The sequence below is a fragment of the Actinomadura chibensis NBRC 106107 genome (assembly GCF_001552135.1).
GTDB lineage: Bacteria > Actinomycetota > Actinomycetes > Streptosporangiales > Streptosporangiaceae > Spirillospora > Spirillospora chibensis.
In genome coordinates this window covers 335,454-391,146 of the sequence record NZ_BCQP01000017.1, presented here as the reverse complement: position 1 = coordinate 391,146, position 55,693 = coordinate 335,454, and the positions used below count along the sequence as shown (strand labels likewise).

Below are 55,693 nucleotides of genomic sequence, written 5' to 3'. Positions count from 1 at the left end.
CGGGGGTGCTGGCGTAAGGGTGGGGGCTCCGACCTGCGGGGCTCGTTGGATGGCGTGCTCCGTGGGCCCTCAGGTGCGCGCGTAGCGTTCCTATCCTTGGCGAGGCGGTTCTCGGGAGGCGTTTGGCTGTGGGTAGGGCTGGTTGGTACGGGGTTCGTTGCGTCTTTCGGTGGGTGCATGAGGGACGGCAGGTTTATGAGGAGACCGTTACCGTTTGGCGGGCGGAGTCTTTCGAGGAGGCTCTTCAGAAGGCGGAGGTTGGGGCGTTCGAATATGCGGCTGAGTGTGATGGGCAGTATTTGGAGTTCGCCCAGGCCTATTTCATCGGCGAGGACGAAGTGATCGGTGAGGGTGCTGAAGTATTCTCGTTGATGCGGGAGAGTGAACTTGGGGGGCGCGATTACGTCACCAGGTACTTTGACACGGGGGACGAGCGTCAGGGGGCTTGGTGAGGGTTTTGTATGTGTTTGCTTGTGGGGCGCTGGCGGCGGTGGAGCTTCCGGGCTTTGTGGGGCGGGCGCGGGAGGCCGGGTGGGACGTGCGGGTGATCGCCACTCCGATGGGGGTCAAGTTCCTGGACGTCGAACGGCTCGTCGCCCTTACCGGTGCGCCCGTGCGGACTGATTTCCGGTTGCCGCATGAGACGTCCAACGGGCTGCCTCCCGCCGATGCCGCCGTGGTCGTGCCCGCGACCTTTAACACGATCAACAAGTGGGCCATGGGGATTACCGACACGGTCGCCGTCGGCATGCTTTGCGAGCTTGTCGGGATGGGCGTTCCAGTGGTGGCGGTCCCGCAGGTCAAGGTCGAGCTGGTTCGTCATTCCGCGTTCGGGGCCAATTTGGACGTTCTCCGCTCCATGGGCGTCCGCGTTCTGTTCGAGGCGGGCGCGCCGATGCCGGGGTGGGACGAGGTCCTCGAAGCGCTGGACGGGTGAGGCGGCTGGTCGCGAGGTTGCCGTCCCGTCGCGGGTGGTGCCATCATCCGCCGGGTGAACCCCCTGAAACTGATCGAGACCACGCCCGGCCAGTTCTCGTTGCTGCTGGACGCGGGAAGCACCCAAGTGGACGCCCTCGTCGAGGAACTCGGCCATGAGCCGAACGGCTACTTCTGGGAAGGCGTGGCGCAATTCCTCGTCGGCACCGAGGCGAAAACGCTCGACGGGCGGTTCTCCTACGACCCCGAAGGCGGAATGTTCTGCGCCTACGGCACCGACCGTCCGGCGCTCCAGGAGTTGGGCGAACTGATGAGCGCCGTCGCCACGGACGCCGATCGGATGCGCGTTCTCGTCGCCGCCGCCGCGGCCGCGGGGTTCGAATTCGACGACTGACCATCGGCCGCGCACGAGGTCTGGACTGTTGGACTGGATTCCATTAAGGTCCGTCTGCGCCTGGCCCGCGGCCTGTCCCGGGACGGGCGGCCTCGGCGGGAGGATCCTCGATGGTGGATTCATTCGATGGCGCGTTGCGCGCGGCGATCCAGGCGCGAGGTCTGAGCCTTGAGCGGCTCCACGTGCGGCTCGCCGAGCGCGGGATCCACGTCAGCGTGGCGAGCCTCAGCAACTGGCAGCGCGGCAGCAGCCGTCCGGAGCGGTCGCGGTCGCTGTCGGCCGTCCGGGCGCTCGAAGGGATCCTGGAGGTGCCGCCGGACTCGCTGTCCGCGCTGCTCGGGCCGCGGCGGCCGCGCGGACGGTGGGTGCACCGGGTGCCCGGCGCGCTGTCGTACCGGGACGTCAGCCAGGTGCACGCCAGCGTCGACAGCCTCCTCGGGCAGATCCGCAACCCGGTGGACGGGCAGCTCCGCTGGCTGAGCTGCGACGAGAGCCTCCGGGTCGGGGCCGACCGCGACGAGCGGTCCGTCCGGACACGGGCGGTCTTCCAGGCGCGGGTGGACGGCGTCGACAGGCACGTCGCCGTCCACTACTGCGAAAAGGGGATTCTGCCCGACATACGGAGGGCGTCCCACTGCCGCCTGGGTCAGGTCTGCACTGACCCTGGGACGGGTGTCACCGCCATGGAGCTGCTGTTCGAGCGGCCCTTGCGGCGCGGTGACACGTGCATGATCGAGTACGAGTTCGGCTACAGCGGCGGCGGGCCCGAGGCGACCTTCTACCACCGCTGGTTCCGCCATCCGACGCACATGTACCTGCTGCACGTCCAGTTCGACCCGGAGGCGCTGCCCGTCCGCTGCCACCGGGTCTGGCAGCCGAACGCGGCGACGCCGGGCGCCGACGTGGGGGAGCTCCACCTGTCCGGCTGGTGCGCCGTGCACATGGCCGACATGGAGGTCCGGCCCGGCGTCCACGGCATCCGCTGGGAGTGGGACTGACCCGGCCGCCCTTTCTCATTTATTGGCCGCCTACACCTTGAAATTCAGCGGCGGCGCGGGGGGTTGTCTCGGATTCGCGCCGGGGGGACCATTCTTTTCGACGTTCCGCGGACGTCGAGGGCGCCCGATACCCCCATCCTTCGACCGTCCCCCAGGAGTGCATTCTCCATGCTTACCCGCACCGCCTGGCGCGCCGCCGTGGGCGCGCTCGCACTCGCCGCGGTGGCAGTGCCCGGCACCGCCGACGCGGCGGCCCTGAAACTCGGCATCACGATGCAGGCCCAGGAAAGGACCAACTGGTGCTGGGCCGCGTCGGGCAACACCGTGGCCGCCTACATGGGCAGGTCCTACAGCCAGAACCAGTTCTGCAACCTGGCGTTCAACCGCGCGATGAACTCGTCCTGCCCCAATGAGCAGGCCACGCTGGCCAACGACCAGAACGCGTTCCGCCAAATCGGAATCAGTCCCGGTAACTACGTCTACACCTATCTCACCTACGCCGCGATCGTCCGGGAGGTGGACGCGCGCCGCCCGATCATCGCCCGCATCCAATGGACGAGCGGCGGCGGGCACATGCAGGTCCTGTACGGCTACGACACCGGTTCGAGCATGGTCTATTGGGGCGATCCCTGGCCCTCGAACTACCGCTACAACTGGGCGTCGTACAACTACTACGTCAGCAACAACTCGTTCTTCTGGACCCATTCCCTCGACTACATCGGCGCCTGAGGAGACGTGAGATGAAACTGTTCGCAGGTCTCGCGCTCGGCGGCGCGGTCGCGACCGTGATCGCGGCGGCGCCGGCCGCCGCCGCGTCCCCCGCACCGGCCCGGCCCCCGGCCGCCGACGTGGCCGCCGCCCGGCGGGTCGCCGCGGCGGCGTCCCCGACCCTCGCCCGCTTCTTCGCCGCCCGCGGCGGCACGGCGAAGATCACCGCCGGTGCGGCGGCGCGGATGGCGCCGAGGCTGACCGGCCCGACCGTGCCCGTCTACGAGCTCGACCCCGGCTTCGTCACGGGACGTTCCGACACGGTCGCGCGGCTGTCCTTCCTCGCCACCGAGGCGGTCTCGGCCGACGGGCAGCGCGCCTCGGTCTGGGCCGTGCGCGCGGGCGGAGCCTGGCGGCTCGCCAACATCGCGTCCGGCGCCGACGAGGAGACGTTCGCCCGCAACGCCGGCACCGTCTTCCGCGAGCCGCAGATCAACGGCTGGTACCGGCTGGACGGCGGCCGTGTCCACCCGCTCAACGCGGAGGCGCGGCAGGTGACGGGCGCGCCGTCCGTCACGCTGGCGTCCTACCGGCAGGCGGTGCGCGGACGCTACGGGAACCGGATGCCCGGTTCTGCCTACGACCGGCAGGGCATGGCGGGAGGCTACGGCCCGTCCTCCGGAACCGCCGGAAGCACCGCCGGGAACGACGGGACGCCGGTCGTGTTCGGTGGGCTCGGGCTCGTCCTCGCCGCCGGGGGCGGGCTGTTCCTGCGCCGCCTCGCCCGGCGCTGACCTCGGGATCGGTCCAGGTGGCGGCGCGGGCGACCGCGCCGCCACCGGCCGTCGCCCTGTACGGGCCCGGACGCGTGTGTAACGATGTGCGGGAGTCCGGAGACGCCGGCAAGGGCGCTTCGAGACGGTCGAACGGGAGTCGCCATGGCGCGTATTTCGCATGCCCGGGAATTCCAGGACGCGTCCGTTTACGGGACGTCAGGCCGGGTCACGGTAAGGGACATCGCGGCGGCGAAGGAACGCGGTCACCGGTGGGCGATGCTCACCGCCTATGACGCGATGACCGCCGCCGCTTTCGACGAGGCCGGAATACCGGTCGTGCTCGTCGGGGACACGATGGGCAACAACCATCTCGGATACGACTCGACCGTCCCGGTGAGCCTGGACGAGGTCGCTCTCCTCGCGGCGGCCGTCGTCCGGGGCACCGAGCGCGCCCTCGTCATCGGCGACCTGCCGTTCGGCAGTTATCAGCAGGGGCCCGAGCAGGCTCTCAAAAGCGCCCTGCGGCTGGTCAAAGAGGCGGGGGTGGGCGCGGTCAAACTGGAGGGCGGGGAACGGAGCGCGCCCCAGATCGGCGCGATCGTGTCCGCGGGAATTCCGGTCATGGGGCACGTGGGACTGACGCCCCAGTCGGTGAACGCCTTCGGCGGTTATCGGGTACAGGGACGCGGTGACACGGCCGCGCGGCAGCTCGTTCGCGACGCGCGGGCCGTCCAGAAGGCGGGCGCGTTCGGAGTCGTCCTCGAAGCGGTGCCCGGAGAACTCGCCTCACGGGTCACCGACTCGTTGGACATTCCCACCATCGGCATCGGCGCAGGGCCGGAATGCGACGCGCAGGTCCTCGTCTGGACCGACGCGCTCGGCGTGACGCCGGGGCGGCTTCCCCGCTTCGTCAAACAGTACGCGGGAGTGCGGCAGACCATGGTCGAAGCCGCCCGCGCCTACGCCGAAGAGGTCGCCGACGGCGCCTTTCCCGCGCCCGAGCACGTCTACCGCTAGAGGCCGTTAAGAGAACGTGTGGCTGGTGTGCGTGAAGGTGCCTTTGCCGAAGGCCAGCACCTTCACGGGCCGCACCGCGTACACATACGCGTCGCCCCCGACGTCGTTGGAGAAACCGGCGTCGGTCACCTCGAACCGCCATTCGCCGGTCCATTTGGTCGCCCAGGCGGCGGCGAGCCGTTCGAGCGCGGGACGGTCGGTGACCCGCTCGGCCTCGCCCTCGACCATGACGTCGAGGCCCCCGTCCCAGCGGCCGTCCCCGGTGGTCAGGACGACGTGCGGGTTTCCGGCGAGGTTCAGCGTCTTCTGCTCGGACGGCCCGGTGCAGAAATGGAACGCGCCGTCCAGCCACACGGCCACCAGCGGCGTGACGTGCGGACGGCCGTCGCGCCGAACGGTGGAGATCCAGGACAACTGCGCGTTCTCCAGGACTTCGCGCGCGTCGGCCCAGGACGTGGCCTGCGCGCCGGGGTCGCTGAACCGTTCGTCCAGCCGGGAAACGGGCTCGCTCATCGTCGCTCCTCGATATGACCGCCCGAAAGTCGGACGCCCCGACCGTACTGTGCGGCACCGACATCCCCGCGGACCCGGACGATAGGCTCAGGGGATGGCGTTCGAGATTGTGTGCGAGGTCGAACCGCCCATGAAGCCGGATCTCACCAGAGTCCGGCATCAGATCGGCGTGTTGAGCCCTGTCGCGGATTCTTTCCTCATCCCTGACAACCACATTGGACGGGCGACCGTGTCCAGCGTGGCGGTCGCTCACGAAGTGCAGGCGATGGGAGCGCGCGGCATCGCGTGCCTGAACTCCCGCGACCGCAATCTGCTGGGATTCCGCCGCGACCTGCTGACCGCCGCCGCGTACGGCGTCGACCGTTTCCTGTTCGTTTACGGGGACAAACCGACGGCCGGCGGCCGGACGAGCGAACTGACCGTCCGGGCGATGATGGAGGAGACCCGCGCCGCCGCCGAGGACGCCGTTTTCGCGGGCTGCGCGCCGTTCCAGATCGGCGTGACGACGGGCCTGCGCAAAACGGCCGAGTGGAAGCGCTCCGCCGACTTCACGTTCGTCCAGGTGAGCTATTCGGTGGACGAACTGCTCCGCTGGCGCGACGGCGCCCGGCTGACCGGCCCCGTCTACGCCGGGGTGATGGTGCTGGCGAGCGCCGGGATGGCGCGCAACCTCGCGGCCGCCATTCCCGACATCGCCATTCCCGCCGAACTCGTCGACGCGGTCGAACGGGACAGGGCGGCGGGCGTCGCGGCGGCCTGCGAACAGGTCCTCGCGATCCGGGACAGCGGCGCGTTCGACGGCGTCCACCTGGTGCCGGTCAGCCGGTACCGGGAGGTGGCGGCCCGGCTCGAACGCGAGCTGTGAGGCGTGGAGCCGGGTGTGCGGGCCGAGGCGTCCATCGTCGTCGAGGACGAGGACACGGCCGTCAACGCGGGCAGCGGCGACGTTCCCGTGCTCGCGACGCCGCGCCTTCTCGCGCTCGCTGAGGAGGCGACGGTGAAGACCGTCCGGCCGTTCCTCGGCGAGGACAAGACGTCGGTCGGGACGCGCGTGGAACTGGAGCACCGTGCGGCCAGTCCGGTCGGCGCCCACGTGACCGTCGAGGCCGAGCTCCGTGAGGTGGACGGGCCCCGGCTCGTCTTCGGGTTCACCGCCACGGACGAGCGCGGAACGGTCGTGGGTACCGGGGTCGTAGAGCGGGTGGTGGTCGACCGGGAACGGTTCCTGGCGCGCGCCGCCCGCTGAAAGCGGTCAGTACGGCAAGAGGCGGCCCGAAGGGGACCGCAGGTCGGGCGGGCTCGGTTGACGTGGGGGCCGCGGGCGTTTGATGAGCTGCTGCCGTGCCATGGTGATCATCTCCCCCCGAGGGGCGGGATTCAATCGTCGAGCGCGCCTGGTGCGCGCTTCTGTTCGTAGGACGCGCTCGCCGTGCGTGAGGTTCGCAGAGCTTATGCGACTTCGGCTGCCGGTTCGACCGATTTTCGGGGACGGTCCGTGACCGGAAACATCCGGAATTCGCTGTCAGGAAACGATGTCGCGCGTCCGGAACCGGCGGAACGCCAGGGCGAAAAACACCACGGCATAGGAGATCGAGACGGCCGCGCCCTTCGCCATGCCCGTCCATTGGACCTCGGGCTGGAGGACGTCCATCCACGCGTACATCCAGTGGGTCGGGAGGAAGTCGCGCGCCGAGCCGAGCGCGGTGACCGCGTCCAGGATGTTGCTGACGATGACGAGCCCGACCGCGCCGCCGACCGCGCCGAGCGGCGAGTCGGTGGTGACCGACAGCAGGAACGCGAGCGCCGCGACGACGAGTTGGGAGATCAGCGCGTAGCCGACGACGATCGCCATCCGGCCGAGCGCGGTGTCCACCGGGACCGTCCCGCCGGTGGGCAGGCGGACGTCGGCCCAGCCGAACCCGGCCGTGCCCGCGACCAGCGACATCAGCGGCAGGCTCACCACGGCGAGCACCGCGTAGGACAGCGCGACGATCAGCTTCTGGCGGAGCAGCCGGGCGCGCGGCACCGGCGCGGCGAGCAGGTAGCGCAGCGACGACCAGCCCGCCTCGCTCGCCACGGTGTCGCCGCAGAACAGCGCGACGGCGACGACGAGCAGGAACCCGGTCGAGACGAACAGGGCGAACAGCGCGAAGTTCAGCGCCCCGGCCGTCGCGACGTCCACCAGCCCGGGGACGCCGTCGCGGCCGGGGTCGCCGCCGAGCTTGAACGCGGCGACCAGCACCCACGGCAGGACGAGCAGGATCCCGAACGCCACGAGCGTCCGGCGCCGCCGGAACTGCCGCACCGCCTCCACCCGCAGCGGCAAAGTCCGCCGCACGTCATACACGCTCATGAACCCTGCCTTTCTGAGGGACGACCCCCAGACCCCCGAGGTGGGAGGGCCGATGATCCTCGCTTCGCTCCGGTCATCGGCCCTCCCCAATGATCTCCAGAAACGCGTCCTCAAGCCGTCGTCCGGCGCCGGTGATCTCGGTGACGGGGCCCGCGGCGACGCGGCGGCCGCCGGTCATGACGACCGCGTGCGTGCACGTCTGCTCGACCTCGGCGAGGAGGTGGCTGGAGACGATGACCGTCCGCCCGGCGGCGGCGTAGCGGACGAGCACCTCCCGCATCTCGCGGATCTGTGGCGGGTCGAGTCCGTTGGTGGGCTCGTCCAGGACGAGGAGGTCTGGTAGTCCGAGCATGGCCTGCGCGATGGCGAGACGCTGCCGCATCCCCTGCGAGTACGTCCGGACGGGACGATCCAGGGCCGACCCCAGGTCGGCTATTTGCAACGCCTCGTCCAGGTGGGCTTCGTCCAGGGGACGGCCGGTGGCGCGCCAGTAGAGGTCCAGGTTGTCGCGTCCGGTGAGGTGGGGGAGGAACCCGGGTCCCTCGACGAACGAACCCAGGCGCGCCAGGACGGCCGCTCCCGGATACACGCGATGACCGAAGATGCGGATCTCACCCGAGTCGGGGTGGATGAGCCCCATGAGCATCCTCAGCGTCGTCGTCTTTCCAGCACCATTCGGGCCGAGAAGCCCGAGGACTTGCCCCTTCTCCACACGGAACGACAGGTCGGCCACGGCCAGATGCCCGTTCTTGTACGCCTTCGTCAGCCCGACAATCTCCAGCGGGACGTCGCTGTCCTTTTCGGGCCCGCGCCTGAGCCGTCCCGGCAGGACGATGGCGAGCGCCAACGCGACGGCGACCAGCGGCAGAACCCACACCCAATCCGGAATAGGGGTCGGCGCGGCCTTCAGCGACGGAACCGTGGGGACGCTCAGCGGCGACACCACCCGCACGGTGAACGACGCGGGCTTCGCCGGTGTCGCGAAGCCCATGTCGGTGGTGGCGACGACGAGCCGCAGCCGGTGCCCCTGGTCGACGTGGTAGTCCATCGCGGGGAGCTCGACCGTGACCTGCCCGCCGGACGCCCGGAACGGCGCGGCCAGCCGCCGCGCCAGCGTCGCGCCGCCGCCGGGCGCGACGTCGTAGAGCTTGGCGAACAGGGGGCCGTCGCCGTCCGTCCGGAGCGTGACGCTCGCCGCGCCCGTCAACTGGAGCGGGCGCGCCAGCGGCGCCGTGTCGAACACCGCGAACTGGCCGGGCTGCTCGGCCGCGAGCCGTCCCCCGCCGAGCCCGCCGCCGAACGAGCCCAGCGCGCCGAGCCCGGGCAGCGCCGAGATCGCGGTCGGCGACCCGCCCGGCGGGTTGTAGATCGTCTGCGGGCCGCCGCTCAGCGGGAGCGGCCGCCGGTCGTTGGACAGGCCGGGATACGTCCGGGACGTCGCCTCGTCCACCACGACCCGCTGCGTGGACGAGTCGAGCCCGCCCGCCCGCGTCACGGTGAAGCGCGGCGGCGACTCGCCGCCGCCCTTCAGGCGCGCGTCGAGGAAGCCGAGCACCAGGTCCTCGATCCGGCCGGTCTCGGGGTCGCCGCCGTCGTGCCCGCCCTGGTACCAGACCACCGACACGGGCGCGCCGTTCCGGGCGATCGCGCGGGCGGTGGCGTCGGCGTGGTCGAGCGGGAACAGCGAGTCGGCCTGCCCCTGGACGAGCAGCGTCGGCACCCTGATCCGGTCGGCGACGGTCGACGGGCTCGACCGGCGCAGCGTCGCGATGGCCGCCTCGGTCGGCCGCCCCTTCTCCGCGATCTCCTGGTACATCGCGCAGAGGGACGGCAGGAAGCGCCCGCAGGCCGTCCGCCCGGCGCCGCTGGTGAAGAACAGGCCCGCCCACAGCTTCTTGAACACGCCGTCGGACGGGTTCCCGGCGGCGGCGTCCTGGAACAGCGCGTCCGCGAGGTCGTTCCAGGTGATCATCGGGGCGATGGCGTCGACGCGGCGGTCGTAGGCGGCGGTGAGCAGCGCGATCGCGCCGCCGTAGGACGCGCCCGCGATGCCGAGCCGCGGGTCGCCGGGCGCGTCCAGCCGGACCTCGGGACGCCGCGCGAGCCAGTCGACGAGCTGCCGGGTGTCCTTCACCTCGTAGTCGGGGGAGTTCAGCGCGATCTCGCCGGTGGAGCGTCCGAAACCGCGCGCCGACCAGGCCAGCACGGCGTAGCCCGCGCGGGCGAGGCCGCGGGCCTGCCGGTCGACGTCCGCCTTGCTGCCGCCGAAGCCGTGCCCGAGCAGCACCGCCGGTGCCCGGCCGCCGCCGACCGGCTGGTAGAACGTCGTGTCGAGCGAGACGCGCTGGTCGTCGTGCGGGCCGTCGACGACCGCGATCCGCTGGTCGAGGGTGCGGACGGGCGGCGCGTCGCCCGCGGCGACGCCCCACGCGGCGGCTCCGGCGGCGAGCGCGACCGCCGTCCCGGCGGCGGCCCAGCGCGCGGACCGTCCCGTCCTGCCCCATCGCGCGCGGAGCGCGCCCCCCGGCCTCATGAAGATCAGCCTATGCGGGGCGCTCCGCGGGCCGTCCGGCCGCCGAGCCGGTCTTTACCGCGCCGGGGGGTACGGGGCCAGGGCGGCGGTGAACATCGCGGTCACCCGGTCGGTGAGCTCGGCCGGGTCGACGTCGCGCAGGTCGCCGGTGCCGAGCAGCCGCCGGATCGGCCCGCCGCCCATGATGATCGTGGACGCGAGCAGCGCGCGGGCGCGGGCGTCCGGGCCGTCCAGCTGGGCGACGATCGGCTGGACGACCACGTCCTCCAGGTAGTGGAGCAGGATCTTCTTCACCTCGGGGTGCCCGGCGGACCGGTCCAGCATCCGGGACACGGCGGTGACCTGGCGCTGGTCGATGTGCCGCACGAAGTGCTCGGCGAGCCGCCGCGGCAGCCCCGCCGGGTCGCCCGCGATCACCCCGCGCAGCGCCGACTCCCCGGCGAGGACCTCGCCGAACAGCGCCGGCTTCGAGCCGAAGTAGCGGTGGACCAGCGCCGTGTTCGCCTCCGCGCGGGCCGCGATCATCCGGACGGTGACGCCGTCGTACCCGTGTTCGCCGAACAGGTCGCGGGCGGCGGCGAGGATCCGGCGGCGGGTGGCCTCGCGGTCCCGTTTCGGCCGGGTCTCGGCCTCGTCGGCGGTCTGGTTCTCGACCCGCATCACGGTCTCCGGGTAGTCGGTCACGTCGGGTGACCATTATCCAACGAGTTGCAAGTAAACACGCGTCTACATAAGATACATGCAGAGCACAGGTAATCAACTGGGTTGACGCAGCATGGGGGCAGGGTGGCTCAAGCGAGCGTGGCCTCGGACGGTCCGGTGACGGCTGAACCGGCGAGACCGCAGTACACGCACCGTCAGATCCTGGAGATCCTCTCCGGGCTGATGATGGCGATGCTGACGGCGATGATCTCGACGTCGGTCATCGCGACGGCGCTGCCGACGATCGTCGGCGACCTCGGCGGCCAGGACAAGCTGTCCTGGGTGGCGAGCGCGTCCCTGCTGACCATGACGGCGTCCACCCCGCTCTGGGGGAAGCTCTCCGACATCGCGGGCCGCAAGCTGATGTTCCAGACCGCGCTGCTGACCTTCGTGGTCGCCTCGGTCGCCGCCGGGCTGTCGCAGAACATCGGCGAGCTCATCGCCGCCCGCGCGTTCCAGGGCCTCGGCGTCGGCGGGCTGTCCGCGCTGGCGCAGGTCATCCTCGGGGACGTGGTCGAGCCCCGGCAGCGCGGCCGCTACGCCGGGTACATGGGCGCCGTGTTCGGCGTCGCGACCGTCGCCGGGCCGCTGCTCGGCGGGTTCATCGTGGACGCCGACGGCCTCGGCTGGCGCTGGTGCTTCTACGTGTGCGTGCCGCTCGCCGTGGTCGCGTTCCTCGTCATCCAGCGGGTGCTGAAGCTGCCGAAGGTGCGCCGCGACACCCGCGTCGACGTGTTCGGCGCGTTCACGATCACCGGCAGCGCCGCCGCGCTGATGCTCGTCTTGTCGATGGGCGGCACCGAGTTCGCGTGGAACTCCAGGTGGACGTACATCCTGCTCGGCGTCGCGGCCGTGCTGCTCGTCCTCGCGGTCGTCGCCGAGCGCGTCGCCCGCGACCCGATCCTGCCGCCCCGCCTGTTCCGCAACCGGACGTTCGTGCTCACCTCGTTCGTCTCGATCTGCGTCGGCATGGCGATGTTCGGCGCGATGATCTACATGCCGCAGTACCTGCAGATCGCCAAGGGGATGAGCCCGACCGCGTCCGGGCTGATGACGCTGCCGCTGGTGATCGGCATGCTGGTCACCTCCACCGGGTCCGGGCAGATCGTCACCCGGACCGGCCGCTACAAGGTCTTCCCGGTGCTCGGGCTGGCGAGCGTCGCGGCCGGGCTGTTCCTGCTGTCCCGGCTGCACACCGACTCGCCGAAGCTCGTCATCGGCGCGGACCTCGCCGTCCTCGGCATCGGCATGGGCCTGACGCTGCAGATCCTGATCCTCGCCGCGCAGAACGCCGCCGCGCCCGCCGACCTCGCCTCGACGACGTCCGGCATCTCGTTCTTCCGCAACCTCGGCGGCGCGATGGGCGTCGCCGCGTTCGGCGCGATCCTGACGAACCGGATCGCGGGCGAGATCGCCTCCGGGTTCCGCAAGGCCGGGCTGCCGCAGGCGCCGGGCGGCGGCGGGGGCGAACTCGGCTCGCCGGACGACATCCAGAAGCTGCCCCAGCCGATCAAGGGCATCGTGCAGGACGCGTTCACCACGTCCCTGGAGACGGTGTTCCTGGTCGGCGTGCCGATCGCGATCGTCGGGTTCCTGGCCGTCCTGGCGCTGAAGGAACTGCCGCTGCGCGGCTCCGCCGGACGCGGCAAGCCCGACGCCCGGCAGAACGGTGCGCGTCCCGACGACGGCCTCACGGCCGACGCCGCGCAGCCCGCGGGCGACCTCGCCGCGGTCGGCGCGGCTCCGCTGGCCACGGCGGTGTCGCCGAACGGGACGTCCCCGGCGGAGGCGCGGCTCCTCGTCCAGGAGAACCCCGTCACGGTGGACGCGAGCGCCTCGAACGGGAACGGCGGCGTCCCGGTGCACGGCGTGGTGCGGACGGCCGACGGCGCGCCCGTCCCGTCCGCCGCGCTCACCCTCATCGGCGTGGACGGCCACCAGCTCGCCCGCGCCGTCACCCAGGACGACGGCCGCTACGCCCTGCCCACCCCCGGCCCCGGCGGCTACGTGCTGATCGCCGCCGCGGGCGAGCACGAGCCGCAGGCCGCGACGCTCGTCGTCGGCGACCGCCCGGTGGCCTTCGACGTCCTGCTCGCCGGCAGCGGCGGCCTCACCGGGACGGTCCGCAGCGGCGACGGCGAGCCCATCGCCAACGCGATGGTCGTCGTCACCGACGTGCGCGGCGAGGTCGTCGGGACCGAGCGCACCGACGCGGGCGGGCGGTACGCGTTCAAGGACGTCGTGTCCGGCGCGTACACGCTCGCGGTCAGCGCGGCCGCGCACCGTCCGGTCGCGCTGCCGGTCGAGGTCGCGGGCAACGGCCGGACCAGGCAGGACGTGGAGCTGCCGCCCGGCGCCCGGATCCGCGGCGTCGTCCGCGACAGGTCCGGGCGGCCGGTCGCGGACGCCCGGGTCACGCTCGTCGACGCGGCCGGGAACGTCCTCGCGCTGGTCATCACCGGACCGGACGGCGAGTACGCGTTCGCCGACCTGTCCGGCGGCCGGTACACGGTGATCGCGTCCGGCTACCCGCCGGTCGCCACCGGCCTCTCGCTCTCCGGCGCCGGGCTCGACGACCACGACCTGACGCTCGGCTACCCCGACGAGTGACGGACACCTTCCCCCCTCCCGGGCCGTCCGGCGACGGCGGCCCGGCCACACGAGATGCGGATCGGCGATGAGCGCTGAACGAGGTCTGCGCGGCACGGTGCGGACGAAGGACGGCTGGGCGGTGCGGCACGCCGTCGTCACGGTGACGGACCTGGCCGGGAACCAGGTCGCGCGGGAGCGGACCGGGGAGGACGGCGTGCTCGCCGCCGGTCCGCTCCCCGCGGGCACCTACACGGCGATCGTCACGGCGCGGGGCTTCCAGCCCGCCGCCGCGACGCTGATCGCGTCCAGCTCCGGGACAGCCGACATCGGCCGGGTCACGCTGGCCCGCGCGGGCGGCGCCGACCTGCCGCCGCCCGGCCCGTGGACGATCGACCCCGCGCACTCCAGCGTCGGCGCGGTCGCGCGGCACCTCGGGCTGTCGAGCGTGCGCGGCCGGTTCGGCGCCTTCGAGGGCCGTGTCGACATCGCCGACCCGGTCGAGGAGTCGCGGGTCACGGCGCGCATCGAGGCGTCGTCCATCGACACCGGGAACAAGATCCGCGACGACCACCTCCGTTCGGCGGACTTCCTGAACGCCGACGTCCACCCGTACATCGAGTACGCGGGCACCGGCCTGACCGCGGCGGGCCCCGACCGCTGGACGGTCCGCGGCGAGCTGACCCTCAACGGCGTCACGCGTCCGGTCGACCTCGACCTCACCTACCTCGGCACGGGCGCCGATCCGTGGGGCGGGACGCGCGCCGCGTTCCGCGCGACCGCCGAGCTGCGCCGCGCCGACTTCGACATCCGCTTCAACGAGGTGCTGGAGGCCGGGATCGCGATGGTGGGGGAGAGCCTGCGGGCCGAGCTGGAGATCCAGGCCGTCCAGGGGACCGAACTCCCGCAGATATGACCACCCTTGGACATGTAGTGATTTAGGCCGTAACCATGTGATCTTTATGGCCGCGTGCCATACTCCCGTCGCTGGTCAGGCGGGTGGGAGGGGCGGCGGGGATGACGCGTGCGCAAAAAGGCGGTCGGTCGGACACGGTCAAATGGGCCGTCGTGGGGCTGGTCGGTGCGGGGGTGTGCGGCGCCCTGCTGACGATGCTGGTCAGGGACTTCGCCGTCCTCGGCAGCGAGGCCGGCGGCTCCTGCGGCACGCGGCGCGGCCCGTGCCCGAACCACTGGGGCCTGATCTTCGCGCTGTCGTTCGTCCCGTTGCTCGTGCTGGTGCCGCTGACCTGCTACGGCCTGTTCAAGGGGATGCGGCGGGGCTGGCTGGCCGGGCTGGTCGCGGCGGCCGTGTGCGTCTACCCCGGCTCGCTGCTCTTCGACGTCCTGCACGGGCCGACGCTGCGCTTCGCGTGGTCCGCGCCGTCCGACCGGGGCTCCGACACCGACACCGAGGGCGTCTGGATCACCGGCGACGCCGTGGTGCGCGGCAAGTTCGACGGCCTGACCGCCTACGCGGCCGGGACCGGCGAGCGGTCCTGGAACTCGGTCCTGCCCGGCCGCGACACCCTCTGCGCGATGAGCCGCACCGCCGAAGGCGGCATCGGCCTGATCGCCCACGAGCCCGGCTCCGGCCAGTGCGCCTCCCTCGCCGCGATCGACACCGCCACCGGAAGGACGCTCTGGAACCGCACGCTTCCGACCGTCCGCCCGGCGCTCCCGGACAAGGCCGACTCGCTCGCCATCGCCGGAACCACCGGCGCCTACCGGACGAACGACACCGTCGAAGGCTTCGCCGTCCGGGACGGCAAGACGCTCTGGCGGCAGGAGAACAAGCTCAACGGCTGCTCGTTCGAGTGGGTGGCGGGGACGTCCGCCCAAGTCCTGCTCGGCGAGCGCTGCACCCGGACCACCGGCCCCGGCGTCACGACCAGCCAGTTCGTCCGGGCGGTCGACCCGGCGACCGGCCGCGAGCTGTGGAAGACCGACCTCCGCGTGATCGGCAACGCCAACGTCGACCTGGTCAGCGCCGCGCCGCTCGTCGTCGCCGTCCGCGAGTCCGACGCCCGGGGCAAGAAGACCCTGACGGTGCTGGACGCCCAGGGCCGCGTCAACGCGACCATCCCCACCGACGAACCCGGCCGGACCATCGACACCTTCGACCAGTCGTCCTCGGCCGCCGTCCCGACCCGGAAGATCGCGGTCTCGGCCGACACGCTCGTCGCCGTCGCCCGCGCCGACCGCGGCGAGAACTCCCTCGCCGCCTACCGCCTCACCGACGGCAAGCGCCTCTGGACGGCCGGAACCAGCCGCGACACGATCGACGCCCTCGCCTTCGACGGCAAGGACGTGCTCACACTCACGACCCGCTTCACGACACTGCAACTACGGTCATACGACTCGTCCACAGGCAAGGAACTGACCTCGGCGGTCGTCCCGTCCCGCTGGAACGACTCCCGCCCCCGCCTCCTCCCGTCCCCCTCCGGCCTAATAATCGCCAGCTCCTCAGGCCGCACCCCCTACAACCCCCTAAAAATGCTCCCCCGCCCCTAACCCCTGTTCGAGGAGAACCACTCGGAGTCGCCCGCACATCGCCTCCACCGCGTTCTCGTCCGGCACCGCCCCCTCGCGGAACATCGCCATCTGCAGTGCGGGCCCGAACGCGCCAAACCGAGCCATGTCCGCCTTCACCACGGGCTGGACCACGAAATGCAGGTGTCCCGGCACGGCATCCGCGTGGGACCAGAGGCACACATAGACCTGTTCAGGCTGGACGACCTCGGTCACCGCAGCGGCCACCCGCCGCAGCAACGGGCCCAACGCGCCACTCTCGACATCGTTCAACTCGGCGACATGGACGACATGCCGTACCGGCTTGACCACCAACGTCCCCAGCCCGAGCGGCCCCACCGAGTGCTCGACAACCCACCCCGACGCCTCCGCCAGCCGCCCCCCAGGCAAAGGACGAACCCCCACAAGAAGATCGCAAGCAAGACACCCAGCAACCGATCCCATGCCCCCCACCTTTCAACCCCGCTCACTACTCCAGACCCGCAATACCGCGCCAGCCCTGCCCCTCCCAACGCCTACGCGGCCCCAGCCACAGCGCCGTCGCCGGACGGGTCGGCCGTGGGCGCAATTCGACCCGGACATGCGAACGGCCCCGCCGGGAGGACGAGGCCGTTTGTTCGGGACGCTGGATCAGAAGTCCAGTTCGCCCGCCTTCACCGCCACGACAAGCCGGGCGAAGCCTTCAATCGAGACCGCGAGGTGTCCAGCTTCGGGGGCCTTGCTGTCCCTGATGCCGCACCCTTCGACAAGGGCCGCGACCTCCACACATTCCTCGCCGGACGTGTTGCTCCGGCTGGACTTGCGCCATTCGATCACTGTATGGCCTCCATGATCCGCTCGATGTGACCACATGAGGCGGACGCGGACAGCGCTTCGGAGCCTATGAGGTCGAAGCGTCGTTGGAGATCGTCCAGCCTTGTCGGGTCATGGGTCACTCTGCCACCTGTGTTGGCCTCCAGGTAGGCCGCAGATCGTTTTGCCTCGGTGAGGAGTGTGAACGAGCCGTCCAAGCCGACGTGCGCGCCGACGGAGCGCGGCACAATTCGCAGGATGACGTTACGTCGGTTGCTTATTGAGATCAGCCGGGCAAGCTGCTCGCGCATTACTTCCGCACCACCTACGGGCTGATCCAGTGCCGCCTCGTTGATCAACACCCGCAACTCCGGCGGTTGCTCCCGCTCAAGCACTGCTTGACGGGCCATGCGAGCGGTGACGAACTCTTCTACGTCCTCGATGATCTGACCGCCCTCCAGCAGCGCACGTGCATAGTCCGGGGTCTGGAGCAGTCCGGGGATGATCGCTAGAGCCCAGTAGCAGATGCGGGACGCCCTGGCCTCAATCGGCGTGTATTGACTCCACCAGCCGGGATCGTGCGCCCGCTCCGCCAGCCGACGAAGCCGGGTGAAATGCCCCGCAGTACGCCATACCAGGTCAAGAGTTTCGGCGTGCTTCATCGGCAGGTTTTCGCGAGCCGATTCCCAGTTCGAAACCTGAGTTTTCGTCACCCCAAGAATCTCGCCGAGAGCGGGCTGTGTCATGTTCCGCTCAAGCCGCCATACCCGCAGGTCAGAAGCCAGCCAATGCCAATGATCGTTATCTGGATCAAGATCGTTCCGAGGGGGCATTCGAGATCCCGGAAGTACAGATTGTCGGGTTGAATGCTTGAACTGTACCTGCCGTCGGCAGTCTGTGTCGCGAGAAACAGATTTCCGAAAGGGGGGTCATGGACGCCGCCACGTGCAAAACGGGCCAGACCAACCAATTTGCGGTGAGAGTTGCCGCATGTCGCGAAACCGTGTATTTGACGCGCGATCTCGTGCGGAGCAGCCTCAATGTGTGGGGGCTCAACGCCTACCGCAGTGACGCGTGCCAGATCATGTCGGAGTTGGCGTCCAACGCGGCACGCTATTGCGTGAGCGAGAAAATGCGCGCGTGGGTCAGCCGCCTCGACGTCGGCATCGAGATGTGCGTCTGGGACGACCACCCCGGCCGGCCGCTGCTGCAGACCCCGGGCTACTTCGGCGCCCACGGCCGGGGCCTGATCATCGTCCAGGCGTTCGCGACCGGCGGCTGCGGCTGGGCCGAACTCGCGGCGGGAAAGGTCGTCTGGGCCCGCATCGCCATCGACGAGCGCTTCATCCGAGCCGCCGCCCTCTCCGTCGGACACCCCATAGTCGGCGCCCTCCCGCACCTGGACAGAACACACCGCATGACGGTGTCCCCCTAGACAGGCCCTCGCCCCTGCGGCATCACCCCCCGCGCCCGTTCGTGCCCCCCACCGAACGCGCGCCCTGAAGCCACAGGGGCGAGGGCCGCCGAGCCCCCGCCACGTCCGCTATCCCTGTCCGGCTGAGCGAGAGCGATAAGGCATGACGGAACTCGTCCAAGCGGTCCTGGTCGCCATGATCTCCACATGGTTCTCTCTGCTGGCCGTCGTCGTCCCCGGCATGATCGTCCTGGCGTTCAAGCATCGATTCGGTAGAAGGAATGCACAGTCCCCGTGTCCAGGGCGGTCCGTTGCATGCCTTCGCCGATGCCGGTGGCCTTGTGGAGGTTTCCAGTGTCTTGACAGACTTCCGTGCGTGGACAACGACCCACGGTTAGATCGGCCTGACGAGCCGGAGGGAACGGGAGGTGCGGACCGGCCATTACCGCCACCTCCGGACCGGCCCGGTTCTCCTGATCAACCCTCCCGTGCCGAGTCGCGCGCGGCGGCCCGGGAAACCGACAAACCGGTGGAAGGCGCCGAGATTGGCGGCAAGTCGGAGACGGCCGAGCCAGCACCGGAGAGGGAGCAGAAGCCGACGGAGACGGAGTCCCCTCTTGAGCGGACACCTTCTAATTGCGGGTTCGCTAACCTGGCCGAGGAACTCGACGCCCGGCGCGCGAGCCGCGAGGCCGCTCAAGGAAACGGAGCCACCAACGAGCAGCCCTCCGAGACCGGCAAGCCGGACAAGCAAACGGCCGAGCTGGACGATGACGCGATCAAGGAACAGATCGACCCGTTCGCACCCGACCTCAGCAAGACCGAGGGCCGCAAAGAAACCTTCGAGCGGACCGTCCGGGACTCCGACGCCGACTGGACCGAGGGTGTAGACCGGCTTGAAGACATACCGACCGGCGAGACCTTGTCCGAAGGAGATGATGGGGAAAGGTCCAAGGGTGACGGCTTCCGCAAGGCGCTGTACTCGGGATACGGAAACGCTAAGAAGAGCGTCGAGCAAAACGCCGACCTGGCTGCCGACCTCTTCGGTCCACGTCCCTCCGGCCATGCCGAGACCCGGGCTGATAGCGGCCCCAGGATGGCAGACCCACATCACTCGGGCGTTGATGCCGGGACCGCAGCCTCCTCCTTGCTTGCGCTGGGTATAGTCGGCGCCGAGTTGCTCCGGTGGGGTCGAGGCAAGATTAGAGATTGGGAGACAAGGGATGCAAGTGACGGCTGACGAGGTGTCGGCGTTGCGTTCAGTTCTGGTGGGCGATCTCGACACTCACCATCAGATCTACGATCGGCTCGACCCGAACACACAAAGTGGCTATCTCGCGCTGGTTATGGCCGCGTTCTTCACAGCTGCTGAGCGGAGATTCAAGGATGGTAACAAGGCCGAGGTGGCGGCGTTCGTAGGAAGGGTGCGAGGAAGGTCGGACCGCATGGCGGACGCCGTAGACCCGCACATTGCCGAACGTCTCCTCCTAGCCGTATCCACTGGCGCGGACATCGACGACATCGACGCTGAGGCGCGGGGCGGACACTTCATCCTCCTTCTGACCGCTCTTGTCGTTGAATCAGATCTCTCCAGCTCGGAGATGGACGCATTCCTGGACGACGCTCGCAAGCTCGCCGACGAGTGGCTCGCCGACGACCCACGCTGAACCGGCGACGTGGACGGCTTCGCTATGGAACGACGAGCACCCCGGTGAGCCGTCACATGCCCTTCGCCTTCTCACGCTCGGTGTCGTCCGGCTTGAGACGGCCAGGCGCGTGGCGAGTCAGAGCCAAGGATGGAGAGACGCCGGTGACGACGGTAAGCGTTGACCAGGTGGCGTCGGTACGAGCAGTGCTCACGGGAGACGTTGACACCTTCGACCGCATTACCGATCGACTCAGCTCGGAGGAGAGAGATGCTCGCGGTGTGTTCGTCGCGGCGGCCTTCGCTGAGGCCGCGTACCGGAGGTTCGCGAAAGCCGTCGACCCGTCGGCGGCGGTCATCCGGTTCGTCTCCGATCTGCGCGCTCAGCATCCCCTGACAGAGGACTTCGATCAGCACACGGCGGAACGCCTCCTCTTGGCCACGTTCACCGATGAGTCCACCAGCGACGTCCCGGCCGAGACGAAGGGCAGTTACTACATGCTGCTCCTGGCGGGCATAGTCAAGGTCGTCGGCCTTTCCGACGCTCAACTGGACACGTTCCTGGACGACGCTCGCAAGCTCGCTGACGAGTGGCTGGCCGCCGACACGTCCTGAATCGGCGCAGGGAGTGATGCAGCGGAACGGCTCTTGTCACATCCAGGCGGACGTCACAGCAGGAGCCAAAGCCGTTCGCCCTGGGCGTCGATCGTGATGCCGGAGCGTTCTTCACTGGGTGTGTCGTTGTCCACTCACCAGGTGAAAGCGACCTCGGCCTCGTCCCATAATCTGCGCTCGCCGTATTGGGCGACCTCGAAGTCTGCGCGCGGGTTCCCAATCGCAGGACGCCCACCGAAGAGGGAGACAGATGAAGGTCACCGCTGATCAGGTGGAGTCGATTCGGGCCATGCTCACCCGCGACGCCGAGAGTTTCGAGCGGATCAGCAAGCAACTCGATCCGGCCACGCGGCCGGCGCGGGGTGCGCTCATCTCCGCCGCGTTCTTCCTGGCGGCAGAGCGGAGGTTCAAGGGCAGGTCGCCCTCCGACGTCACCGCCTTCGTGGACGATCTGCGCACACGGCGCGGACTCGCGGATGACATCGACGCTCGCACAGCCGAGCGATTGCTCCTGGCCACCTTTACCGACGAGAACATCGAAGACATCAACGGCGACGCTCAAGCCGACCACTTCGCCATTCTGTTGAGCGGGATCATCGCAGACGCGAACCTGTCCGACGCCCAGTTGGACGCGTTCCTGGACGATGCCCGTAAGCTCGCCGACGAGTGGCTGGCCGACGGCCCGCGTTGAACCAGCGAAGTGGACGGCCTCGCTATGGAAGGACGAGCGCCCTGGTTCGCCGTCACATGCCCTTTATCTTCTTACGTTCGGTGTCGTCCGGCTTGAGGCGGCCAGGTGCGTCGGGAGTCGGAGCCGAGAACGGAGAGGTCGATGGCGGCGGTGAGCGCTGATCAGGTGGCGTCGATACGAGCGGTGCTTGAAGGGGACGTTGACACCTTCGACCGCGTTAGCGAGCGACTCAGCTCGGAGGAAAGGGATGCTCGCGGTGTGCTCGTCGCGGCGGCCTTCGCTGAGGCCGCCTACCGGAGGTTCGCGAAAGCCGCCGATCCGTCGGCGGCGGTCATGCGGTTCGTCTCCGATCTGCGCGCCCACCATCCGCTGACGGAGGACTTCGACCCGCACACGGCGGAACGTCTTCTCTTGGCCACGTTCACCGATGAGTCCATCAGTGACGTCCCAGACGAGACCAAGGGCAGTTACTACATGCTGCTCCTCGCGGGGATAGTCAAGGTCGTCGGCCTTTCCGAGGCTCAACTGGACGTGTTCCTGGACGAGGCTCGCAAGCTCGCCGACGAGTGGCTGGGCGCTGATACGCGCTGAAGTGGCGCAGGGAGCGACTCAGTCGCACCGCGTCTGGGAGGACTCGCCCGGGTCTGCCGTTGGCCCCGTTCGATGCATCCGGGCTGCGTGGCTCGGCTGCGGTTGTCAGGGTTTCCCTGACGGGCTAGGGTGTCAGGGACGCCCTGACATCTGAGGAGTGCACGTGGCTGTACCCGACATCCCGGCCGAACTTGCTCGGTGTTCCTTCTGCGGCAAGCCGGATACCGAGGTCCAGAAGCTGGTCGCCGGTGCTGGAGTGAACATCTGCGACGAGTGCGTGGCTCTGGCCGCGTCGATCATTGACGGGAGCCTCGGCGGCACCACGGAGCCGCGTGCGCCCATCTGGGATTCGCTGACGGACGTGGAGATGCTGGACCACATTCCGCGCGTCGCCGCGCACATCGATCAGGCCGAGGCCGACCTGCGCTCGTGGGTGCGGGAGTTGCGCCGGCGGGGCGTCACCTGGACCAAGATCGGCGAAGCGCTCGGGACCACCCGCCAGTCCGCGTGGGAGCGGTTCTCCGGCGAGGAGTGACGCGAGCCCGCCGCGTTCGCGGTCGACTCGTCAGGCGACCTCGAAGCCGGTGCAGTCAATCAGGACGGCGGTGCCGTTGGAGTGGACGTGGTAGGTGAGGACGACCCATTCCCCCGAATTGAGCGGCCACGTCTCGTGGTACTTGCTTTGGAAGTCCCGGGGATATTCGAGGGTCCTCTCCCAGCCCTGCTTCGGTAGCGCGAACGGCTTGGAGAGTTGCGACTCGTCCCAGCCGGTGGCGGGCAGGGCGGGATAGACGGCGGCGGCCAGGTAGTACGGCGGGTCGGGCACGCCGCCGCCCGTCACCCAGAACTTGATCTTGGTGCTGGGGCCGGTCACCTTGCCCGTGGGCGGGGCCACCTCCAGCCGCATCGGAACCCTTTCCACGACCGGCACGCTCGGCTGGCACGTCCGGGTCTTCGGCGACCAGTAGAGGTCGTCCGGGGCTCCCGCGATCTTGTTGTTCACGACCGACGGGGAGACTCCGGGACTGGGGTCGGTGTTCCGCCCTTCCACCGATCCGGCCGACCCGCTCGGACGTCCGCCGGACGGACCCGCCCCGGTGGACGTCCCACCGGCACCGCCCGAGCGGCCTTCGCTGTCCCGCATCAGCGACCTGGCGGTGAACGACAGCGTGAGCACCACGGCGACGACTCCGACGACGGTGGCGACGACGGCGGCGCGCGGACGGCGCGCACGGTACCGGCCGCTGGGCAGCAGGCCGGTGGCGACCGCTTCCTCGGCGCTCGCCGGTGGCGCCGGGGCGATCGAGTGCAGGCGCCGGTAGTCGTCCTCGTCGGTGAGCGCCCCGGAGACGCGGCAGCGTTCGAGCAGTTCGGTGGCGGTCGGCCGCATCCGCGGGTCCTTGTGGGCGGCGCCGCGAAGCAGCGCCGTCAGTTGCGGGTCGAGGCCCTCCAGGTCCATCTCCTGGTGGATGCTGCGGTAGACGACGGCCTGCGCGTCACCCCCGCCGAACGGGGGGCGCCCCGTGCACGCGAACGCGACGGTGCCCGCCAGGGCGAACACGTCCATCGCCCGTCCGGTCTCACCCCGCAGCACCACCTCGGGCGCCAGATAGCCCGGGGTCCCCGCCATCGTCCCGGTGCGCGTGATCGCCGTCTGGTCGTCGCCGCGCGCGATGCCGAAGTCGATGAGCTTGGGGCCGTCCTTCGCCAGGATCACGTTCTGCGGCTTGAGGTCGCGGTGCTCGATCCCGCGCGCGTGCACGTCGGCGACCGCCTCGGCCAGCGCCGCCAGCAACCGGAGCCCGGCCCGCGGCGAGAACGCTCCCTGCGCGGCGACCGCCTGTGCGAGGGTCGGCCCGGGTATGTACTCGGTCGCCAGCCAGTAGGGCGGCTCGTCCAGTCCCGCCCCGACCAGCGCCGCGGTGTGCGGGCTCCGGATCGCCTGGACGGTGGCGACCTCGCGCCGGAACCGCGCCAACGCCTGCGGCCCCTCGAAGTCGTCCCGGACGACCTTGATGGCGATGTGCCGACCGCCCCCGGTCAACGCCAGGTAGACCTGGCCCATGCCACCCGCGCCGAGCCGGGCGAGCAGAAGGTAGCCGCCGAGCTCCGCCGGATCCCCGGCCCGCAACGCCTGCACCCGTTCACCCCGCAGACCGGAGAACAACCGATTCGTCGCGGAGAATCATGTCGCACGGTGATCACTTGTGGATCACGGCGGGGTCAGGTGCCTTTTAGTTCGTGGACCAGGCGGTTGGCGGAGGCGCGGTCGGGCGGGCCCGTCACGATCACCTTGCCGTTGGTGATGGCCATGTCGACGCGGGGGAGGGTGACGAGGCGGTCGCGGACGACGAAGGCCAGGTCGCGGCCCACCGTCGCGCGGGTGAGCTGGGCGAAGGCGTGGCGGTCGACGGGACGCAGGGTCACCGCGACGTCGTAGCCGCCGGTTTTCGACCGTGACTTCTGCACCCGGAGGTCGGCGACCTTGCGGATCGCGATGCCCTGCGACAGGCCGTAGCAGGTGGGGCCCGCGCCGGACTGCGCGGTGATGCCGCGCGTGCCCGCTGGGCACTGGCCCGGGGTCGCCTGGGAGACCGGGTAGATCTGGAGGGGCGCGGCCAGCGTCACCGGCCGTGTGCGGCGGGACGAGACGACCATGGTGCCGGTCACCGCCACCGCCGCGATCAGCAGGCCCAGGGTCAGCACCATGACGACGAGGGCGGAGCGGTGCTGGGCCGCGGCGCGTGCCGAGGGCGGTGGGGCCGTCCGGCTGGCCGGTCGTCGTCCTGCCCGGCTCCGCTTCGTCTCCGCGGCGGCGCGCTGCCGCTCGGCCGACCGCGCCCGCCGCCGCGCCGCCACGTCCGCGGGGACGGTTATGGGCGGGAGGACGGCGGTCGTCGATTCGGGCCCGCGCCTCGTCTGCCCGCTGCCGGACGTCCGTCCCGCGGACGCGGGCGGCTGCGGTGCGCCTGGCGCACGACCGGTGGGAGGTTGGATGCCCGGCGGTTGCGTTCCGAGTGGGGTTTGCGGGTTGAGTGACTGCGTGTTCAGCGGCCGGGTGTCGGGGGCCCGCGCGTCCGGTGGTCCCTGCGTGCCCCGTGGCGGCGTGCTCGGTGCCTTCGCGGCCGGTGCTTCGGACGGACCCGGGTAGAAGGGTTGGGCCGGGTCTATCACTTCCGTGGACGTCGGGCGGCCGGGAGGTGGGGACGGGGTGTTGGTCGCGGGTTTCTCGTCCCGCCGACGACCCTTGTTGCGGCGCGGAATGACCCGCATCGTCACCTCCCCGACGTTTCACATGATCTAGTCAGTCTTGCAGGACGGGGTGCCGCTCGCGAACACGGCATGTCCGGAACGTCCCCGGTCGATCACCGACGTGTTCAACCGTGCCCCGTTCGCGGCGTCTCAATACACGAAACGGCCCGGCCCCGGTCGAACCGGGGCCGGGCCTGCGCGAATCGCGCGGCGATCAGTCGATGCGCCAGGTGTCCCCGCTGCCGAGCAGGGCGGCGAGGTCGCCCGCGCCCTGCCGCTCGACGGCCTCGTCGAGCTGGGCCCGCATCAGCTCGTCGTAGGACGGGCGGTCCACATCGCGGAAGATCCCGATCGGGGTGTGCTCGAACGCCGGCTGGTCGAGCCGGGACAGCGCGAACGCCATCGACGGGTCCGGGTTGTGGGCATCGTGGACGGCGATTTCCGACGCGTCCACATCGGCGACGTTCACGACCTCGAACGACCCGGACGCGGACCGCCGCAGCGCCTTGGACCGGTCCGCGCCGAAGATGATCGGCTCGCCGTGCTCCAGCCGGACCGTGACATCGTCGCGGACGGCGGCGTCCTTCAACGGCTCGAACGCGTTGTCGTTGAAGATGTTGCAGTTCTGGTAGATCTCGACCAGCGCGGTGCCGCGGTGCTGGGCCGCCGCCCGCAGCACCGACTGGAGGTGCTTGCGGTCGGAGTCGATCGTCCGGGCGACGAACGTGCCCTCCGCGCCGATCGCCAGCGACAGCGGGTTGAACGGGGCGTCCAGCGAGCCCATCGGGGTCGACTTGGTGATCTTGCCGATCTCGGACGTGGGCGAGTACTGCCCCTTCGTCAGCCCGTAGATCCGGTTGTTGAACAGCAGGATCTTCAGGTTGACGTTGCGGCGCAGCGCGTGGATCAGGTGGTTGCCGCCGATGGAGAGGGCGTCGCCGTCGCCGGTCACGACCCACACCGACAGGTCCGGGCGCGACGTCGCGAGGCCCGTGGCGATCGCGGGCGCGCGGCCGTGGATCGAGTGGAACCCGTAGGTGTTCATGTAGTACGGGAACCGCGACGAGCAGCCGATCCCCGACACGAACGTGATGTTCTCGCGGCGCAGCCCGAGCTCCGGCAGGAAGGACTGGACCGCCGCGAGGATCGCGTAGTCACCGCACCCGGGGCACCAGCGCACCTCCTGGTCGGTCTTGAAGTCCTTCATGGTCTGCTTCACGTCGGTCTTCGGGACCAGCGAGAGCAGGCCGCGCCCGTTCCCGGACCCGTCCGTGGAGCCGTTTCCGTTCGAGGCGCCGTTTCCGTTCGGCGCTCCGCTGTCACTCACTGTCGATCACATCCTGGATGACGCCCTGCAGCTCTTCGGCCTTGAAGGGCAGGCCGCGGACCTGGTTGTAGCCGATCACGTCGACGAGGTACCGGCCGCGCAGCAGCATCGCGAGCTGGCCGAGGTTGATCTCCGGCACGACGACCCTGTCGTAGGACCGCAGCACCTCGGGCAGGTTCGCGGGGAACGGGTTGAGGTGGCGCAGGTGGGCCTGCGCGATGTTCCGCCCGGACGCCCGGACGCGCCGCACTCCCGCCGAGATCGCGCCGTACGTCCCGCCCCACCCGAGGACGAGGACGCGCGCCGCGCCGGACGGGTCGTCCACCGCGAGCGGCGCGATGTCGTTCGCGATGCCCTCGACCTTGGCCTGCCGGAGCCTCGTCATGCGGTCGTGGTTGGCGGGGTCGTAGGAGATGTTGCCGGTGATGTCGGCCTTCTCCAGGCCGCCGATCCGGTGCTCCAGGCCCGCCGTCCCCGGCACCGCCCACGGGCGCGCGAGGGTGTCGGCGTCGCGGGCGAACGGCTGGAACTCGGCGCCGTCCGCCGCGGGCGCGGCGAAGCCGGGCTCGATCGTCGGCAGCGACGCGACGTCCGGCAGCCGCCACGGCTCGGAGCCGTTGGCGAGGTAGCCGTCCGACAGGATGATCACCGGGGTGCGGTACTTCACCGCGATCCGGGCGGCCTCGATCGCGGCGTCGAAGCAGTCCGACGGCGACTGCGGCGCGATCACCGGGACGGGCGCCTCGCCGTTGCGGCCGTACATGGCCTGCATCAGGTCGGCCTGCTCGGTCTTGGTCGGCATCCCGGTGGACGGGCCCGCCCGCTGCACGTCGATGACCAGCAGCGGAAGCTCGGTCGCGACGCCGAGCCCGATCGTCTCGCTCTTCAGCGCGATGCCGGGGCCGGACGTCGTGGTGACGCCGAGCGACCCGCCGAAGGAGGCGCCGAGCGCCGCGCCGACCGCGGCGATCTCGTCCTCGGCCTGGAACGTCCGGACGCCGAACCGCTTGTGCTTCGACATCTCGTGCAGGATGTCGGACGCCGGGGTGATCGGGTACGAGCCGAGGAAGATCGGCAGCCCGCTCTGCACGCCCGCGGCGACGAGGCCGTAGGCGAGCGCGAGGTTTCCGGTGATGTTGCGGTACAGGCCGGGCTCGTGCTCGGCGGGCTTGATCTCGTACTGCACCGAGAACGCCTCGGTGGTCTCGCCGTAGGACCAGCCCGCCTGGAAGGCCGCGATGTTGGCCTTCATGATCTCGGGCTTGTTGCCGAACTTCTTCTCCAGGAAGGAGATCGTTCCCTCGGTGGGACGGTGGTACAGCCAGGACAGCAGCCCGAGCGCGAACATGTTCTTCGCGCGCTCCGCGTCCTTCTTGGAGATGTCGTAGTCGGTGAGCGCGGTGACGGTCATCGAGGTGAGCGGCAGCGCGTGCACCCGGTACTCGGCGAGCGAGTCGTCCTCGACGGGGTTCGTCTCGTAGCCCACCTTGGCGAGGTTCCGCTTGGTGAACTCGTCGGTGTTGACGATGAGGTCGGCCCCGCGGGGCAGGTCGCCGAGGTTGGCCTTCAGGGCGGCCGGGTTCATCGCGACCAGGACGTTGGGCGCGTCGCCCGGCGTGAGGATGTCGTGGTCGGCGAAGTGCAACTGGAAGCTGGAAACGCCGGGGAGGGTCCCGGCGGGGGCGCGGATTTCGGCCGGGAAGTTCGGCAAGGTCGACAAGTCGTTGCCGAACGCCGCGGTCTCCTGGGTGAAGCGGTCGCCGGTCAACTGCATCCCGTCGCCGGAGTCCCCGGCGAAGCGGATGATGACGCGGTCGAGCTGCTGGACCTGTTTGGTCACAGAGGAAGACCTCCTCGACGCGCAGCATCCGTCCTGGGGGAGGCACCCAGGAACGTGATGCTACTTAGGATTACCTTCATGGTATGTCCGGGCTTCGATGATGGTGTCGGGGACGGACTGCTCACCGGGATGACGGCACGCTGCGACAAGCCGCCGCGTCCGGTCGCCGGTCGCCGCCGGTCCTTCGAGGCATGGACCGGGGCCGCCACTCCGCCCGTCGTGTGACGTCCCGCTTCCTGGGAGGTCGTGACCCCGTAACACAAGACGTATCACTCCGATGCGGGGTTCACTGGGCCCTCCCGGATTCGGGCAGGTCCTATCCCGTGGTACGACCCCGGCGGGTCCCCGAGTTCATCGTCGACACAGGCTGCTGCGCTGCCGGCACAGGTCGACGTGCAGCCGCCTGACCAGGCGCCGCGCGAGGTTCGTCGAGGAGCCGCGGCTCCCCGCGGGCGTGGCGTTCACGTCCCGAAGTGTAGACAGGCGGAATAAAGTTCACCTGCACCGGGCCTTGCGTGGCGCTCGCGAACCCACCGGCGCGGCCCGCTTCGCGGCCTGTGCGCGTTCTGTCCCGCCGACGGGACCGCCAGGTCAGGCCGGGCCCGATTCGGGCGGGCCGAAGCCCGGCGTGCCCGGCGTGGCCGGTTCCGGCTGGGCGACCGAGGCCCGCTCGCGGTCGACGGCGGCGAGCAGCTTCGGGACGTCCGCCACCGCCACCGCCTCCCCGATGACCTGGGCCGTCGCCGCGTACGGGTACGAGCCGGGGTTGTCGAGCGCGGTCCGCACCCAGCGCCGCCACAGCCCGCTCTTCACGGTGCAGGTCAGCACCAGCGCCCGGCTCGCCGGGACCGGCTTCGACTCGGCGCACGACCCGAGCGGCCGCCCGCGCGAGGTGATCGCCGCCCGCAGCGCCGCCCGCGCCCCGGACGGAACCGTTCCGGCGGGAGAGTCCAATGTGGCGGGGACGGTCACCGTGCAGCCGTTCGTGTTCTGGTCGCAGTTGCTGAACGTGAGCGTCCCGGGACGGAAGCGCAGCCCCGGATCGGCGGCCCCGCCGAGCCGGGCCACCCGGGACCGCAGCTCGGCGAACACCGGCGCGGGCGCCGCCACCGGCGCGGCCGTGAACCACGGCGCGTTCGGCCCGGTCGCGCGCACCGCCAGCAGCCGGTACGGCGCCGCCGACGCCACCAGGTACTCGGCGGTCGGCGTCCTGACCTTGTAGGCGGGACGTCCGCCGACGTCCTCCGTGGCCGGGCGCCGGGGGGCCTTCGCGAGCGTCCGGGCGATCGCCTCCGGGCCGAGCACGCTCGCGACGTCGAAGCCGGGCAGGGCGGCGGGGGCCTTCGCCCAGCGTCCGGCGTAGTACTCGGGGTGCGCGACCTCGCCCGCGTAGTCGCGCCAGAACGCGAGCCCCGCCTTGAGATATGTCGCGTTGTCGACGGCGACGACGGACGCCGTCAGCGGACCGGCCGTCAGCGTGCCGGTCGCCGAGCCCGCCGGGGTGATCCGCAGCCGGGCGAGCACGGTCCTGCCGCCCACCGTCAGCGCCCCGTCGTAGCGGACGCCCGGACCGGACGTGAGCAGCCGTCCCGCCTTGACCGACCACTCCGGGGGCGCGGCGGACACGGTCGGCTTCACCGGCCTTCCGGCCGGCTCGCCGTCCCCGGTCAGCGCGACCGCGGCGCCCGCGCCGACCGCCACGACGGCCGCCGCCGCCCCGGCCGCGACGGCCAGCCGCCGCCTCCTGAACACCGCCCGCGGGGGCGGCGGGTGGGGGAGCGGGGGCCGCGGCGCGGCGGGCGCGGGTGACGGGTCGTCCTGTTCAACGCTCACTGGGGGCTCACTCTGCTCACTTCCGGGGCCGGGTCGCGGCCCGACCGTCAGGCACAAAGCAAGGAATCCGGACGGCGCCCGGGAATGCCGCCGGCGGTGTCCGGACGGTTTCGGTCACGGATTCGGGGGCCGCCGGCCCTGGGGCGTCCCCAACGAGCATAAGGGTGCCCGGCGGCGCTGTTCCCGATCTTGGGAAAGCGCCGCCGGGCACCCGGGGTCGCGAGGGGCGAGCCCCTACTCGCTGTCGAGGCCGCTCTGCATCGACGAGACCTCTTCGGAGGTCGCGCCGATCACCTTGTAGGAGGCGTGCTTGTAGAACGTGCCGCCGGTGGCCTTCGCCCAGCTCGTCCACGAGCTGCTCGTGACCCGGCAGCTCGCCCACTGCGGGGTGGAGCTGGTCATCGTGATGCGGGTCGTGCAGTTGCCGAGGTCGCGGCCGGTCAGCGTCCCCGCGGTGAGCCGGAACCGGACGTCGATCGTGACGGGCGTCTCCACGTCGTACGGCGGGCGGATCTTCGCCTCGACCGTGCAGCCGGAGTCGCCGTTGCAGCCGCCGCGCTTCCACTCGGCGACGCGCGGCTGGGCGGAGCCGTTGAAGGAGTCCTTCAGCTCACCGATGCTCGTCCGCATGTTGGACAGGACGGACGAGGCGTCGCTGGAGCTCTTCGGCGTGACGTCGACGCGCACCCGCGGCGTCGTCGCCTCGTAGCGGAGCAGCTCGGCGTCGTCCTCGTCGGTGATGTACAGGGTGGAGGAGAACGTGCTGAACTTCAGCGCCTTCTTGCCCTGCCAGGTCGTCTTGATGGGCTTGACGCTCGACGTCCGCGCGGCGCGCAGCTTGCCCGCCAGCGCCGCCGGCGAGAGCTGGGCCTTGAAGTCGAGGTTCAGCTCGTCGGGGCTGAGCCGCCCCCACTGCTGGCCGGACGTCAGGAAGAACGGGTCGTCGTTCGAGGACAGCTCCTTCTTCCAGTACGCGGAGTCGGCCTTCACGAACAGCTTGCCGTCGGCCGAGAGCAGCGTCACGCTGTCGCCGTTCCAGGTGACGTCGCCGGCCGCGCGCCCGCCCTTGGTGACGTTCACCTCACCGTTCAGCGTCCCCGTGCCGCCCATGGTGCCCTTCAGCGTGACCGCGCGGGCGGAGTCCATGCTGACGGCCGCCGCGGTCAGCTTCTCCTCCGGCGACTTGCCGCTGCCCGCGGTCAGCACGTACACCACGACGCCGATCAGGACCAGCACGACCACCGCGCCGCCGAGGATCGCCGCGATCACCGCGCCGCCTCCGCCGCGCTTCGGCGGCGGCATGCCGGGGCCGAGCGGGCCGCCGGGCGGCGGCGGGAAGAAGGGCGGCGGCGTGCCGGGGCCGCCGTAGCCACCGGGCGGAGGCGGCGGTCCGCCGGGGCCCACTCCACCGGGAGCCCCAGGTCCGCCGGGGGTTCCGGGCCCGCCCGGACCCGGTCCGCCCGGTCCGGCGGGCGGCGGCGGAGGCGGCCAGGAGGCACCGCCCGGGGGGTCCCAGCCCGGGGGCGGCGGAGGGTTGCTCATCCTGTCACGTCCTTCCAGGTCAACTGACCCCAATGCAAATCTAGTGTGCAGTAAAACCATGACATCCTGCTGCCCCCGGTGTGGAGGTACAAGGTCACAGTGCCCCCGCGTGGCCCGACACGGGGATACTGGATGAGACGCAGCCGGGGAGGATCTGGTGCATAACTATTTCGACACATATGTCGTCGTGGTTGCTCTGCTCCTCGTCGGCGCGGGAATCGTCGGCGGTGCGCTCACCGCCAACCGGATGCTTCGTCCGCACCGTCCCACGGCGGAGAAACTGACGACGTACGAATGCGGCGTCGATCCGGTGGGCGAGGGGTGGGCGCATTCGTACGTCCGCTACTACGTCTTCGCTTACCTGTACGTCGTGTTCGCCGTCGACGCGGTGTTCCTGTTCCCGTGGGCGACGGTCTTCTCCGACCCGGGGTACGGCGCGACCACCCTCGGCGAGATGTTCGTGTTCCTCGCCTTCCTCGCGGTCGGGCTCGCGTACGCGGGCAAGAAGGGCGTGCTGTCCTGGGTGTAACAATGCTCCCGTGGGCACCGTCGATCTACCCCCGCCGAGCGTCGGGCCGCTGTCGCGGCTCGCGCCGAAGCCGGTCAAGTTCGTGCTCAACTGGGGCCGCCGCTACTCGCTGTGGGTCTTCAACTTCGGCCTGGCCTGCTGCGCCATCGAGTTCATCGCGACGTCCATGGCGCGGCACGACTTCATCCGGCTCGGCGTGATCCCGTTCGCGCCCGGTCCGCGGCAGGCCGACCTCATGGTCGTGTCCGGCACCGTCAGCGACAAGATGGCGCCCGCGGTGCGCCGCCTGTACGAGCAGATGCCCGAGCCCAAATACGTCATCTCGTTCGGCGCGTGCTCCAACTGCGGCGGGCCCTACTGGGACTCCTACTGCGTGACCAAGGGCGTCGACCAGATCATCCCGGTGGACGTGTACGTGCCGGGCTGCCCGCCCCGTCCGGAGGCGCTGCTCCAGGGGATCGTCCATCTGCAGGAGAAGATCGCGGCCGAGTCGCTCGGGGACCGGTACGGCGGTGGCGGTGAGCCGTCGTCCCCGCCGCCGGGGCCGCGGCCGTTCACCGCGACGGTGCTGCGCCGCCCGATCCAGCCGCCGCCTCCGCGGGAGGACGAGACGTTCGAGCACTGGGACGTCATGGGCGAGGCCGCGAACGGGGACGCGGGCGAGGCGTCCCCGCCGGACGGCGCCGACGACGCGACCGTGCCCGTCCAGCACCTCGGGGAGGAGCCGGTGCGCCCGGACGACGTGACCATCCCCGTCGCGCCGATCGAGGACGACGAGGTGACCCGTCCCAACGTGCCGGTCACGGACGACGAGGTGACGCGCCCCGTCGCGCCCATCGCGGACGACACCGACCGGCACGACCCGTCGATCATCCCCGGCCTGATGGACGACGATCACGACGACGGCCACGACGACCAGATCGGGCGCGACCGGTGAGCCCCGAGGCCGAGGCCCTCCACGACGCCTGGACGTCCCGCTACGGCGACGAGATCAGCACCGAGGAGACGACCGGCGGGCTCGCGGTCGGCGTCCCGCCCGAGCACTGGCTGGACGCGCTGGCCTTCGCCCGCGACGAGCTGTCCTGCGGCTTCTTCGACTGGCTGACCGGCGTGGACGAACTGGCCGACGGCTTCGCCGTGGTCGTCCACGTGTACTCGCTCGAACGCCGCCACCACCTGCTGATCCGGACGCGCGTGCCGAAGCGGAAACCCGTCCTGCCGACCGCGACGGGCGTCTACCGGGGCGCGGCGTGGCACGAGCGGGAGACGGCGGAGATGTTCGGCGTCCTGTTCGAGGGGCACCCGAACCTCGTCCCGCTGCTGCTCCCGGACGGTTTCGAGGGCCACCCGCTCCGCAAGGACTTCGTCCTCGCCGCCCGCGTCGCCAAGCCGTGGCCGGGCGCGAAGGAACCCGGCGAATCGGGGCACGGCGCGCCCAGCCGGCGCCGTATGCGGCCACCCGGCGTACCCGACGACTGGGGGCCCGATGCTTGAGGTCGTGGTCAAGCTCGCGCTGGTGGCGGGCGCGTTCGCGCTGCTGCCGCTGCTCGTCGGGCAGGCCGAGCACAAGGTGATGGCGCACATGCAGGGCCGTCTCGGACCCATGTACGCGGGCGCCTTCCACGGCTGGGCGCAGCTCGTCGCCGACGGCGTGAAGTTCGCGCAGAAGGAGGACGTGGTCCCGCGCGACGCCGACCGGTGGGTGTTCAAGCTGGCCCCGGGCGTGGCGCTCGTCCCCTACCTGCTGGTGCTGCTCGTCATCCCGATCGGGCCCGGCGGGCAGGTGGCGCTCGACCTCGGGCCGGGCGTCTTCTTCGCGCTGGCCGTGATGGGCGTCGGCGTGATCGGCGCGATCATGGCGGGCTGGGCGAGCGCGAACAAGTACTCGCTGCTCGGCGGGATGCGGGTCGCCGCGCAGCTCATGTCGTACGAGCTGCCGATGGTGTTCGCCGCGTCGTCGGTCGCGATGGCCGCCGGGACGCTCTCCCTCCAGGGCATCGTCGGCGAGTGGCGCTGGTACTGGCTGCCCTGGCAGGCGGTCGGCGCCGTCGTGTTCTTCGTCGCGGGGCTCGCGGAGCTGCGCCGCCCGCCGTTCGACATGCCGGTCGCCGACTCGGAGATCATCTTCGGCCCGTACACGGAGTACGGCGGGCTGCGGTTCGCGTTCTTCCTGCTGGCCGAGTACGCGGGGATCGTCGTCCTGTGCGGGCTGACGGCCGTGCTGTTCCTCGGCGGCTGGAAGGGCCCGTTCCTGAACACCGAGCTGGGCTGGCTCTGGACGCTGCTCAAGGTCGCCGTGCTCGCGTTCTGCGTGATCTGGTTCCGGGTCAGCTACCCGCGCATGCGCGAGGACCAGCTGCAAAAACTCGCCTGGGGCTGGCTCGTGCCGCTGTCGCTGGCGCAGCTCGCGCTGACCGGCGTCCTCAAGGTCGCGCTCTGAGGGCCCGGCGGGTCAGCGCAGGAAGATGGTGAAGTCGGCCATCTCGGGGAGGACGTCCGGCGGGATGTCGGCGTCCACCGCCATCTCCTCGGCGGAGACGAAGCCGCCGTGTTCCTCGCGGCGGCGCACCACCCGCTCCACCATCTCCGACGTCATGCCGGGCAGCGCGGCGAGGATCTCCGGCGGGGCGTGGTTGACGTCCACGAGGCCGCCGTCGTCGTAGGTGCGGGGCACGTCCGGACGGCCGATCCGCAGCTCGCGGGCCAGCGCCGGATCCTCGGCGGCGAGGGCCCGGGCGTCCTCGCGCAGGCCCCGGCGGTACTTGGCGACCTCGATCGCGTGCTCGTTGAGCCTGTTGCGCGGGGCCTCGGGCGGGAAGACGGACGTCCGCACGGCGAACGCGTGCCCGGTGCCCGCCAGCCACAGCATGATCGCCAGGAAGGAGCCGAGGACGACCGAGGCCGCGCTGCCGAGCTGGAGCAGGACGAGCACGCCCGCCGTCCCCGCGCCGTACCCGGCCGCGGTCGCGCCGAGCTGCCACGACCCGCGCTTCACGGCCGCGTAGAGGAAGGACACGGGCGTCCCGTAGCCGAGGGTGAGGAACGGGATCGCCGCCCACAGCACCCCGCGCGAGCTCTCCGGCCCCCGCACCGGGACGGGCGGCGGAGGCGGCGGCGGAACAGGAGGAACATGCGGCACCGGCGTGACCGGGACGGGCGGAACCGGCGGCCGCGGATAGGGCGGACGCCACCCCGGCGGAGCCCCGTACGGCCGCGGCCGACGCCCCGCCGGACCGCGGTGGGCGGAGGGCCGCGGACGGTGCCCGGGCCCAATGTCGTCGGGGCGCTCCGCGTGATCGCTCACCAGACCTCCTGCGCAACGTTCCCGCTCAAAGCCGCACACCCCTCACAGATGAGACGAAGCCGGACCCGGTCGCGTTCCCCGCGCGCCGATCGTGCGCAATCATGGGGCGGGTGGGACGGCTACCAGGAGGCGGGCTGGCCAAGGGGCTGGCGGTCACGTTGCGAACGATGACGCGGCGCTCCATAACGCGTCAATACCCCGAAGTGCAGCCGGACCTGCCTCCGCGCAGCCGCGGTGTCATCGCGCTGTTCGAGGAGAACTGCACCGTCTGCATGCTGTGCGCCCGCGAATGCCCCGACTGGTGCATCTACATCGACTCGCACAAGGAGACGCTGCCCGCCGAGGGCGGCGGGCGCGCCCGCACCCGCAACGTCCTCGACCGGTTCGCCATCGACTTCGCGCTCTGCATGTACTGCGGCATCTGCATCGAGGTGTGCCCGTTCGACGCCCTGTTCTGGTCGCCGGAATTCGAGTACGCCGAGTACGACATCGCCGAGCTGACGCACGAGAAGGAACGGCTGCGGGAATGGATGTGGACCGTCCCGCCGCCGCAGGCGCACGACCCGGCCGCCGAGCCGCCGAAGGAGATCGCCGCGGCCGCGAAGGCCGCCGCGCGCCGCCGCCCCGGGACGCCGCGGTGAGCGGCCAGGAGGTCGTGTTCACGCTGCTCGGCGTCGTCGCGGTCGGGTCCGCCGTCCTGGTGGTGACGACGCGGCGGCTCGTCCACGCGGCGCTGTGGCTGGTGGTGTCGTTCGGCGCGCTCGCGGGCGGCTACCTCGTCCTCACCGCGGAGTTCGTCGCGTGGGTGCAGGTGCTGATCTACGTCGGCGCGGTCGTCGTCCTGCTGCTGTTCGGGATCATGCTGACCCGGGCGCCGATCGGGGAGTCCGCCGACCTCGACTCCGGCAACCGGTGGGCGGCGCTCGGCGTCGCCGCCGCGACGGCCGCCGTCCTCGTGACCGTCGTCGTCATGGGCTTCGGGGACGCGCGGACCCCGCTCCGCGAGGGCGGCGGATCGGCGGAGGAGCTCGGCGCCGGAGTGTTCCGCACGTGGGTGCTGCCGTTCGAGATCCTGTCGGTGCTGCTGCTGGCGTCGCTGGTCGGCGCGATCGTCCTGTCCCGGTCCGACATCGGGCCCCGCGCGAGGACCGGCGAGGGGGGCGACGTCTGATGCACCTCGCGTACCCGACGGTCGTCGCCGCGCTGCTGTTCTCCGTCGGTGTGTACGGGGTGCTGGCGCGGCGCAACGCGATCCTCGTGCTGATGTCGGTCGAGCTGATGCTGAACGCGGTCAACCTCAACCTCGTCACGTTCGACGTCTTCTACCGCGACCGGCTGCACGGCGGGCAGGTCCTCACGCTGTTCACGATCGTGATCGCGGCGGCGGAGATCGGGCTGGGGCTCGCGCTCGTCCTGCTGGTGTTCCGGAACCGGCGGATGGTGGACGTCGACCGCCTCCGCACCCTCGCCGAGGAACCGGCCGCCGAGGAACCGGCGCCCCAGGGCGCCGAGCCGGAGCGGGTCGAGGAGGCCGCGCCGTGATCTGGCTCGCCTCCCTGGTGGCGCTGCTGCCGTTCCTCGCCGCGTTCGCCGGGCTGCTGTCCGGCCCGTCCCTGACCCGCCTGCTGGGCGGCGGCGGTGGGCCGCTGCGCAACGGGCCCGCGCTGATCGCGTGCGTGCCGGTCGGGGTGTCGCTCGTCCTGTCCGCGATCGTCGCGTTCGCGGTGTGGCGCGACCCCGGCCCGCGCACGGGCCTGCTCACCGTCGTCGAGACCGGCTCCGTGCCGATCCGCGTCGGCCTCCAGGTGGACGGCCTGGCCGCCGTCGTCGGGCTGATGGTCTGCTGCGTCGCCCTCGCCGTCCAGGTGTACTCGGTCGCCTATATGAAGGGCGACCGGCGCTACTCGTCGTACGCCGCGTTCGTGTCGATGTTCACGTCCGCGATGCTGCTCGTCGTCTACTCCGGCGACCTCCTCGTCCTCTACGTGGGGTGGGAGGTCATGGGCATCTGCTCGTACTTCCTGATCGGGCACCACTGGGAGGAGCGGGCGAACTCGCGGGCGGCGGTGAAGGCGTTCCTCGTCACGCGGCTCGGCGACGCGGGGTTCCTGATCGGCGTGCTCGTCCTCGGCGCCGGCGCCGGGACGTTCCAGATCGGCGCCGTCGTGCAGAAGGCGGCGACGCTGCCGGACGCGACCGTCACGGCGGGCGCGCTGCTGCTGCTCGCCGGGGTGGCGGGCAAGAGCGCGCAGTTTCCGCTGCACACCTGGCTGCCGGACGCGATGGCCGGTCCCACCCCGGTCAGCGCCCTGATCCACGCGGCCACGATGGTCGCGGCGGGCGTCTACGTCGTCGCCCGCGTGTACGAGGTGTTCGCGGCGGCGTCGGCGGCGCTCGCCGTGCTCGGCGTCATCGCGGTGATCTCCATGGTGGGCTCGGCGCTCGCGGCGCTGGCGCAGGACGACGTCAAACGCGTCCTCGCCTACTCGACGATCAGCCAGCTCGCCGTGATGGCGGCCGCGCTCGCGGTCGGCGCGAAGTCCGCCGCGATCTTCCACCTGCTGACGCACGGCGCGTTCAAGGCGCTGCTGTTCCTCGCCGCCGGATGCGTGATCGTCGTCGCCGGATCGACCTTGCTCGCCCAGTACGGCGGGCTGCGGCGCGGCATGCCGGTCACGTTCTGGTCGATGACGGTCGGGCTGGCGGCGCTCGCGGGCGTCCCGCCGTTCAGCGGCTGGTTCAGCAAGGACTCGGTCATCGAGGCCGCGCAGCACGCCGCCCTCCACGGCGGCCCGTCCGGGACCGTGCCCGGCGGGGTGGCGTGGCTCGTCTACCTGGGGCTGCTGCTCACCGCGGCGCTGACGGCGGCGTACGCGATGCGGGCGTGGCTGATGACGTTCTTCGGGGAGCCGCGCGGGACGTACGAGATGCGCGAACCGTCCAGGTTCATGTCGTGGACGGTCGCCGTCCTGGCCGTTCCCGCCGCGATCCTCGGGTTCTTCGGGCTCGGGGCCGCGGAACTGCGTCCCCATGCCGGGTCCACGGTGCTCGCGTCGCTGCTCGTCGTCCTGGGCGGGGGCGCGGCGTTCCTCGTCTGGAACCGCGACCCGGCGCTCGACCCGGCGCGCCTGCTCGGACGGGTGCGTCCGGTGTTCGCGCGCGCCTTCTACGTGGACGAGCTGTACGCGCTGGCGGTCGTCCGTCCCGTGCTGGCGCTGGCGCGGCAGGTCGTCCGGTTCGACGGACGCCGCGTGGACGCCGCCGTCGTCGGCTCCGGACGCGCCGCGACCCGGCTCGGCGGGGTGCTGCGCGTCCCGCGGAACGGCAACGCGCAGACCTATCTGACCGGCCTGCTCGCGGGGGTCGTCGTCATCGTGGCCGGGGTGGTGATCCTGCTGTGATCTTCGTGCTGATGATGGCGATCCCGCTGGCCGGGGCGCTGGCGATGCTCGTCCCGGCGAACCGGTTCCTGCGGACCGACTTCGCCGTCCGCGCGTTCGGCACGGCCGTGTCCGGCGCGACGCTGCTCGTCGCCGTGTCCGCGCTGACGGCGTTCGACTTCGGCGCGACGTCCCGGATGCAGCTCGAAATCGACCGCGAGTGGGCGCCCGCGATCGGGCTCCGCTTCCACCTCGGCGTCGACGGGATCTCGCTGCCGCTGGTCGTGCTGACCGCGTTGCTGACGTTCCTCTGCTTCCTCTACACGTTGCGCCACCCTCCGGCGGGCGGCCGGATCCGGCTGCTGACCGCGCTGCTGCTCGTCCTGGAGGTCGGGCTGCTCGGCACGTTCGTCGCGCTCGACCTCGTGCTGTTCTTCGTGTTCTTCGAGACCGTCCTGGTCCCCATGTACGTGGTGATCATGCTGTGGGGCGGGACGGACCGCCGCGCCGCCGCCACCAAGTTCATCCTCTACACCCTGCTCGGCTCCGGCCTGCTGCTCGCCGGGATGCTGCTCGTCGGCGCGACGGCGGGCACGCTCGACATGACCGAGCTGGCCGCCCGGCACGGCTCCGGGCTCTCGCACGGCGTGCAGCTCGCGGCGTTCGCGCTGATGGGCGTCGGGTTCGCGGTGAAGGCGCCGATGTGGCCGCTGCACACCTGGCTGCCGGACGCGCACACCGAGGCCCCGACCGTCGGGTCCGTGCTGCTCGCCGGGGTGCTGCTGAAGATGGGGACGTACGGGCTCGTCCGGGTGGCGCTGCCGCTCGCCCCGGACGGCGCCCGGTTCTGGGCGCCCTGGCTCGGCCTCCTCGCCGTGATCGGGATCGTCTACGGCGCGCTCGCCTGCCTCGCCCAGCGCGACCTGAAACGGATGATCGCGTACTCGTCCGTGGGGCACATGGGCTTCGTGCTGCTCGGCATCGCGACGCTCACCCCGGTCGGGATCAACGCGGCGCTGTTCGGCAACGTCGCGCACGGCCTCGTCACCAGCCTGCTGTTCTTCCTCGCCGGATCGGTCAAGGAGCGCTGGGGCACCGCCGACATGGACGCGCTCGGCGGCGGGCTGCTCGGCACGTCGCCGCGGCTCGCGTCCGTCCTCACGTTCGCGTCGGTCGCCTCGCTCGGGCTGCCGGGGCTCGCCGGGTTCTGGGGCGAGATGCTCGCGCTGCTCGGCGCGTACCGCCCGCACGCCGACCTGCCGCGCGAGACGTTCGTGACGTTCATGGCCGTCGCCGCGCTCGGCGCGGTCCTCACCGCCGCCTACTTCCTGCGCATGCTCGCCAAGCTGACCCATGGGCGGGCGGACGGCGCGTCGGGCGGCCCGGCCCCCGCCGTGTCCGTGCAGGAGTACGCCGCCTGGGTCCCGCTGATCGGGCTCACGCTGCTCGTCGGCCTGTGGCCGAAGACCCTGCTGGACGTGACGACCGACCCCGTCCGCGCGCTGTTCGGAGGCGGCTGATGATCCAGGGCATCGACTACGCGGCGATCGCGCCGCCGCTGATCCTCGCCGCCGCCGCGCTGGCGCTGCTGCTCGCCGACGCCTTCGACGCGCCCCGCCGCCTGATCTCGCTGCTGTCCGGCGGCGCGCTGGCGGTCGCGCTCGCCGCCGTCGCCGTGCTGTCCTTCGGGGACCGGCGCGCCACGTTCTGCCTTCCCGGCGTCCTGCGCGGCTCCGGGCCCCGCTCCTGCTCCTACGTCGCGGACGACTTCACGCTCCTGTTCCAGGGGATCGTCCTCGCCGCGGCCGTCGTCGTCGTGCTGCTCTCCCTCCAGGAGATCACCGACTCGAAGATGCCGGCGGGGGAGTACCACTTCCTGCTGCTCGCCGCCGTCGTCGGCGCGCTGACGCTCGTCGCCGCCCGCGACCTCGTCCTGCTGGTCGTCGCGCTGGAGACGCTGTCGCTGCCGGTGTTCGCGCTCGCCGCGCTCCGCCGCTACGACGGGACGGCGTCCGAGGCCGCGCTGAAACTGTTCCTGGTCTCGGTGGTGTCCACGGCGATCATGCTGTTCGGGATCAGCCTCGTCTACGGCGCGACCGGCGCGATGCACCTCGACCGGATCGCGCCCGCGCTGGCGCGGCTGCCCGCCGACCTCGACCCGGTCGCCGCCGCCGGGTCGGTGCTCGTCCTCGCCGGGTTCGCGTTCAAGGTCGCCGCCGTCCCCTTCCACTTCTGGGCCCCGGACGTCTACCAGGGCTCCCCGCTGCCCGTCGCCGCGTTCCTGTCCGTCGTGTCGAAGGCCGCCGGGTTCGCGGGGCTGACGATCGTCCTCGCGCTCGGCCTGCCGTCCTACGGCCATGTGTGGGGGCCGGTGATCGCCGTCCTCGCCGCCGTCACGATGACGGTGGGGAACCTCGTCGCGCTCCGGCAGCGCACCGCGATCCGGCTGCTCGCCTGGTCGTCGGTCGCGCAGTCCGGGTACATGCTGGCGCCGCTCTCCGTCGGCGCGGACCGCCTGCCCGAGGCCGTCGCCGCCACCACCGCCTACGTCGCGCTCTACGCCGTGATGAACCTCGGCGCGTTCGCCGTCGTGATCGGCTTCCGCCGCCGCGCCGTTCCGCTGTCGCCGTCATGGGACACGCTGGACGACTACCGCGGCCTCGCCCGCCGCAGCCCCCACGTCGCCGCCGCGCTCGCGTTCTTCCTGATCTGCCTCGCCGGGCTGCCGCCCGGCGTCATGGGACTGTTCGCCAAGGTCGTCGTGTTCCGCGCGACGGTCGCGGGCGGCGTCACCTGGCTCGCCGTCGTCATGGCGGTCAACACTGTGATCGGGCTGTACTACTACCTGGCCTGGGCCGTCCGGCTGTTCACCCCGGCGGACGGGCCGTCCTACGACCCCGCGCCCGGCCTGCCCGTCCGGACCGCGATCGCCGCCGCCGCGGCGGGCGCCGTGGTGCTGTCGGTGGCGCCGCAGATCGTCCTGCAGACGGTCACCCAGGCCACCTGAGCGCGGCTCGTCCCACGCCCCCCTGCGGGTACCGTGAATGGGCGGGGACGGGAACGTTCACGCAGGTCAAACCGTTGATGTTCATGCGGGAGTCGACGGGGAGGCGGGCGGAAGTGCGGTTCAACGGCGTCAAGACGGCTGCCCTGATCGCGGCGCTGTCGGCGTTGGTGCTCGTCGCCGGATGGACGGTCGGCGGCCGGGCCGGGCTGACGATCGCGCTGGTCATCGCGCTGGCGACCAACGGCGTCGCCTATTTCTTCAGCGACCGGATCGCGCTGCGCTCCATGCGCGCCCACCCGGTCGGCGAGGTCGAGGCGCCGGTGCTGTACCGGCTCGTCCGCGAACTGGCGAACTCGGCGCACCAGCCGATGCCGCGCCTCTACGTCTCCGAGACCCGGCAGCCGAACGCGTTCGCCACCGGGCGCAACCCGCGCAACGCCGCCGTCTGCTGCACCCGCGGCATCCTCCAGATGCTGGACGAGCGCGAACTGCGCGCCGTCCTCGGGCACGAGCTGTCCCACGTCTACAACCGCGACATCCTGATCTCGTCCGTCGCCGCCGCCATCGCCACCGTGATCACCTACCTGTCGCACCTGGCGATCTTCATCCCGATCGGACGCTCGGAGGACGACGACGGACCCGGCGTCCTCGGCGCGCTGCTGATGATCGTCCTCGGCCCGGTCGCCGCCGCCGTCGTGCAGATGGCGATCAGCCGCACCCGCGAGTACGCCGCCGACGCCGCCGGGGCCCGGCTCACCGGCGACCCGCTCGCCCTCGCCGCCGCCCTCCGCAAGATCGACGCGGGCACCCGCGCGATGCCGCTGCCGCAGGACCCGGAGCTCGCCACCACCAGCTCCCTGATGATCGCCAACCCGTTCACCGGCGTCGGCATCGGCCGCCTGTTCTCCACCCATCCGCCCACGGCCGACCGCATCGCCCGCCTGGAGCGCATGGCGGGCCGCCGCCGCTAGCGGTGGTCCTCCCGGACCCGCCGCAGAACTTGGGCCAATTCCCCCGAACCATTCCGGACGCGGCGGCGTCATAACCCAACGAGAGCGCGCCGGCCACTTCTGCGGGGGATGGGGCCGGCGCGCTCCCTTTTCGGCCGGCCGCAGCCTCAGCCGGTTCAGGCAGGCCACCCACACGGCGCGGACCAGCGCGGCGCCCAGCCCCGCCAAGCACGACCACGGGATCACCAGGACCCTACCGGCGCCCCAGGCCAGACCGAGCCGATAGCTTCCGCTCGTCCCTTCTCACCGCGGCTCGTAAGGGCGAGGCATTCTCCAGCAAGACCGGTCATCCGCTCTCGTGGGAGCGAGAGGAGCGCGCGATCACCTGGTTCGCGTCCTCCCTCGACTACTGCGCGGCCAAATGGCCGTACGCCTCTCCGGACCATCGGCGGGGCACCGCAGAGGCGCCCACCGACGCGACAGAGGCTCTGCGCGCCTGGGCGTACAGCGGGCGGCTACAGAACGGTGAGCAGGACCCGCCCGAACACCTGGCCTCGGCCGTCCGCTGCCTGGGGCGGAACACGGTCGACATAGGCGACTTCGCGCCGGACCGACAGGGGACGCAGCTCGCGCGGCAAGTTCTCGACCTGCCGTCGACAGGACGGAACTCCCGCGGCAGGCAGCACGGCGACGCGCAAGCAAGCGACCTTCAACAACGCCATGGCATGTACTACGCCGCGCTACGCCCGGAAGAAGCCGTAGACCTGCGTCGCGATCACCTCGTGAGCCTGCCGGACGACGGCTCCGACGAGATGCGGCTGACCCACTCCGAACCGCGCAGCGGCTCCCGATGGACGGACAGCGGCAAGCCTCGGGACAGGCAACCCCTCAAGCACCGCGCACCCGGCGAGACCCGGCCCGTGCCGATCCACCCGGAACTCGTCACGCTGCTGCGCCACCACATCAAGGAGTTCAACACTCCACCGGGCGGTCGGCCTCGCCGCTCGCGAAGATGCCGTACGACCTCCGGCACGCCGCCGTGTCGACGTACCTCGGGCCGGAGTGGCACCGGCTCAGGTGCCGAATGGGCGGGGCACAGCGTTGCCGTTCTGCTGCGCGTCCATGCGAAGTGCGTGGCCGGGCAAGAGGAGGACGCCATGCGTCGAATCAGCGAAGCGACCAGGCGAAAAGCGTCCTAGAACTTCGGCACGTATTCGGCGCAGGCATCCGTAGGAGGCCGTAGACGAGCAGCGACAGCCGGACAGATAGAGAACAGCCCTTGACCGGGTTGGGCCTGGTCAAGGGCTGTTTCGTGCGGTGTGGCGGGTCCAGGATTCGAACCTGGGTAGGCTAAGCCGACGGATTTACAGTCCGCTCCCATTGGCCACTCGGGCAACCCGCCGTGGCGTCGCTGTCGCGACGGCACTGGAAAGGATAGCGGACGGCAGGGGCTGGTGTGACATCGAGGCGGGACGGCCTTGATCGGGGGAGTCGCTAGGCTCTACGGATCGCGAAGACGCTGCTGAGGGGATGTGTGTGCCGATGGCTGACAGCAGTTTCGACATCGTCAGCAAGCTCGACCGGCAGGAGGTCGACAACGCGCTGAACCAGGCCGCCAAGGAGGTGGCCAACCGGTTCGACTTCCGGAACGTGGACGCGGGGATCAAGTGGTCCGGCGAGACGATCGAGATCCAGGCGAACACGGCCGAGCGGGCGAACGCCGTGCTTGACGTGTTGAAGGACAAGCTCGTCAAGCGGGGGATCTCGTTGAAGGCGATCGACGCCGGTGAGCCGAAGCTGTCCGGGAAGGTGCACAAGCTGAGCGTGGGCCTCAAGGAGGGCATCGCCCAGGAGGACGCGAAGAAGATCAGCAAGATCATCCGGGACGAGGGGCCCAAGGGGATCAAGGCCCAGATCCAGGGTGAGGAGCTGCGCGTCACCTCGAAGAAGAAGGACGACCTGCAGCAGGTCATCAGCCTGCTGAAGGGCAAGGACCTGGACGTCGCGCTTCAGTTCGTGAACTACCGGTAGCTGACGGGGGTGCGGGCGCTCTCACCTGCGCCCGCGCCCCGCGCCCGCCGCGTCGGCGAACATCCGACTTAGGGGGTGCCCAGGGTTGTGAGTCCTGCTTCGTAAGCGGCCATGACGAGGCGGGCCCGGCCGCGGGCGGCCAGGATCAGCACCTCGCGTTCGCGGGCGGTGAGGTCCGCGGTCCGCTCCGCCGCCAGCGCCACCGTCGAGCGCTTGGCGAACTCGGCGACCAGCCGCCGGGTCACGCGCGGCGACAGGGGCCGCGTCGCCGACGGCCACGACCTCGATCACCGTCAGCAGGTCGCCGGCCGGGGTGTCCTTGAGCAGGCACCCGCTCGCCCCCGCCTGAAGGGCGGGGAACACGTAGTGGTCCAGGCCGAACGTCGTCAGGATCAGTACCCGCACCGGCACTCCATGGGCGAGGACCTGGCGCGTCGCCTCGATCCCGTCCGTCCCGGGCATCTGGATGTCCATCAGCGCCACGTCCGGACGGGTGCGGCGGATCAGCTCCACCACGTCCGCGCCGTTCCCCGCCTCCCCGACGACCTCCACCGAGCACCGCCTCACGTGCCCGTCCCAGACCCGGAGGCACGTCCAGCGGCCGAGATCTCGCCGCACGGCCCAACGGCCAGCCGACCACCCGGCGGGATGTTGAGTGGCGCAGCAGCGTGACGAGTTCCGGATGGATCGGCACGGGCCGGGTCTCACCGGGTGCGCGATGCTAGAGCGGCTACCTGTCTGAGGCTCGCCCCTGTCCGTCCACCGGGAGCCGCTGTGCGGTTTGGAGTGGATCAGCCGCATCTCGCCTAGCCATCATCCGGCAGGCTCGTGATCGCGACGCAGGTCTTCGGCTTCTTCCGGACGAAGCGGTGGCTTGCCTCGGCGCGCTGGGGTACGGACTGTCCCGTCTGGTCCCGCATTACCGGACCGGGCAACCGCATTCGCTCAATAGCGCTTTCCCTGTCCCGGCAGTCCGGTGTAGATGACGCGAGGATCGCGACCACGCCACTTGGGGATAGGAGTTTTGCTCTCTTTAGTCCAGCCTCCGGCGCGTGCGAACGGATCACCGACCCGGCTCTCGCGGCCAGGCTCCACAGGATTGCCAAAGCGGTCGCGGTCGCGGCCACGCTTGCCTAGGGCACGGATGGCCTGCTCGTAGTCATCGATATCTGTAACGCGACATATAGCCTCTTCCACAAAGACATCCAAATTCCACACGAGATCTGGATCGCTAGGAAATGAAATCGAGTATGCATCGGCTATGTGACGCTCGTCATCGCGGCGGCCGCCAATGGTTACAGCTCTGTCGGTGCGTGTAAGGCGGTAGGGCAGTGCCGGCCAGCCAGGTCGCGAGGGCGCCTCGGGATGCAGGACGGAGGAGTCCTCCAAGGCCAGGGCTGCAACGCCGCGCCGGTAGTCCGGCTGGCCTGTAAGCAGTTGTACAGCAGTGCGAGTAACGACACCAAGCCAGACGAGCGGTCGAGGTTCTTTCGTGATTAGCGCAGTTACTCGGTCCCGACCCGGCGCGGCACTGAAGTTAAGGGTGACGTCATGGGGGCTGCGCCCGATCCACACATCCAGGTGCGGCCAGTCAACGCGCGTCATGCGATCGCATGATAGCGAGACCAGCGACAAAATGACATGTACAGGCGGGGTTTGACCGCTGGCGGACTAGAATCCGACCTTGATTATCGCTATGCGAATCCGGAGCGGGGGCTTCGGGGGTTCCCAGCCTCGCGGGCTTGAGGGCAAGATCGCGACAAGCGGTCAGCCACACCGCAGAGGGTTGAGCGTGCTCGACCCAGGGGGCTCTGCCGCCCCTCGACCCCGCGAGCCGGGGCACTCGTTTGCGTGAACGCGCCCTCGAAACCGATGTGAACGCGCTACGTGCGCCTTGAGGTCGAGATGGGGCTTCGGGACGCCGAGGCCCGGGTTGATCGACACGGTGAGGACAAGGCCGCACTTGTCGACACCGGCAGTCAGACGCTCACTCTCGTGAAGGCACTCGCCCAGCACGCCGGTGTCGATCGGGATGTTCGCCGGTTCTGTTGGCGGGCCTTGAGGCGGCTGCCCTTGAGTGTGCGCCAGCGTCATTCCGGTGCTAGCGGAGTGGGGCTGGTCAGGGGGTTGGGGGTGTTGTTGGATTCTTTGGCGTGGATGGTGCGGTTGTTGCTACGGCGGTGGGGGCGCTTTCTTCGCTTGTGGGGGTCACGTTGGGGGCGCTGGTTGAGCCGTTGAAGCTCGGCGCGGGGGAGCGGGCGCGGATCAGGCGGGAGCGGACCGAGCGGTGTGCCGCCTACATCGAGGCGGCGACCACGGCCCGGGAACGGCTGGTGGAGTTCAATGTGCTTCATCGCCTCAGGGAACGCTCGCCCGACGATGCGCGGGCCGACCCGGACAAGTATCTGGCGAGCACTGACGCGTTCTATCAGGCCCGTGCTTCGATGCGTCAGATCTTCGGGCTTCTGGTCATGAGCGGCCCTGAAGAGTTGGTTGAACGGGCCAAGCAGGTGCATAAGGCGGAGATGCAGTTGCATGCTCACCGTCGGGCAGTTAATGCGGATGGTTCTGGCGGTGGGTTGCCGTCGGAGGTGCTGGCGGCCGTGCGTGCTTTCGACGAGGCGATCGAGGAATTCGCGCGGGCGGCTCGCAAGCATGCCAAGTGAGGAGGCGGTGTGACTAAAGAGACTATTGTTGATCTTCGTGACTATTTGATGGGGGCCGCGGGGGACTTTCCCGGGGCGGTGCGGGTTAGTGCCGTGGAGGACGAGAACGGCATGTTCAGCGTGGAGTTGGAGAGCGGGGAGGAGTTGTTCGTCGCGATCGCGGCCGTTGTCGTTTAGGGGGGAAGGCCGGGGCGGTCACGGGCCCCGGACTTATCGCGGTCAACCCTTGCGCGTGGGGAGGATGCGCTTCACGGCGACGGCCGCGGAGATCAGGGTGAAGAGGGCCAGGCCCAGCCAGACCGCCTGGAATCCCAGCCAGGGGGACGCGGCGGCCGCGCCGCCGAAACCGGCGGCCACTCCGCCCACGGGGGGAGTATTGTACATGTTCACCATTTCCTTTCTTTACGCCAGGCGGCCTGCCAGAATGCGCGTGCCTGGACGAACTGGAGGAAGACGTCGAAGACCATTTCGACGACGATCGTGGCGGCCAGCGCCATTTGGAAGGGGCCGCGCCGACGTACGGTCACCACTCGCTCGACCATGAAGATGACGGTGACGGCGGCCCAGATCGGGCTTAGTTTGACGCCGCCCAGCCAGATCGCCGAATAGGCGATCGACGAAAGGTAGGCGGCGATGACGATGATGCCGATCAGGGAGAGGAGTTGCCGTCCCCAGTAGGGGCGGGTGATCGGCGTCCAGCCGTAGTCGACGAGGTTTTCGAGCGCACCGCGTTTCCAGCGGAGCCGCTGCCTGGCCAGGTCCCGCCAGGTCGGCATCACCTCGGTCGTCAGCGTGCATTCCTTGGGGCAGAGAATGCGGAAACCGAGGTGGAGGATGGCCAGGGTGAGTTCGTTGTCCTCGGTCAGGACGCGCACGTCGTACACGTGCGGCAGGCCGGGGAGGCGGCCTTCCCGGCGGGCCGCGACCACCTCCTGCAGGGTGGCCACGCGGAAGATCGTCGCGGTGCCGGTCAGGACGAGGGCCTTGCCGCGCAGTCGCCGGACGTCCCGCGCGTACCGGGCGTACTCGTTGCGCTGGAACATGCCGACCGCGCCGCCGCCGGGCTTGCCGGTGAACGTCCCGCCGATGGCGGCGTAGCGGCCCGCGGCGAGGTACTCGACGCCGTTGCGGATGAAGCCGGGGTCGAGCGCGGAGTCGGCGTCCATCACCATGATCGCGTCGTCCGGGCCGAAGATCGGCAGCAGCCGGTCCAGGACCTGGTTCAGCGCGCCCGCCTTCTTGTGCCGGTTCCCGCGCGTGCCGACGATTTCGACGCCGCGACGCCGGGCGATTTCGGCGGTGGCGTCGGTGCAGTTGTCCGCGATCACGACGATGTGGTCGGGCGGGCGTTCCTGCGCGCGCAGCGACTCGATCGTCTCGGCGATCTGCTCAGCCTCATTGTGGGCGGGGATCAGGACCAGCACGCGCATCGCGGCCGCGTCCACCGGAGGCAGGCTGCGTTTTCCGTCCCGTTTTTGTCGGCGAAGGCGGCCGCTGGGCCGGGCTGCCTCTTCTTGAATGGCGAGTGGCGGCGCGCCTCCGTGTCGGACGGTGGGGAGCCGATCGGGAACGGTCACCGTGGGTGAGAGGACGAAGCCCCGTGGGGTCGCGGACGACAAATGTCCCGAGGCGGGAGCGCTCGGTGCCGCCGGGCGTTCGTCTCGTACCGAATGAGCCAGCCGGTAGCGTCCGAAACGGTGGACGATTGGCGACGGCGGCATGGAGGTGTCGCGCTCGAACTGGGGGGACACGTCAGCGGGCCCCCGCGCTCGTGCCGTTCGTCCGCACCAGGTGGCCATAGGCGATGACGTTGTCGGTGTAATGGCCGGTGCCGCGGTCGAATCGGCCGCCGCAGGTGATCAGGCGGATCGCCGCATAGCCGGGATCGCCGTAAACGCGTCCGGTGGGGAAGCGGTCCTTGTCGACGCGCTCGATTGAATCGAACTCGAACACGGCGGTCCGGCCGTCGGAGCGGAGGACCGTCGCCTGGTCGCCGGGACGCAGCTCGCCGAGCCGGTAGAAGACCGCCGGGCCGCGGGACGTGTCGACATGGCCGATGATCACGGCGGCGCCGCGGCTGCCGGGCGCGGCGCCGAGCCGGTACCAGCCCGCGTCCCCGGCCCGGCTGAGCGGCGGGGTCTCGACGGTCCGGTCGGCGTTCTGCGCGAGCTTCATCAGCGGTGTCCGGACGCCGATCCGCGGGACGTCGAGCCGCACCGGCACCGAAGGCGGGAGTGCTTCCGACGACGTCGGCGGTGGAGCGGGCGGCCGCCGCCCCGGCGTCGGCGCCGCGGACGGCCCCGAGGTCGAGGGGTCCGGTGCGGGAGGGGTGGCGGCGGCAGGCCGGTCGCGGACCGCCTGGGCGAGCAGGAAACCCGCGATGACCAGGCCGGACAGCCCGACGGCCACGGCCGCGAGGACGCGCGAGCGCAGGCGACGATGATCCACGCGTGCTCTCCTCCGCGGCTCGGCCGATACAGGTCGCGCCACGGACGGTGGCGGTAATTTGACCGTAATGCCTGAGAGTGAAGGTTTAACCCTTCTGGTGGGTAAAGTCGCAGGTGAACAGCATGTGACGGGCGGGTGAGCTGTCAGCTTCCGATGTCAGTGCCGTCCCTGATCCCTCTGTGCGAGGTGATCCATCCATGCGCTGACCTGCGGAAACGTCGTCCGACGCGAGGGGCGGCCAACGAGGCGCGAGGGGCCGATGACGCGCGGCCGCCGCGAAGGTTGACGAAGGCCGCGTCCGGGAGCGGACACGACACACGGCCCGAGAAAACGTTTGGCCAGGTCAAGCCCCTGCCGCTTAGCCACCGGAGCCGGTTCGGCGCCGGTCCGAGCAAGCCGTCGCGGTGCTTGACCTTGACGTTGCGTCAACGTCTGTAATGAGGCCATGCGGATCGGCGAACTGGCCGCGCTGGTCGGGGTGTCAACCCGGACCGTCCGGCACTACCACCACCTTGGACTGCTGCCCGAGCCGGAGCGCCTGGCGAACGGGTACCGGGAATACCGGCTGCGGGACGCCGTCCTGCTCGCGCGGGTGCGGCGGCTCGCGGAGCTGGGCCTCGCGCTGGACGAGATCCGGGACGTCCTCGCCGACGAGCGCGGCCGGGAGCTGCGCGAGGTCCTGGCCGAGCTGGACGCGGACCTGGCGCGGCAGCAGCGGGCGATCGCCGCCCGCCGCGCCCGCCTCGCGACGCTCCTGGCCGATCCCGAGCTGAGCCCCGATTCGGCTGTTTCGCCGGAGATGGCGGACGTGCTCCGCGGCCTTCCCGGCGGCGGCAGCGGGTCGCGGTTCGCCGAGCTCGACCGGGAGATGCTCGCGTTCGTCGACACGGTCGCGGGCCCCGGCTCCGGCTTCGCGGACCTGCTGCGTCCGCTCGTCGCGCACGGCGCCGAGATCTACGCGCGGCTGGACGAGATAGCCGACGCCGCGCCCGACGACCCGAGGGTCGCCGAAATCGCCGAGACGCTCGCGGCGCTGCTGCCCGGTGAATTGGCGGCCGCGCTGTCCGCGCAAACCCCGGACGCCGCCTGGCTGGACGAGATGTCCGCCGCGCAGGCCGAGGTCTTCCGTCTCACCATCGCGATGCTGAAGGACTGGAAATGCTGACACGTGGCGGCGCCTTCAGGAGCGCCATAGAGCTGGTGCCGTATCCGGTGCGCAGAATCATGGGTTTCGACGCGAAGGGTCTGGTCAGTCTCGTCCTGCTCGCCGGGCGCCGCCGCCACGGAGTTCCGAAAGGCGCCGTGGCGCTCTCGTACTCGGGCGCGCAGACCACCCTTCAACTGGCCTTCCTTTTCGCCATGCTGCTGGAGACGGTCGTGGTCGAACTTCTGCTGCGGGGCGTCGACGCGCCCGGCGGGCTGCGCGCGGCGGTCCTGATGATCGACGTCTATTCGATCCTCATCGTGGTCGCCGTCATCGCGGCGTGCGTGACGCGTCCGCACGTGCTCTCGGACGGCGAGCTGCGCATCCGCTACGGCGCCTTCTTCGACCTCCGCGTGCCCCGCGGTTCGATATCGGCGGTGCGGATCGCGCGCAATTACGACGAGCGCGGAATGGTCAGGGTCCGGGACGGGAAACTGTCGGTCGCGGTCGCCGCGCAGACGAACGTGGTCGTGGAACTGGACGCGCCGATCACGGTCGTCCGGCCCCTCGGCGGACGGGACACGGCCCGCACGATCCGCTTCTACGCCGACGACCCGGCCGCGTTGACGGCCGTCCTCGCGGCGGCGCCGGACAGGCTGGAAATACAGGAAAGCGCAGGTAGGCGCGACGCGCGGTGAGGCTTTGGTCTACCTCTGTCATAGTGACAGGGCCAGGAGGTAGACCTGCTTATGTGCAGGTTAGTTATGTGAGCGAGGCGACCCCGGGGCGGGAGAACGAGGACTTCGTCGCGGCGGGCCCCGGCTGGGTCGCGCTGCTGGACGGGGCCACGGCCCCGGCGGGGGTGGACAGCGGGTGCCGGCACGACCCGGCATGGCTGGTGCGCAGGCTCGGCGGGCGGATCGCGGCGCTGCTCGCCCTGGAGGACGGCAAGCCGCTGCCCGACCTGGTGGCCGAGGCGATCAAGGTGACGGGAGAGGCGCACACGGCGACGTGCGACCTGCGGAACCCGGACAGCCCGTCCGCGACGGTGTCGCTGCTGCGCCGGCGCGACGACGTGGTGGAGTGGTTCGTGCTCGCCGACTCGCCGATCGTGGTGGACGTCGGCGAGGTCCGCGTGTTCCGCGACGACCGCGTCGACCATCTGCCGAGCTACACGCTCGAAGGCGTCCGCAAGGCGCGCAACAGCCCGGGCGGGTTCTGGGTGGCGAGCACCCGGCCGGAGGCCGCGTACCAGGGGCTGACCGGGGAGCTGCCGGTCGCGGGGCTGCGCCGGGCGGCGGTGCTCAGCGACGGCGCGTCCCGGCTGGTGGAGCGGTTCGGCGAGCTGGACTGGGACGGCCTGCTCCGCGTCCTGGACGAGGAGGGCCCGCGCGAGCTCGTCCGGCGGACGAGGCGGGCCGAGGCGTCCGCGCCCGACGCGCGCGGAAAGCGCCACGACGACGCCACCGCCGTCCTCGTCCGCTTCTAGAAGCCCATGAGCCGGGGGCTCGGGCGGTGGTGAAGGGGCTGCGCCGGAGCCCGCCCGGAGGGGGCGCAAAGGAGTTCGCGCCATGCGCTGGGGGCGTGTATGGTTTCACTGCGCGAACGTCGCAAGCCCCTTTAGCTCAGTCGGCAGAGCGTCTCCATGGTAAGGAGAAGGTCTACGGTTCGATTCCGTAAAGGGGCTCAACGGCATCCCGGCCGCCATCCGACAAGGACGGCGGCCTTCGTCGTCCCAGCGCCCAGGCCCGCCACCCAGGCCCGCCACCCCGCCGCCCCGGCGGGGGCAGACCGATTCGCTCCATACCGGGGGCTGTGGTACCGTCCCACCGGTTCCGGCAGGACGTTTCGCAGGTCATCGGCGCACCCGGTATCCTGGACGGCGGTCCGCGGAGCACGCGAAACCGATTCCCGATCATCATCCGGGTTTTCGTGTTTCCGGGGCGCGGTGCGCATCCGGTATCCTTACAAACCGGTCCACACCGACCAGCACGGCGGGGTAGCTCAGTCAGGCAGAGCAAGCGGCTCATAATCGCTGTGTCGCCGGTTCAAGTCCGGCCCTCGCTACTACCCAAGGCTCTCCACCTCCTCCGGGAGGCGGGCGGCCGTGGGTCGAAAGACCGGCCGCCCACCCGGGCGGCCGCGGTCAGAAGTTCCTGTCCCCAGCTCAGAAAGGCACTCCAACGTGGCTGCCACCGACGTCCGGCCGAAGATCACGCTGGCCTGCCAGGAGTGCAAGCACCGCAACTACATCACGCGGAAGAACCGGCGCAACGACCCGGACCGCCTGGAGATCAAGAAGTACTGCCCCAACTGCAGGACGCACCGTCCGCACCGGGAGACCCGCTAGCCCGCGGGGCGCGGCCGCCGGATGATCCGGCGGGCCCGACCGCCCGCGAACGCAGAGCGGTGACTTCTTCGCACGCTTGCCATACCTGATCAGCCCGTCCCCGTGGGTGAGACCCGCGGGGGCGGGCTGAACGTCATTCTGTTAGCGTCCGTCCGAGACGCGACGGCGCGACGGAACCACGCGAGAACCACAGGGGACCACGCGGGATCCACGCGACGACGAGACGAACGCGACACGCGCGGCCAGGGCGGGCCTCGGCGACCGACCGCCCCGGCCGGGCCGGAGGGACGGGACTGCATGGCACTCAACCGTGATTTCATCGGGCGGACGTTCCCGCCCAGCGAGCCGTACGAGGTGAGCCGGGTGAAGATCCGCGAGTTCGCGGACGCCATCGGCGACCAGAACCCGGTCTACCGCGACCAGGAGGCGGCCAAGGCCGCCGGGCACCCCGACGTGATCGCGCCGCCGACCTTCCCGATCGTCGTGTCCCTCGGCGACAACGGCCTCGCCGACCCCGAGCTCGGCCTCAACTACGCGATGGTCGTGCACGGCGAGCAGCGGTTCGAGTACACGCGCCCGATCCGCGCGGGCGACGTCATCGTCTGCACCGGGACGGTCACCGAGATCAGGTCGATCGGGAAAAACGAGAAGCTCGTCCTGGAGACGGAGATCAGGACGGTCGAGGGCGAGCTGGTCTGCAAGTCCTACAACAGCATCGTGGAACGGGGAGTCTGATGGCCGCCACCGTCAAGTACGCCGACGTCGAGGTCGGCACCGAGCTTCCCCTCCGCACCTTCCCGGTCGACCGGGCGAACCTCGTCCAGTACGCGGGCGCGTCGGGCGACTTCAACCCGATCCACTGGCGCGAGTCCACCGCGAAGGCCGTCGGGCTCCCGGACGTGATCGCCCACGGCATGTACACGATGGCGCAGGGCGGACGGTTCGTCACCGACTGGGTCGGCGACCCGGGCGCGGTCGTCGACTACGGGGTACGGTTCTCCTCGCCGGTCGTCGTCCCCGACGAGGGCGGCGCGACGCTGGAGATCAGCGGACGGGTGGAGGAGAAGCTCGACGACAACAAGGTCGTCGTGGCGCTCACCGCCCGCTCCGGCGAGCAGAAGGTCCTCACGCGCGCCAAGGCGGTCGTCAAGCTCGCCTGACCGGCACGGCGGACCCGACGCGCCGGGCCGAGCTCCATCTCCGGCCCGGCGCGCGGCCCGCGAGCGACCGGACGTGGCACGCAGGGGAGGAAGACGACGTGGCGGTGTTCGCCGAAGACGTGAACCTGGCCGGGTACACCACGCTGCGCCTCGGCGGGCCCGCCCGGCGCTTCGTCGAGGCCACGACCGAGGCGGAGGTCGTCGCGGCGGTCCGCGAGGCCGACGACGCGGGCGAGCCGGTGCTCGTCCTCGGCGGCGGCTCCAACCTCGTGGTCTCCGACGACGGGTTCCCCGGCACGGTCGTGCACATCGGCACGCGCGGCGCCGAACGCGTCGCCGCCGAGGGCGGGCGGGTGCTCGTCCGCGTCCAGGCGGGCGAGGACTGGGACCCCTTCGTCGCCCGCTGCGTCTCCGACGGCCTCGCCGGGGTCGAGTGCCTGTCCGGCATCCCGGGACGCGTCGGCGCGACGCCCATCCAGAACGTCGGCGCCTACGGGCAGGACGTCAGCGAGACGATCGTCGAGGTCCGCGCCTACGACCGGCACGCCCGCGCCCACGTGACCCTCGACCGCGACGCCTGCCGCTTCACCTACCGGCACAGCGTGTTCAAGGGGAACGACCGGTACGTCGTCCTGGACGTGACGTACGCGCTGCACGAGTCGGAGGAGTCGCAGCCCGTCGCCTACGCGGAGCTGGCGAAGCGGCTCGGCGTCGCCGCCGGGGACAGGGTGACGCTCAAGGAGGCGCGCGACGCCGTCCTCGAACTGCGGCGCGGCAAGGGCATGGTCCTGGACGCCGCCGACCCCGACACCCGCAGCGCCGGGTCGTTCTTCACCAACCCGATCCTGGAGCCGGAGCAGCTCGCCGAGCTGGAGCGCCGCGTCGCCGACCGGCTCGGGCCGGACGCCGCGTTCCCCCGCTACCCCGAAGTCGGCGACCGGGTGAAGACGTCCGCCGCCTGGCTGATCGACCGCGCCGGGTTCGCCAAGGGCCACGCCGTCGGCCCCGCGCGGATCTCCACCAAGCACACCCTCGCGCTCACCAACCCGGGCGGCGCCAGCACCGCCGACCTGCTCGCGCTGGCCCGCGAGGTCAGGCGCGGCGTCCGGGACGCGTTCGGCGTCGAGCTGGTCA

60 protein-coding genes, 3 tRNA genes and 1 pseudogene (1 of these 64 running past the window's edge) are annotated in these 55,693 nt (G+C 70.7%); 43 read left to right on the top strand and 21 right to left on the bottom strand.

Annotated elements, in window-relative coordinates; genetic code table 11:
- The first annotated feature begins 173 nt into the window (after positions 1-173).
- The 7 genes from ACH01S_RS12315 to panB all read left to right on the top strand — a co-directional run bounded on the left by ACH01S_RS12315 (position 174) and on the right by panB (position 4,829).
- Entirely contained in the window at positions 174-452 is a 279-nt protein-coding gene (locus tag ACH01S_RS12315) for a hypothetical protein (RefSeq protein ID WP_218010226.1), read from the top strand.
- Complete coding sequence (locus ACH01S_RS12310) at positions 449-937, top strand: flavoprotein (RefSeq protein ID WP_246236449.1); 489 nt, start codon at positions 449-451, stop codon at positions 935-937. The genes ACH01S_RS12315 and ACH01S_RS12310 overlap by 4 nt, the downstream gene beginning before the upstream one ends.
- A gap of 54 nt (positions 938-991) precedes the next feature.
- Positions 992-1,330, top strand: a complete 339-nt coding sequence (locus tag ACH01S_RS12305) for an Imm51 family immunity protein (RefSeq protein ID WP_083980594.1) — start codon at positions 992-994, stop codon at positions 1,328-1,330.
- 110 nt (positions 1,331-1,440) lie between these two features.
- On the top strand, positions 1,441-2,328 hold the full coding sequence (locus ACH01S_RS43425) for a helix-turn-helix domain-containing protein (protein WP_067889524.1): 888 nt from the start codon (positions 1,441-1,443) through the stop codon (positions 2,326-2,328).
- Between the two features lie 168 nt (positions 2,329-2,496).
- Positions 2,497-3,057 (top strand): papain-like cysteine protease family protein, encoded by a 561-nt coding sequence (locus ACH01S_RS12295; protein WP_067889521.1) that lies wholly within the window; start codon positions 2,497-2,499, stop codon positions 3,055-3,057.
- 11 nt (positions 3,058-3,068) lie between these two features.
- Entirely contained in the window at positions 3,069-3,830 is a 762-nt protein-coding gene (locus ACH01S_RS12290) for a hypothetical protein (RefSeq protein ID WP_083980592.1), read from the top strand.
- Between the two features lie 144 nt (positions 3,831-3,974).
- Positions 3,975-4,829 (top strand): 3-methyl-2-oxobutanoate hydroxymethyltransferase, encoded by an 855-nt coding sequence (gene panB / locus ACH01S_RS12285; protein ID WP_067889516.1) that lies wholly within the window; start codon positions 3,975-3,977, stop codon positions 4,827-4,829.
- Positions 4,830-4,835: 6 nt separating this feature from the next.
- Here panB and ACH01S_RS12280 read toward each other — a convergent pair whose 3' ends face one another.
- Positions 4,836-5,342, bottom strand: a complete 507-nt coding sequence (locus tag ACH01S_RS12280) for a pyridoxamine 5'-phosphate oxidase family protein (RefSeq protein ID WP_067889513.1) — start codon at positions 5,340-5,342, stop codon at positions 4,836-4,838.
- 94 nt (positions 5,343-5,436) lie between these two features.
- On the opposite strand from ACH01S_RS12280, the gene ACH01S_RS12275 reads away from it, so the two are divergent.
- Positions 5,437-6,207 carry a methylenetetrahydrofolate reductase gene (locus tag ACH01S_RS12275; RefSeq protein WP_067889510.1) on the top strand — a complete coding sequence of 257 codons (771 nt, stop codon included), beginning with the start codon at positions 5,437-5,439 and terminating at the stop codon, positions 6,205-6,207.
- Positions 6,208-6,210: 3 nt separating this feature from the next.
- A complete protein-coding gene (locus tag ACH01S_RS12270) occupies positions 6,211-6,588 on the top strand; it encodes a thioesterase family protein (RefSeq protein ID WP_067889507.1) in 378 nt (125 codons plus the stop codon).
- Positions 6,589-6,864: 276 nt separating this feature from the next.
- Here ACH01S_RS12270 and ACH01S_RS12265 read toward each other — a convergent pair whose 3' ends face one another.
- The 3 genes from ACH01S_RS12265 to ACH01S_RS12255 all read right to left on the bottom strand — a co-directional run bounded on the left by ACH01S_RS12265 (position 6,865) and on the right by ACH01S_RS12255 (position 10,912).
- The gene (locus ACH01S_RS12265; RefSeq protein ID WP_067889503.1) at positions 6,865-7,695 is read right to left on the bottom strand and encodes an ABC transporter permease; all 831 of its coding nucleotides are present in this window, start codon (positions 7,693-7,695) and stop codon (positions 6,865-6,867) included.
- Positions 7,696-7,768: 73 nt separating this feature from the next.
- Positions 7,769-10,228 carry an alpha/beta fold hydrolase gene (locus tag ACH01S_RS12260; RefSeq protein ID WP_067889500.1) on the bottom strand — a complete coding sequence of 820 codons (2,460 nt, stop codon included), beginning with the start codon at positions 10,226-10,228 and terminating at the stop codon, positions 7,769-7,771.
- A 54-nt stretch (positions 10,229-10,282) separates the two neighbouring features.
- Positions 10,283-10,912: a TetR/AcrR family transcriptional regulator gene (locus tag ACH01S_RS12255; protein ID WP_246236447.1), complete on the bottom strand. Its 630-nt coding sequence runs from the start codon at positions 10,910-10,912 to the stop codon at positions 10,283-10,285.
- A gap of 135 nt (positions 10,913-11,047) precedes the next feature.
- Here ACH01S_RS12255 and ACH01S_RS46640 point away from each other — a divergent pair, with 135 nt between their 5' ends.
- The 3 genes from ACH01S_RS46640 to ACH01S_RS12240 all read left to right on the top strand — a co-directional run bounded on the left by ACH01S_RS46640 (position 11,048) and on the right by ACH01S_RS12240 (position 16,030).
- Positions 11,048-13,540 (top strand): MFS transporter, encoded by a 2,493-nt coding sequence (locus ACH01S_RS46640; protein WP_306303241.1) that lies wholly within the window; start codon positions 11,048-11,050, stop codon positions 13,538-13,540.
- Between the two features lie 67 nt (positions 13,541-13,607).
- Positions 13,608-14,435: a YceI family protein gene (locus ACH01S_RS12245; protein WP_067889496.1), complete on the top strand. Its 828-nt coding sequence runs from the start codon at positions 13,608-13,610 to the stop codon at positions 14,433-14,435.
- A gap of 152 nt (positions 14,436-14,587) precedes the next feature.
- Positions 14,588-16,030: an outer membrane protein assembly factor BamB family protein gene (locus ACH01S_RS12240; protein ID WP_067889494.1), complete on the top strand. Its 1,443-nt coding sequence runs from the start codon at positions 14,588-14,590 to the stop codon at positions 16,028-16,030.
- Here the strand turns inward: ACH01S_RS12240 and ACH01S_RS12235 are convergent.
- The 3 genes from ACH01S_RS12235 to ACH01S_RS43420 all read right to left on the bottom strand — a co-directional run bounded on the left by ACH01S_RS12235 (position 16,007) and on the right by ACH01S_RS43420 (position 17,673).
- A complete protein-coding gene (locus ACH01S_RS12235) occupies positions 16,007-16,492 on the bottom strand; it encodes an HIT family protein (RefSeq protein WP_067889491.1) in 486 nt (161 codons plus the stop codon). The genes ACH01S_RS12240 and ACH01S_RS12235 overlap by 24 nt on opposite strands.
- A gap of 186 nt (positions 16,493-16,678) precedes the next feature.
- Complete coding sequence (locus tag ACH01S_RS12230) at positions 16,679-16,864, bottom strand: DUF397 domain-containing protein (RefSeq protein ID WP_246236446.1); 186 nt, start codon at positions 16,862-16,864, stop codon at positions 16,679-16,681.
- Positions 16,861-17,673 carry a helix-turn-helix domain-containing protein gene (locus tag ACH01S_RS43420; protein WP_067889485.1) on the bottom strand — a complete coding sequence of 271 codons (813 nt, stop codon included), beginning with the start codon at positions 17,671-17,673 and terminating at the stop codon, positions 16,861-16,863. The genes ACH01S_RS12230 and ACH01S_RS43420 overlap by 4 nt, the downstream gene beginning before the upstream one ends.
- Before the next feature lie 98 nt (positions 17,674-17,771).
- On the opposite strand from ACH01S_RS43420, the gene ACH01S_RS43415 reads away from it, so the two are divergent.
- From ACH01S_RS43415 to ACH01S_RS12190, 7 genes are all read left to right on the top strand, one after another.
- On the top strand, positions 17,772-18,275 hold the full coding sequence (locus ACH01S_RS43415) for an ATP-binding protein (protein ID WP_148344111.1): 504 nt from the start codon (positions 17,772-17,774) through the stop codon (positions 18,273-18,275).
- A gap of 508 nt (positions 18,276-18,783) precedes the next feature.
- The gene (locus ACH01S_RS12215; RefSeq protein WP_067889479.1) at positions 18,784-19,494 is read left to right on the top strand and encodes a hypothetical protein; all 711 of its coding nucleotides are present in this window, start codon (positions 18,784-18,786) and stop codon (positions 19,492-19,494) included.
- Entirely contained in the window at positions 19,484-19,921 is a 438-nt protein-coding gene (locus ACH01S_RS12210) for a hypothetical protein (protein ID WP_067889476.1), read from the top strand. The genes ACH01S_RS12215 and ACH01S_RS12210 overlap by 11 nt, the downstream gene beginning before the upstream one ends.
- Positions 19,922-20,064: 143 nt before the next feature.
- Positions 20,065-20,514, top strand: a complete 450-nt coding sequence (locus ACH01S_RS12205; protein ID WP_067889473.1) for a hypothetical protein — start codon at positions 20,065-20,067, stop codon at positions 20,512-20,514.
- A 250-nt stretch (positions 20,515-20,764) separates the two neighbouring features.
- Positions 20,765-21,205 carry a hypothetical protein gene (locus ACH01S_RS12200; protein ID WP_067889470.1) on the top strand — a complete coding sequence of 147 codons (441 nt, stop codon included), beginning with the start codon at positions 20,765-20,767 and terminating at the stop codon, positions 21,203-21,205.
- Between the two features lie 141 nt (positions 21,206-21,346).
- A complete protein-coding gene (locus ACH01S_RS12195; protein ID WP_067889467.1) occupies positions 21,347-21,796 on the top strand; it encodes a hypothetical protein in 450 nt (149 codons plus the stop codon).
- A gap of 163 nt (positions 21,797-21,959) precedes the next feature.
- Positions 21,960-22,331 (top strand): ClpX C4-type zinc finger protein, encoded by a 372-nt coding sequence (locus ACH01S_RS12190; protein ID WP_067889464.1) that lies wholly within the window; start codon positions 21,960-21,962, stop codon positions 22,329-22,331.
- Between the two features lie 30 nt (positions 22,332-22,361).
- Here ACH01S_RS12190 and ACH01S_RS12185 read toward each other — a convergent pair whose 3' ends face one another.
- The 6 genes from ACH01S_RS12185 to ACH01S_RS12160 all read right to left on the bottom strand — a co-directional run bounded on the left by ACH01S_RS12185 (position 22,362) and on the right by ACH01S_RS12160 (position 31,452).
- Complete coding sequence (locus ACH01S_RS12185) at positions 22,362-23,936, bottom strand: serine/threonine-protein kinase (RefSeq protein WP_083980590.1); 1,575 nt, start codon at positions 23,934-23,936, stop codon at positions 22,362-22,364.
- An 83-nt stretch (positions 23,937-24,019) separates the two neighbouring features.
- The gene (locus ACH01S_RS12180; RefSeq protein ID WP_067889461.1) at positions 24,020-24,505 is read right to left on the bottom strand and encodes a SecDF P1 head subdomain-containing protein; all 486 of its coding nucleotides are present in this window, start codon (positions 24,503-24,505) and stop codon (positions 24,020-24,022) included.
- A gap of 757 nt (positions 24,506-25,262) precedes the next feature.
- Positions 25,263-26,294, bottom strand: a complete 1,032-nt coding sequence (locus tag ACH01S_RS12175) for a 2-oxoacid:ferredoxin oxidoreductase subunit beta (protein WP_174564872.1) — start codon at positions 26,292-26,294, stop codon at positions 25,263-25,265.
- Between the two features lie 73 nt (positions 26,295-26,367).
- The gene (locus ACH01S_RS12170; RefSeq protein ID WP_067889459.1) at positions 26,368-28,215 is read right to left on the bottom strand and encodes a 2-oxoacid:acceptor oxidoreductase subunit alpha; all 1,848 of its coding nucleotides are present in this window, start codon (positions 28,213-28,215) and stop codon (positions 26,368-26,370) included.
- A 591-nt stretch (positions 28,216-28,806) separates the two neighbouring features.
- Positions 28,807-30,048: a LolA-like protein gene (locus ACH01S_RS12165; RefSeq protein WP_148344109.1), complete on the bottom strand. Its 1,242-nt coding sequence runs from the start codon at positions 30,046-30,048 to the stop codon at positions 28,807-28,809.
- A 234-nt stretch (positions 30,049-30,282) separates the two neighbouring features.
- Complete coding sequence (locus ACH01S_RS12160) at positions 30,283-31,452, bottom strand: hypothetical protein (protein ID WP_246236445.1); 1,170 nt, start codon at positions 31,450-31,452, stop codon at positions 30,283-30,285.
- 295 nt (positions 31,453-31,747) lie between these two features.
- Here ACH01S_RS12160 and ACH01S_RS12155 point away from each other — a divergent pair, with 295 nt between their 5' ends.
- The 4 genes from ACH01S_RS12155 to ACH01S_RS12140 are packed head-to-tail and all read left to right on the top strand — an operon-like array spanning position 31,748 to position 34,559.
- Entirely contained in the window at positions 31,748-32,119 is a 372-nt protein-coding gene (locus tag ACH01S_RS12155; protein ID WP_067889450.1) for an NADH-quinone oxidoreductase subunit A, read from the top strand.
- Positions 32,120-32,129: 10 nt separating this feature from the next.
- Positions 32,130-33,056, top strand: a complete 927-nt coding sequence (locus ACH01S_RS46895; RefSeq protein ID WP_067889447.1) for an NADH-quinone oxidoreductase subunit B — start codon at positions 32,130-32,132, stop codon at positions 33,054-33,056.
- A complete protein-coding gene (locus ACH01S_RS12145; RefSeq protein WP_083980589.1) occupies positions 33,053-33,613 on the top strand; it encodes an NADH-quinone oxidoreductase subunit C in 561 nt (186 codons plus the stop codon). The genes ACH01S_RS46895 and ACH01S_RS12145 overlap by 4 nt, the downstream gene beginning before the upstream one ends.
- Complete coding sequence (locus ACH01S_RS12140; protein WP_067889444.1) at positions 33,606-34,559, top strand: complex I subunit 1/NuoH family protein; 954 nt, start codon at positions 33,606-33,608, stop codon at positions 34,557-34,559. Before ACH01S_RS12145 ends, ACH01S_RS12140 begins: the two co-directional genes overlap by 8 nt.
- A 12-nt stretch (positions 34,560-34,571) precedes the next feature.
- Here the strand turns inward: ACH01S_RS12140 and ACH01S_RS45825 are convergent, their stop codons facing one another.
- Positions 34,572-35,258, bottom strand: coding sequence for a helix-hairpin-helix domain-containing protein (locus ACH01S_RS45825; RefSeq protein WP_157406280.1), 687 nt, complete (start codon positions 35,256-35,258; stop codon positions 34,572-34,574).
- A 275-nt stretch (positions 35,259-35,533) separates the two neighbouring features.
- On the opposite strand from ACH01S_RS45825, the gene ACH01S_RS12130 reads away from it, so the two are divergent.
- The 8 genes from ACH01S_RS12130 to ACH01S_RS43405 all read left to right on the top strand — a co-directional run bounded on the left by ACH01S_RS12130 (position 35,534) and on the right by ACH01S_RS43405 (position 43,959).
- A complete protein-coding gene (locus ACH01S_RS12130) occupies positions 35,534-36,064 on the top strand; it encodes a NuoI/complex I 23 kDa subunit family protein (protein ID WP_148344107.1) in 531 nt (176 codons plus the stop codon).
- The gene (locus ACH01S_RS12125; RefSeq protein WP_067889436.1) at positions 36,061-36,594 is read left to right on the top strand and encodes an NADH-quinone oxidoreductase subunit J family protein; all 534 of its coding nucleotides are present in this window, start codon (positions 36,061-36,063) and stop codon (positions 36,592-36,594) included. The genes ACH01S_RS12130 and ACH01S_RS12125 overlap by 4 nt, the downstream gene beginning before the upstream one ends.
- Positions 36,594-36,965, top strand: a complete 372-nt coding sequence (nuoK, locus tag ACH01S_RS12120; RefSeq protein WP_067889433.1) for an NADH-quinone oxidoreductase subunit NuoK — start codon at positions 36,594-36,596, stop codon at positions 36,963-36,965. The genes ACH01S_RS12125 and nuoK overlap by 1 nt, the downstream gene beginning before the upstream one ends.
- Complete coding sequence (locus tag ACH01S_RS12115; RefSeq protein WP_067889430.1) at positions 36,962-38,824, top strand: NADH-quinone oxidoreductase subunit 5 family protein; 1,863 nt, start codon at positions 36,962-36,964, stop codon at positions 38,822-38,824. Before nuoK ends, ACH01S_RS12115 begins: the two co-directional genes overlap by 4 nt.
- Entirely contained in the window at positions 38,821-40,323 is a 1,503-nt protein-coding gene (locus tag ACH01S_RS12110) for a complex I subunit 4 family protein (protein WP_306303240.1), read from the top strand. Before ACH01S_RS12115 ends, ACH01S_RS12110 begins: the two co-directional genes overlap by 4 nt.
- Positions 40,323-41,810: an NADH-quinone oxidoreductase subunit N gene (locus tag ACH01S_RS12105; protein ID WP_067889427.1), complete on the top strand. Its 1,488-nt coding sequence runs from the start codon at positions 40,323-40,325 to the stop codon at positions 41,808-41,810. The genes ACH01S_RS12110 and ACH01S_RS12105 overlap by 1 nt, the downstream gene beginning before the upstream one ends.
- A 113-nt stretch (positions 41,811-41,923) precedes the next feature.
- Entirely contained in the window at positions 41,924-42,781 is an 858-nt protein-coding gene (gene htpX, locus ACH01S_RS12100) for a zinc metalloprotease HtpX (RefSeq protein ID WP_218010232.1), read from the top strand.
- A gap of 704 nt (positions 42,782-43,485) precedes the next feature.
- Positions 43,486-43,959 (top strand): hypothetical protein, encoded by a 474-nt coding sequence (locus tag ACH01S_RS43405; protein WP_148344105.1) that lies wholly within the window; start codon positions 43,486-43,488, stop codon positions 43,957-43,959.
- Positions 43,960-44,080: 121 nt separating this feature from the next.
- On the opposite strand, the gene ACH01S_RS12090 is transcribed toward ACH01S_RS43405, so the two are convergent.
- Positions 44,081-44,162, bottom strand: a tRNA-Tyr gene (locus ACH01S_RS12090).
- A gap of 140 nt (positions 44,163-44,302) precedes the next feature.
- Here ACH01S_RS12090 and ACH01S_RS12085 point away from each other — a divergent pair.
- Positions 44,303-44,791 (top strand): YajQ family cyclic di-GMP-binding protein, encoded by a 489-nt coding sequence (locus ACH01S_RS12085; RefSeq protein ID WP_067889420.1) that lies wholly within the window; start codon positions 44,303-44,305, stop codon positions 44,789-44,791.
- Between the two features lie 68 nt (positions 44,792-44,859).
- On the opposite strand, the gene ACH01S_RS45820 is transcribed toward ACH01S_RS12085, so the two are convergent.
- From ACH01S_RS45820 to ACH01S_RS43400, 3 genes and pseudogenes are all read right to left on the bottom strand, one after another.
- Complete coding sequence (locus ACH01S_RS45820) at positions 44,860-45,036, bottom strand: response regulator transcription factor (RefSeq protein ID WP_246236566.1); 177 nt, start codon at positions 45,034-45,036, stop codon at positions 44,860-44,862.
- A gap of 52 nt (positions 45,037-45,088) precedes the next feature.
- Positions 45,089-45,592, bottom strand: a pseudogene (locus ACH01S_RS45815) (response regulator); the annotation flags it as partial.
- A gap of 144 nt (positions 45,593-45,736) precedes the next feature.
- Positions 45,737-46,396 (bottom strand): hypothetical protein, encoded by a 660-nt coding sequence (locus tag ACH01S_RS43400; RefSeq protein ID WP_148344104.1) that lies wholly within the window; start codon positions 46,394-46,396, stop codon positions 45,737-45,739.
- Between the two features lie 548 nt (positions 46,397-46,944).
- Between ACH01S_RS43400 and ACH01S_RS12080 the strand changes: the two genes are divergently transcribed.
- Both ACH01S_RS12080 and ACH01S_RS43395 read left to right on the top strand, forming a co-directional pair.
- Positions 46,945-47,457, top strand: coding sequence for a hypothetical protein (locus ACH01S_RS12080; RefSeq protein WP_067889418.1), 513 nt, complete (start codon positions 46,945-46,947; stop codon positions 47,455-47,457).
- Positions 47,458-47,466: 9 nt separating this feature from the next.
- Positions 47,467-47,634 carry a hypothetical protein gene (locus ACH01S_RS43395; protein WP_157406279.1) on the top strand — a complete coding sequence of 56 codons (168 nt, stop codon included), beginning with the start codon at positions 47,467-47,469 and terminating at the stop codon, positions 47,632-47,634.
- A 42-nt stretch (positions 47,635-47,676) separates the two neighbouring features.
- Here ACH01S_RS43395 and ACH01S_RS43390 read toward each other — a convergent pair whose 3' ends face one another.
- The 3 genes from ACH01S_RS43390 to ACH01S_RS12070 all read right to left on the bottom strand — a co-directional run bounded on the left by ACH01S_RS43390 (position 47,677) and on the right by ACH01S_RS12070 (position 49,905).
- Positions 47,677-47,823, bottom strand: coding sequence for a hypothetical protein (locus ACH01S_RS43390; RefSeq protein WP_157406278.1), 147 nt, complete (start codon positions 47,821-47,823; stop codon positions 47,677-47,679).
- A gap of 20 nt (positions 47,824-47,843) precedes the next feature.
- Positions 47,844-48,902, bottom strand: coding sequence for a glycosyltransferase family 2 protein (locus tag ACH01S_RS12075; protein WP_218010224.1), 1,059 nt, complete (start codon positions 48,900-48,902; stop codon positions 47,844-47,846).
- Between the two features lie 307 nt (positions 48,903-49,209).
- Positions 49,210-49,905, bottom strand: coding sequence for a class F sortase (locus ACH01S_RS12070; RefSeq protein WP_246236444.1), 696 nt, complete (start codon positions 49,903-49,905; stop codon positions 49,210-49,212).
- 445 nt (positions 49,906-50,350) lie between these two features.
- Here ACH01S_RS12070 and ACH01S_RS12065 point away from each other — a divergent pair, with 445 nt between their 5' ends.
- The 9 genes from ACH01S_RS12065 to ACH01S_RS12025 form a co-directional block, all read left to right on the top strand.
- A complete protein-coding gene (locus ACH01S_RS12065) occupies positions 50,351-51,070 on the top strand; it encodes a MerR family transcriptional regulator (RefSeq protein ID WP_067889413.1) in 720 nt (239 codons plus the stop codon).
- Complete coding sequence (locus tag ACH01S_RS12060; protein ID WP_067889410.1) at positions 51,064-51,747, top strand: hypothetical protein; 684 nt, start codon at positions 51,064-51,066, stop codon at positions 51,745-51,747. The genes ACH01S_RS12065 and ACH01S_RS12060 overlap by 7 nt, the downstream gene beginning before the upstream one ends.
- Before the next feature lie 68 nt (positions 51,748-51,815).
- Positions 51,816-52,538, top strand: coding sequence for a PP2C family serine/threonine-protein phosphatase (locus ACH01S_RS12055; protein WP_246236443.1), 723 nt, complete (start codon positions 51,816-51,818; stop codon positions 52,536-52,538).
- A gap of 125 nt (positions 52,539-52,663) precedes the next feature.
- Positions 52,664-52,736 (top strand) — tRNA-Thr (locus ACH01S_RS12050).
- 306 nt (positions 52,737-53,042) lie between these two features.
- Positions 53,043-53,116: transfer RNA gene (locus ACH01S_RS12045), tRNA-Met, on the top strand.
- Positions 53,117-53,234: 118 nt separating this feature from the next.
- On the top strand, positions 53,235-53,399 hold the full coding sequence (rpmG, locus tag ACH01S_RS12040) for a 50S ribosomal protein L33 (protein WP_026404241.1): 165 nt from the start codon (positions 53,235-53,237) through the stop codon (positions 53,397-53,399).
- A 297-nt stretch (positions 53,400-53,696) separates the two neighbouring features.
- Complete coding sequence (locus ACH01S_RS12035) at positions 53,697-54,134, top strand: MaoC family dehydratase N-terminal domain-containing protein (RefSeq protein ID WP_067889404.1); 438 nt, start codon at positions 53,697-53,699, stop codon at positions 54,132-54,134.
- Positions 54,134-54,559 (top strand): MaoC family dehydratase, encoded by a 426-nt coding sequence (locus ACH01S_RS12030; protein WP_067889401.1) that lies wholly within the window; start codon positions 54,134-54,136, stop codon positions 54,557-54,559. The genes ACH01S_RS12035 and ACH01S_RS12030 overlap by 1 nt, the downstream gene beginning before the upstream one ends.
- Before the next feature lie 98 nt (positions 54,560-54,657).
- A protein-coding gene (locus ACH01S_RS12025) for a UDP-N-acetylmuramate dehydrogenase (RefSeq protein ID WP_067889398.1) crosses the window boundary here: on the top strand, positions 54,658-55,693 show its 5' portion. Its footprint extends 32 nt past the window's final position; only the first 1,036 of its 1,068 coding nucleotides appear in the window; the start codon lies at positions 54,658-54,660; the stop codon falls past the right edge of the window.

What these genes read in the sequence shown, in the direction of transcription:
- ACH01S_RS43425 (WP_067889524.1), top strand. Translation starts at nt 1,441, where the DNA reads ATGGTGGATTCATTCGATGGCGCGTTGCGCGCGGCGATCCAGGCGCGA.
- ACH01S_RS12295 (WP_067889521.1), top strand. Translation starts at nt 2,497, where the DNA reads ATGCTTACCCGCACCGCCTGGCGCGCCGCCGTGGGCGCGCTCGCACTC.
- ACH01S_RS12290 (WP_083980592.1), top strand. Translation starts at nt 3,069, where the DNA reads ATGAAACTGTTCGCAGGTCTCGCGCTCGGCGGCGCGGTCGCGACCGTG.
- panB (WP_067889516.1), top strand. Translation starts at nt 3,975, where the DNA reads ATGGCGCGTATTTCGCATGCCCGGGAATTCCAGGACGCGTCCGTTTAC.
- ACH01S_RS12280 (WP_067889513.1), bottom strand. Translation starts at nt 5,342, where the DNA reads ATGAGCGAGCCCGTTTCCCGGCTGGACGAACGGTTCAGCGACCCCGGC.
- ACH01S_RS12275 (WP_067889510.1), top strand. Translation starts at nt 5,437, where the DNA reads ATGGCGTTCGAGATTGTGTGCGAGGTCGAACCGCCCATGAAGCCGGAT.
- ACH01S_RS12265 (WP_067889503.1), bottom strand. Translation starts at nt 7,695, where the DNA reads ATGAGCGTGTATGACGTGCGGCGGACTTTGCCGCTGCGGGTGGAGGCG.
- ACH01S_RS12260 (WP_067889500.1), bottom strand. Translation starts at nt 10,228, where the DNA reads ATGAGGCCGGGGGGCGCGCTCCGCGCGCGATGGGGCAGGACGGGACGG.
- ACH01S_RS12245 (WP_067889496.1), top strand. Translation starts at nt 13,608, where the DNA reads ATGAGCGCTGAACGAGGTCTGCGCGGCACGGTGCGGACGAAGGACGGC.
- ACH01S_RS12235 (WP_067889491.1), bottom strand. Translation starts at nt 16,492, where the DNA reads ATGGGATCGGTTGCTGGGTGTCTTGCTTGCGATCTTCTTGTGGGGGTT.
- ACH01S_RS43420 (WP_067889485.1), bottom strand. Translation starts at nt 17,673, where the DNA reads ATGCCCCCTCGGAACGATCTTGATCCAGATAACGATCATTGGCATTGG.
- ACH01S_RS43415 (WP_148344111.1), top strand. Translation starts at nt 17,772, where the DNA reads ATGGACGCCGCCACGTGCAAAACGGGCCAGACCAACCAATTTGCGGTG.
- ACH01S_RS12200 (WP_067889470.1), top strand. Translation starts at nt 20,765, where the DNA reads ATGAAGGTCACCGCTGATCAGGTGGAGTCGATTCGGGCCATGCTCACC.
- ACH01S_RS12195 (WP_067889467.1), top strand. Translation starts at nt 21,347, where the DNA reads ATGGCGGCGGTGAGCGCTGATCAGGTGGCGTCGATACGAGCGGTGCTT.
- ACH01S_RS12180 (WP_067889461.1), bottom strand. Translation starts at nt 24,505, where the DNA reads ATGGTGCTGACCCTGGGCCTGCTGATCGCGGCGGTGGCGGTGACCGGC.
- ACH01S_RS12140 (WP_067889444.1), top strand. Translation starts at nt 33,606, where the DNA reads ATGCTTGAGGTCGTGGTCAAGCTCGCGCTGGTGGCGGGCGCGTTCGCG.
- nuoK (WP_067889433.1), top strand. Translation starts at nt 36,594, where the DNA reads ATGCACCTCGCGTACCCGACGGTCGTCGCCGCGCTGCTGTTCTCCGTC.
- ACH01S_RS12105 (WP_067889427.1), top strand. Translation starts at nt 40,323, where the DNA reads ATGATCCAGGGCATCGACTACGCGGCGATCGCGCCGCCGCTGATCCTC.
- ACH01S_RS43405 (WP_148344105.1), top strand. Translation starts at nt 43,486, where the DNA reads ATGTACTACGCCGCGCTACGCCCGGAAGAAGCCGTAGACCTGCGTCGC.
- ACH01S_RS12085 (WP_067889420.1), top strand. Translation starts at nt 44,303, where the DNA reads ATGGCTGACAGCAGTTTCGACATCGTCAGCAAGCTCGACCGGCAGGAG.
- ACH01S_RS43400 (WP_148344104.1), bottom strand. Translation starts at nt 46,396, where the DNA reads ATGACGCGCGTTGACTGGCCGCACCTGGATGTGTGGATCGGGCGCAGC.
- ACH01S_RS12065 (WP_067889413.1), top strand. Translation starts at nt 50,351, where the DNA reads ATGCGGATCGGCGAACTGGCCGCGCTGGTCGGGGTGTCAACCCGGACC.
- ACH01S_RS12060 (WP_067889410.1), top strand. Translation starts at nt 51,064, where the DNA reads ATGCTGACACGTGGCGGCGCCTTCAGGAGCGCCATAGAGCTGGTGCCG.
- ACH01S_RS12035 (WP_067889404.1), top strand. Translation starts at nt 53,697, where the DNA reads ATGGCACTCAACCGTGATTTCATCGGGCGGACGTTCCCGCCCAGCGAG.
- ACH01S_RS12030 (WP_067889401.1), top strand. Translation starts at nt 54,134, where the DNA reads ATGGCCGCCACCGTCAAGTACGCCGACGTCGAGGTCGGCACCGAGCTT.